The 57,237-nt window shown below is 65.5% G+C and carries 51 protein-coding genes and 2 pseudogenes (2 of these 53 running past the window's edge); 21 read left to right on the top strand and 32 right to left on the bottom strand.

Annotated elements, in window-relative coordinates; genetic code table 11:
* The 3 genes and pseudogenes from ACFE6Z_RS13280 to ACFE6Z_RS13270 form a co-directional block, all read right to left on the bottom strand.
* A pseudogene (locus tag ACFE6Z_RS13280) lies at positions 1–237 on the bottom strand (transposase) (its annotated part extends 261 nt beyond the left edge of the window); the annotation flags it as partial.
* A 172-nt stretch (positions 238–409) separates the two neighbouring features.
* On the bottom strand, positions 410–913 hold the full coding sequence (locus ACFE6Z_RS13275; protein WP_375386172.1) for an IclR family transcriptional regulator: 504 nt from the start codon (positions 911–913) through the stop codon (positions 410–412).
* Between the two features lie 108 nt (positions 914–1,021).
* Positions 1,022–1,207: pseudogene (locus tag ACFE6Z_RS13270) on the bottom strand (helix-turn-helix domain-containing protein); the annotation flags it as partial.
* Between the two features lie 97 nt (positions 1,208–1,304).
* Here ACFE6Z_RS13270 and ACFE6Z_RS13265 point away from each other — a divergent pair.
* The 5 genes from ACFE6Z_RS13265 (at position 1,305) to ACFE6Z_RS13245 (ending at position 6,421) form a co-directional block, all read left to right on the top strand.
* Positions 1,305–2,849 (top strand): FAD-dependent monooxygenase, encoded by a 1,545-nt coding sequence (locus tag ACFE6Z_RS13265; protein ID WP_375386166.1) that lies wholly within the window; start codon positions 1,305–1,307, stop codon positions 2,847–2,849.
* Between the two features lie 43 nt (positions 2,850–2,892).
* Positions 2,893–3,501 carry a VOC family protein gene (locus tag ACFE6Z_RS13260; protein WP_375386165.1) on the top strand — a complete coding sequence of 203 codons (609 nt, stop codon included), beginning with the start codon at positions 2,893–2,895 and terminating at the stop codon, positions 3,499–3,501.
* A 59-nt stretch (positions 3,502–3,560) separates the two neighbouring features.
* Entirely contained in the window at positions 3,561–4,346 is a 786-nt protein-coding gene (locus ACFE6Z_RS13255) for a fumarylacetoacetate hydrolase family protein (protein WP_375386164.1), read from the top strand.
* Between the two features lie 33 nt (positions 4,347–4,379).
* Positions 4,380–5,498, top strand: a complete 1,119-nt coding sequence (locus ACFE6Z_RS13250) for an amidohydrolase family protein (protein WP_375386163.1) — start codon at positions 4,380–4,382, stop codon at positions 5,496–5,498.
* Between the two features lie 74 nt (positions 5,499–5,572).
* Complete coding sequence (locus ACFE6Z_RS13245; protein ID WP_375386162.1) at positions 5,573–6,421, top strand: alpha/beta hydrolase; 849 nt, start codon at positions 5,573–5,575, stop codon at positions 6,419–6,421.
* Between the two features lie 67 nt (positions 6,422–6,488).
* On the opposite strand, the gene ACFE6Z_RS13240 is transcribed toward ACFE6Z_RS13245, so the two are convergent.
* Positions 6,489–7,049 carry a TetR/AcrR family transcriptional regulator gene (locus tag ACFE6Z_RS13240; RefSeq protein ID WP_375386161.1) on the bottom strand — a complete coding sequence of 187 codons (561 nt, stop codon included), beginning with the start codon at positions 7,047–7,049 and terminating at the stop codon, positions 6,489–6,491.
* A gap of 121 nt (positions 7,050–7,170) precedes the next feature.
* Here ACFE6Z_RS13240 and ACFE6Z_RS13235 point away from each other — a divergent pair, with 121 nt between their 5' ends.
* Positions 7,171–9,711, top strand: coding sequence for an MMPL family transporter (locus tag ACFE6Z_RS13235; protein WP_375386160.1), 2,541 nt, complete (start codon positions 7,171–7,173; stop codon positions 9,709–9,711).
* 296 nt (positions 9,712–10,007) lie between these two features.
* On the opposite strand, the gene ACFE6Z_RS13230 is transcribed toward ACFE6Z_RS13235, so the two are convergent.
* The 6 genes from ACFE6Z_RS13230 to ACFE6Z_RS13205 form a co-directional block, all read right to left on the bottom strand.
* Entirely contained in the window at positions 10,008–10,145 is a 138-nt protein-coding gene (locus tag ACFE6Z_RS13230) for a hypothetical protein (protein ID WP_375386159.1), read from the bottom strand.
* A 75-nt stretch (positions 10,146–10,220) separates the two neighbouring features.
* Positions 10,221–10,373, bottom strand: a complete 153-nt coding sequence (locus ACFE6Z_RS13225) for a hypothetical protein (protein WP_375386158.1) — start codon at positions 10,371–10,373, stop codon at positions 10,221–10,223.
* A gap of 231 nt (positions 10,374–10,604) precedes the next feature.
* Positions 10,605–11,627 (bottom strand): LacI family DNA-binding transcriptional regulator, encoded by a 1,023-nt coding sequence (locus ACFE6Z_RS13220; protein ID WP_375386157.1) that lies wholly within the window; start codon positions 11,625–11,627, stop codon positions 10,605–10,607.
* A gap of 129 nt (positions 11,628–11,756) precedes the next feature.
* Positions 11,757–13,133, bottom strand: coding sequence for an extracellular solute-binding protein (locus ACFE6Z_RS13215; protein ID WP_375386156.1), 1,377 nt, complete (start codon positions 13,131–13,133; stop codon positions 11,757–11,759).
* Between the two features lie 59 nt (positions 13,134–13,192).
* Positions 13,193–14,089 (bottom strand): carbohydrate ABC transporter permease, encoded by an 897-nt coding sequence (locus ACFE6Z_RS13210; RefSeq protein ID WP_375386155.1) that lies wholly within the window; start codon positions 14,087–14,089, stop codon positions 13,193–13,195.
* A complete protein-coding gene (locus ACFE6Z_RS13205) occupies positions 14,086–15,216 on the bottom strand; it encodes a carbohydrate ABC transporter permease (protein WP_375386154.1) in 1,131 nt (376 codons plus the stop codon). Before ACFE6Z_RS13205 ends, ACFE6Z_RS13210 begins: the two co-directional genes overlap by 4 nt.
* A 212-nt stretch (positions 15,217–15,428) precedes the next feature.
* Between ACFE6Z_RS13205 and ACFE6Z_RS13200 the strand changes: the two genes are divergently transcribed.
* Complete coding sequence (locus ACFE6Z_RS13200) at positions 15,429–17,303, top strand: glycoside hydrolase family 2 protein (RefSeq protein WP_375386153.1); 1,875 nt, start codon at positions 15,429–15,431, stop codon at positions 17,301–17,303.
* A 20-nt stretch (positions 17,304–17,323) separates the two neighbouring features.
* Here ACFE6Z_RS13200 and ACFE6Z_RS13195 read toward each other — a convergent pair whose 3' ends face one another.
* Positions 17,324–17,932 carry a TetR/AcrR family transcriptional regulator gene (locus tag ACFE6Z_RS13195; protein WP_375386152.1) on the bottom strand — a complete coding sequence of 203 codons (609 nt, stop codon included), beginning with the start codon at positions 17,930–17,932 and terminating at the stop codon, positions 17,324–17,326.
* Positions 17,933–18,012: 80 nt separating this feature from the next.
* Here ACFE6Z_RS13195 and ACFE6Z_RS13190 point away from each other — a divergent pair, with 80 nt between their 5' ends.
* From ACFE6Z_RS13190 to ACFE6Z_RS13180, 3 genes are all read left to right on the top strand, one after another.
* Positions 18,013–18,951 (top strand): alpha/beta hydrolase, encoded by a 939-nt coding sequence (locus tag ACFE6Z_RS13190; RefSeq protein ID WP_375386151.1) that lies wholly within the window; start codon positions 18,013–18,015, stop codon positions 18,949–18,951.
* Between the two features lie 288 nt (positions 18,952–19,239).
* On the top strand, positions 19,240–19,518 hold the full coding sequence (locus tag ACFE6Z_RS13185) for a type II toxin-antitoxin system RelE/ParE family toxin (protein WP_375386150.1): 279 nt from the start codon (positions 19,240–19,242) through the stop codon (positions 19,516–19,518).
* A gap of 15 nt (positions 19,519–19,533) precedes the next feature.
* Positions 19,534–19,812: a HigA family addiction module antitoxin gene (locus tag ACFE6Z_RS13180; protein WP_375386149.1), complete on the top strand. Its 279-nt coding sequence runs from the start codon at positions 19,534–19,536 to the stop codon at positions 19,810–19,812.
* 452 nt (positions 19,813–20,264) lie between these two features.
* Here the strand turns inward: ACFE6Z_RS13180 and ACFE6Z_RS13175 are convergent, their stop codons facing one another.
* The 14 genes from ACFE6Z_RS13175 to ACFE6Z_RS13110 all read right to left on the bottom strand — a co-directional run bounded on the left by ACFE6Z_RS13175 (position 20,265) and on the right by ACFE6Z_RS13110 (position 35,505).
* Entirely contained in the window at positions 20,265–20,732 is a 468-nt protein-coding gene (locus ACFE6Z_RS13175) for a hypothetical protein (RefSeq protein ID WP_375386148.1), read from the bottom strand.
* A gap of 133 nt (positions 20,733–20,865) precedes the next feature.
* A complete protein-coding gene (locus ACFE6Z_RS13170; protein WP_375386147.1) occupies positions 20,866–21,699 on the bottom strand; it encodes a helix-turn-helix domain-containing protein in 834 nt (277 codons plus the stop codon).
* Positions 21,700–21,765: 66 nt separating this feature from the next.
* Complete coding sequence (gene atzF / locus ACFE6Z_RS13165; protein WP_375386146.1) at positions 21,766–23,502, bottom strand: allophanate hydrolase; 1,737 nt, start codon at positions 23,500–23,502, stop codon at positions 21,766–21,768.
* Positions 23,499–25,175: a PucR family transcriptional regulator gene (locus tag ACFE6Z_RS13160; protein ID WP_375386145.1), complete on the bottom strand. Its 1,677-nt coding sequence runs from the start codon at positions 25,173–25,175 to the stop codon at positions 23,499–23,501. Before ACFE6Z_RS13160 ends, atzF begins: the two co-directional genes overlap by 4 nt.
* Positions 25,176–25,182: 7 nt before the next feature.
* Positions 25,183–26,346 carry a M20 family metallopeptidase gene (locus ACFE6Z_RS13155; RefSeq protein ID WP_375386144.1) on the bottom strand — a complete coding sequence of 388 codons (1,164 nt, stop codon included), beginning with the start codon at positions 26,344–26,346 and terminating at the stop codon, positions 25,183–25,185.
* 36 nt (positions 26,347–26,382) lie between these two features.
* The gene (locus tag ACFE6Z_RS13150; protein ID WP_375386143.1) at positions 26,383–27,135 is read right to left on the bottom strand and encodes an SDR family NAD(P)-dependent oxidoreductase; all 753 of its coding nucleotides are present in this window, start codon (positions 27,133–27,135) and stop codon (positions 26,383–26,385) included.
* Positions 27,132–28,157, bottom strand: a complete 1,026-nt coding sequence (locus ACFE6Z_RS13145; RefSeq protein WP_375386142.1) for an alpha-ketoacid dehydrogenase subunit beta — start codon at positions 28,155–28,157, stop codon at positions 27,132–27,134. The genes ACFE6Z_RS13150 and ACFE6Z_RS13145 overlap by 4 nt, the downstream gene beginning before the upstream one ends.
* Positions 28,154–29,137, bottom strand: coding sequence for a thiamine pyrophosphate-dependent dehydrogenase E1 component subunit alpha (locus tag ACFE6Z_RS13140; protein ID WP_375386141.1), 984 nt, complete (start codon positions 29,135–29,137; stop codon positions 28,154–28,156). Before ACFE6Z_RS13140 ends, ACFE6Z_RS13145 begins: the two co-directional genes overlap by 4 nt.
* Positions 29,134–29,634, bottom strand: coding sequence for a VOC family protein (locus tag ACFE6Z_RS13135; RefSeq protein WP_375386140.1), 501 nt, complete (start codon positions 29,632–29,634; stop codon positions 29,134–29,136). Before ACFE6Z_RS13135 ends, ACFE6Z_RS13140 begins: the two co-directional genes overlap by 4 nt.
* A gap of 26 nt (positions 29,635–29,660) precedes the next feature.
* Positions 29,661–31,448, bottom strand: coding sequence for a gamma-glutamyltransferase family protein (locus ACFE6Z_RS13130; RefSeq protein ID WP_375386139.1), 1,788 nt, complete (start codon positions 31,446–31,448; stop codon positions 29,661–29,663).
* A 10-nt stretch (positions 31,449–31,458) separates the two neighbouring features.
* Complete coding sequence (locus tag ACFE6Z_RS13125) at positions 31,459–32,328, bottom strand: SMP-30/gluconolactonase/LRE family protein (RefSeq protein ID WP_375386138.1); 870 nt, start codon at positions 32,326–32,328, stop codon at positions 31,459–31,461.
* Entirely contained in the window at positions 32,325–33,758 is a 1,434-nt protein-coding gene (locus ACFE6Z_RS13120; protein WP_375386137.1) for an amidohydrolase family protein, read from the bottom strand. The genes ACFE6Z_RS13125 and ACFE6Z_RS13120 overlap by 4 nt, the downstream gene beginning before the upstream one ends.
* Complete coding sequence (locus ACFE6Z_RS13115; RefSeq protein ID WP_375386136.1) at positions 33,755–34,489, bottom strand: amidohydrolase family protein; 735 nt, start codon at positions 34,487–34,489, stop codon at positions 33,755–33,757. The genes ACFE6Z_RS13120 and ACFE6Z_RS13115 overlap by 4 nt, the downstream gene beginning before the upstream one ends.
* A gap of 404 nt (positions 34,490–34,893) precedes the next feature.
* Positions 34,894–35,505 carry a helix-turn-helix domain-containing protein gene (locus tag ACFE6Z_RS13110; protein WP_375386135.1) on the bottom strand — a complete coding sequence of 204 codons (612 nt, stop codon included), beginning with the start codon at positions 35,503–35,505 and terminating at the stop codon, positions 34,894–34,896.
* A gap of 41 nt (positions 35,506–35,546) precedes the next feature.
* Between ACFE6Z_RS13110 and ACFE6Z_RS13105 the strand changes: the two genes are divergently transcribed.
* Positions 35,547–36,554: an NAD(P)/FAD-dependent oxidoreductase gene (locus ACFE6Z_RS13105; RefSeq protein ID WP_375386134.1), complete on the top strand. Its 1,008-nt coding sequence runs from the start codon at positions 35,547–35,549 to the stop codon at positions 36,552–36,554.
* A gap of 5 nt (positions 36,555–36,559) precedes the next feature.
* Entirely contained in the window at positions 36,560–37,231 is a 672-nt protein-coding gene (locus tag ACFE6Z_RS13100; RefSeq protein WP_375386133.1) for a class I SAM-dependent methyltransferase, read from the top strand.
* A 34-nt stretch (positions 37,232–37,265) separates the two neighbouring features.
* Here the strand turns inward: ACFE6Z_RS13100 and ACFE6Z_RS13095 are convergent, their stop codons facing one another.
* The 4 genes from ACFE6Z_RS13095 to ACFE6Z_RS13080 form a co-directional block, all read right to left on the bottom strand.
* Positions 37,266–38,129, bottom strand: coding sequence for a phytanoyl-CoA dioxygenase family protein (locus ACFE6Z_RS13095; protein ID WP_375386132.1), 864 nt, complete (start codon positions 38,127–38,129; stop codon positions 37,266–37,268).
* Positions 38,126–39,109 carry a glycoside hydrolase family 43 protein gene (locus ACFE6Z_RS13090; RefSeq protein ID WP_375386131.1) on the bottom strand — a complete coding sequence of 328 codons (984 nt, stop codon included), beginning with the start codon at positions 39,107–39,109 and terminating at the stop codon, positions 38,126–38,128. Before ACFE6Z_RS13090 ends, ACFE6Z_RS13095 begins: the two co-directional genes overlap by 4 nt.
* Entirely contained in the window at positions 39,106–40,887 is a 1,782-nt protein-coding gene (locus tag ACFE6Z_RS13085; RefSeq protein WP_375386130.1) for a glycoside hydrolase family 2 protein, read from the bottom strand. Before ACFE6Z_RS13085 ends, ACFE6Z_RS13090 begins: the two co-directional genes overlap by 4 nt.
* A 121-nt stretch (positions 40,888–41,008) precedes the next feature.
* On the bottom strand, positions 41,009–42,067 hold the full coding sequence (locus ACFE6Z_RS13080) for a LacI family DNA-binding transcriptional regulator (protein ID WP_375386129.1): 1,059 nt from the start codon (positions 42,065–42,067) through the stop codon (positions 41,009–41,011).
* A 115-nt stretch (positions 42,068–42,182) separates the two neighbouring features.
* Between ACFE6Z_RS13080 and ACFE6Z_RS13075 the strand changes: the two genes are divergently transcribed.
* The 4 genes from ACFE6Z_RS13075 to ACFE6Z_RS13060 are packed head-to-tail and all read left to right on the top strand — an operon-like array spanning position 42,183 to position 46,318.
* Positions 42,183–43,493, top strand: coding sequence for an ABC transporter substrate-binding protein (locus ACFE6Z_RS13075; RefSeq protein ID WP_375386128.1), 1,311 nt, complete (start codon positions 42,183–42,185; stop codon positions 43,491–43,493).
* Positions 43,486–44,478, top strand: a complete 993-nt coding sequence (locus ACFE6Z_RS13070; protein ID WP_375386127.1) for a carbohydrate ABC transporter permease — start codon at positions 43,486–43,488, stop codon at positions 44,476–44,478. Before ACFE6Z_RS13075 ends, ACFE6Z_RS13070 begins: the two co-directional genes overlap by 8 nt.
* Positions 44,475–45,335 carry a carbohydrate ABC transporter permease gene (locus tag ACFE6Z_RS13065; RefSeq protein ID WP_375386126.1) on the top strand — a complete coding sequence of 287 codons (861 nt, stop codon included), beginning with the start codon at positions 44,475–44,477 and terminating at the stop codon, positions 45,333–45,335. Before ACFE6Z_RS13070 ends, ACFE6Z_RS13065 begins: the two co-directional genes overlap by 4 nt.
* Positions 45,332–46,318 carry a glycoside hydrolase family 43 protein gene (locus tag ACFE6Z_RS13060; RefSeq protein WP_375386125.1) on the top strand — a complete coding sequence of 329 codons (987 nt, stop codon included), beginning with the start codon at positions 45,332–45,334 and terminating at the stop codon, positions 46,316–46,318. The genes ACFE6Z_RS13065 and ACFE6Z_RS13060 overlap by 4 nt, the downstream gene beginning before the upstream one ends.
* Before the next feature lie 17 nt (positions 46,319–46,335).
* Here ACFE6Z_RS13060 and ACFE6Z_RS13055 read toward each other — a convergent pair whose 3' ends face one another.
* Entirely contained in the window at positions 46,336–47,232 is an 897-nt protein-coding gene (locus ACFE6Z_RS13055; RefSeq protein WP_375386124.1) for a LysR family transcriptional regulator, read from the bottom strand.
* A gap of 120 nt (positions 47,233–47,352) precedes the next feature.
* On the opposite strand from ACFE6Z_RS13055, the gene ACFE6Z_RS13050 reads away from it, so the two are divergent.
* The 4 genes from ACFE6Z_RS13050 (at position 47,353) to ACFE6Z_RS13035 (ending at position 53,681) form a co-directional block, all read left to right on the top strand.
* On the top strand, positions 47,353–50,832 hold the full coding sequence (locus tag ACFE6Z_RS13050; protein WP_375386123.1) for a bifunctional proline dehydrogenase/L-glutamate gamma-semialdehyde dehydrogenase: 3,480 nt from the start codon (positions 47,353–47,355) through the stop codon (positions 50,830–50,832).
* Between the two features lie 94 nt (positions 50,833–50,926).
* On the top strand, positions 50,927–52,222 hold the full coding sequence (locus tag ACFE6Z_RS13045) for an aconitase X (protein ID WP_375386122.1): 1,296 nt from the start codon (positions 50,927–50,929) through the stop codon (positions 52,220–52,222).
* Complete coding sequence (locus ACFE6Z_RS13040; protein WP_375386121.1) at positions 52,219–52,671, top strand: aconitase X swivel domain-containing protein; 453 nt, start codon at positions 52,219–52,221, stop codon at positions 52,669–52,671. Before ACFE6Z_RS13045 ends, ACFE6Z_RS13040 begins: the two co-directional genes overlap by 4 nt.
* Positions 52,668–53,681, top strand: coding sequence for an ornithine cyclodeaminase family protein (locus ACFE6Z_RS13035; RefSeq protein WP_375386120.1), 1,014 nt, complete (start codon positions 52,668–52,670; stop codon positions 53,679–53,681). Before ACFE6Z_RS13040 ends, ACFE6Z_RS13035 begins: the two co-directional genes overlap by 4 nt.
* On the opposite strand, the gene ACFE6Z_RS13030 is transcribed toward ACFE6Z_RS13035, so the two are convergent.
* Entirely contained in the window at positions 53,678–54,025 is a 348-nt protein-coding gene (locus tag ACFE6Z_RS13030) for a cupin domain-containing protein (RefSeq protein WP_375386119.1), read from the bottom strand. The genes ACFE6Z_RS13035 and ACFE6Z_RS13030 overlap by 4 nt on opposite strands.
* A gap of 45 nt (positions 54,026–54,070) precedes the next feature.
* A complete protein-coding gene (locus tag ACFE6Z_RS13025) occupies positions 54,071–55,585 on the bottom strand; it encodes an aminobutyraldehyde dehydrogenase (protein ID WP_375386118.1) in 1,515 nt (504 codons plus the stop codon).
* Positions 55,586–55,793: 208 nt separating this feature from the next.
* Between ACFE6Z_RS13025 and ACFE6Z_RS13020 the strand changes: the two genes are divergently transcribed.
* On the top strand, positions 55,794–57,237 hold the 5' portion of the coding sequence (locus tag ACFE6Z_RS13020) for a dihydroxy-acid dehydratase (RefSeq protein WP_375386117.1). Its footprint extends 320 nt past the window's final position; the window shows 1,444 of its 1,764 coding nt (coding positions 1–1,444); its start codon is at positions 55,794–55,796; its stop codon lies beyond the right edge, outside the window.

Genomic DNA, 57,237 nt, shown 5'->3' with positions numbered 1-57,237 from the left:
CCGGACAACTTCGTGGAACTGGGTGAAGACGTGCTCGGTGTCGGGTTGCGCGAAGATCGTGCGGATGATCGACGCGACCATCGGCCCGGTCGCTTTGGGCACGTTCGAGAGAACGTTGCGCATGAAATGCACCCGGCAGCGCTGCCAACTCGACCCGACGAACACCGTGTTGATCGCGGCGATCAGACCCGTATGAGCGTCCGAGATGACGAGGCGGACCCCGTCGAGCCCGCGGGCGGGTCGAACCACCGCCCCGCGACTGCGGCAGGCGTCGGTGCAGTGGAGTCGCATGGCGAGCAACGAGAGGAAGGGTAGGGGCGCGTCTCGTTGCCAGGGGAGGCGGCCATCATCCCTCAGTCGACTCGACTCCAGTTCCCACGAGCCCCAACGGGTCTGTCCCGATCTGGGCTCAGTCGCGACGAATGCTCGTCGTCGCCGAATTTCCTGCGACGCGAGAGATCGCGCGAGCAACGGTCATGACGGCAGGGCGCATCGCGGCCGGCTCGATCGACCCGGTGGCTCCAACCACGGACAGCGCGGCGATCGCCACATTGCCGGCGGCGAAGATCGGTGCCGCCACCGACGTCGCCGGTTCCGGAACGGCGCGCGTGTTGATGGCTGATCCCTCGTGGCGGGCCTGGGCGAGACGTCGGCGGAGATCGCCGCTCGTGATGACGGCGTGCTCAGGTTCAAGGGTCAGATGATGGCTGAGAACCGTCTCCTGGATGCTGCGCTCGGCGTGTGCGAGGAGGACGAGACCTACTCCGGTCGAGTGTAGGGGCACTCGCTCGCCGACTCGGTACAAGATTCGTGCCGCGCGATGCGAAGAGAGCCGTTCGATGATCATCGCCTCGAAGCCGACGCGGACAGCCAGGAGTACATGCTCTCCGGTGGCGCGGTGGAGATCCTCCATGAACGGCAAAGCGATAGCACGGAGACCATGCCCACGCGGGGCCAGCACCGCCATTTCCAGGAGGGAGAGTCCGATGGTGTATCGGCCGTCCGATGTTCGCTCGAGGGCGCCGACTGTCAGCAACTGGCGCACCAGGCGAAAGGTGGTACTCAACGGAATCGCGGAGTTCGCGCTCAATTGCGTGAGCGTGAGCGGATCGCCCTCGAAGCAATGCAGGAGGCGAAATGCGCGATCCAGGACCGGCTGACCCGTCTCGGGCTTCCGCCCCCGAGCGGCGGCGAACTCCGACTCCATGAACACATTATGCCGCTGATTGGAAGTGACCCATTCTGTCGCGATCCGAATGGGGGAGCATCCTGTCACCCCCAAGCCGACGCCGAGAAGAGGACGCATGCTCAGAACACCGGTCCTCGTTGTCGGCGGCGGCCCGGCCGGACTCGCATCCGCTGCCGAGCTCGCATTTCATGGCATCGCGAGCGTCGTTGTGGAGCCTCGCACCGATGTGGCGGTAGACCGACCGCGAGCGAAGACCACGAGCGTTCGCACGATGGAACATTTTCGGCGCTGGGGCGTCGCGCAGCAGATCCGAGCCGCGGCGGCTCTCACACCGCAATGGTCGGATCGGGTGGTCTTCTGCACGTCGGTGACGGGTGAGGTGATCACCTCGTTCTCCGATGTGTTCGGACTGGGTCCGCACACGCATGCGCTGTCGCCCGAACTCGGACAGCAAATCCCGCAACCGGTGGTCGAGAAGGTCCTGCGAGACCACCTGTCGGGCTCGCCGCTGGTCACCTTCAGATACGGCAGCAGCGTGTCCGCGATCGAGCAGTCCAGCACGGGCGTGTCGGCAGTCATCACCGGCCCGAACGGCGACCAGGAGAACGTCACGGCAGACTATCTGCTCGGCTGCGACGGAGCCACTAGCGCCGTTCGCAAAGCCCTGGGGATTCGCTATGTCGGCTCGTCCGCTCCCCGCCCCAACTTCAATGTCCTCTTCCGCACCGAAGATCTCGTACCGCCGATGGGTAACGCCGTGCACTACTGGGTGGTCGGCGGAGACACCCCCGGGGTTGTGGGTCGGCTGGATCTGGACGGCATGTGGTGGTTGATCGCCCCGGGGGTGGATGAGGACGACGGCCGGAAGCGTGTCGGCCAGATCGTCTCCAGCCTGGCAGGCCGCCCGATCCAGTACGAGATCGTATCGACCGACAGTTGGACAGCTCGACTCCTGGTCGCCGAACGCTTTCAGCATGGTCGGGTGTTCTTGGTCGGTGAGAGTGCGCACCTCAACCCGCCGTGGGGTGGCCACGGCTTCAACACCTCGATCGGTGACTCGGTCAACATCGGATGGAAGCTCGCGGCCGTGCTGAACGGCTGGGCCGCGGAGCCACTCCTGCGCAGCTATGAATCGGAGCGAAGGCCGATCGCCGAGCAAACCATCGCGATCGCCCGCGACAATATGCGCGCGTTGCCGGCCGATCTCGCCGGTCCGGCCGTGCGATCTGATGCCGCTGTCGCCATCCAAGAAAGCAAGAACTCGGAGTTCCACAGCCTCGGCCTTGTGCTCGGCTACAGCTATGCGTCTGGGGCGTCCGTCGATCCCGTCAACTACACGCCGTCGTCCGCTCCGGGGGCCCGCCTCCCCCATGCGCAATATGACGACCAGACGCCGCTGTTCGACGTCCTCGGTCCGGAGTTCACTCTTGTCGCCCCCGCTGGCACCCGACTCGATCACGTCCGCGAGCAAGCGGCCGCGCTCCGGATGCCGGTGACGTTCATCACACCGCCGGAGAACTACCCCTGGGCAGGCGACGTCCTGCTGGTGCGACCCGATCAGCACATTGCGCTGCGGGCGATATCGATCGACGACATCGACCTGCGGGCGGCCATCGGTCATGCCGCAGTCGACCTCGACACATTCCGACCGACACCGTGACGTATCAATCGAAACCGTGACGTATCAACCGAAGGAGAGAGCAATGCCACACAACCGAGCCTCGGCCAGGCCAGTCATCACCCCGGCATTTCACCACACCACGTTCCTCACAACGAGGTTGGACGCGATGGTGGAGTGGTACGGTCTCGTCGCCGGGCTGACTCCCACGTATTACGGAGAGGAGGCAGCCTGGCTGACCAACGACGCCGCCAACCACCGGATCGCGTTCCTGTCACCTCCCGGGATCAAAACCCCGGAAGACAAGGGCCACACCGCTGGGCTTCACCACACGGCGTTCGAGTACGCCGACTTCGATCAGTGGCTGGACAACTACGTTCGGCTGCGCGGTCACGAGATCGTTCCGTTCCTCACCCTCGATCACGGAATGACGATGTCGATCTACTACCAAGACCCCGACGGCAATGGCGTCGAGATCCAGGTAGACACATTCGGCGACTGGTCGAGGTCCAAGGAGTGGATGTGGGCATCCCTCGAGTTCGCGGAGAACCCGATCGGTGCGCACTTCGATCCCGACAAGCTGGTCGAGGCGCGAGAGAGTGGGCTCTCGTTTCAGGAAATCCACGCGCGAGCTCGCGCCGGGGAATATGTCCCGGCCATCATCCCCGACATCTTTCTTCCCGAGGTCTACTGATGAGGATCGGCAGCTTGCGGGGCCGGCTCGTCATCCTTGATGGCGACAGGGCGTTGGACGTGCAACGAGCCAGCGATGGGCGCTTCGACGACGACCCGCAAGCGGTATTCGAGCGGTGGGACGACTTCCTGGCGTGGGCATACCACGCACCGTTCGCGGGGGCAGCGGTGTTCGATGGCAACGATCTCGGGGCGCCGGTGCCGCAGCCCCGTCAGGTGTTCGCGATCGGTCTGAACTATGCCGATCACGCAGCAGAGAGCAGCTTCACGCTCCCGAGCGATCCCGTGGTCTTCACGAAGTTCCCCAGCTCCATCGGCGCCCCGAATACTGATGTTGAGCTGTCCGGCGACAGCGTCGACTACGAGGTGGAGCTCGTCGCGGTCATCGGGAAACGCGCCTTCCACGTCCTGGCGGAGCACGCGTGGGATCACGTTGCCGGTCTCACGATCGGCCAGGACATCAGCGACCGCGACGTGCAGTTGCGCGGTCCTGCACCGCAATTCAGTTTGGGGAAGTCGTTTCCCAACTTCGCACCCATCGGCCCGGTGGTCGTCACCGCCGACGAATTCCCCGACAGGGATGCGATCGGGCTGCGCACGGAGCTGGAGGTGGAGGGCATCCGGCAGACGAAGCAGGACGGCAACACGAGAGAGCTGATCTTCTCGGTTCCGGAACTCATTGCCCGACTCTCCGCCGTGCTGGTGCTGTACCCGGGTGACCTCATCTTCACCGGCACGCCCTCTGGCGTGGGTCTGGGTATGACTCCTCCGCAGTATCTGCACCGGGGCGAGGTGCTCATCAGCACCATCGACGGCATCGGCAGCATCCGCAATCGACTCACCTGACGCCAGCCCTCACACAGCCGAAGGAGAACGAAGATGACCTCAGCAACGATCACCAACGTCCGAGTGTTCGACGGTGGTCTCTTGAGTGCCCTCACCAGCGTCGAGATCAACGGCGAAAGCATCTCCGCCGTCGGGGCAGCGCCGCGAGGCGAGATCATCGATGGCGGGGGCGGTGTGCTGATGCCGGGTCTCATCGACTCCCATGTCCATATCGACGATGCCGGGCAGCTGCAGCAGCTGCTCGCGTACGGCGTCACGACCGCGCTCGATATGGCCAACGCCAACCCTCGGGTCACCGACTCGCTGCGAAATCTCCCCGGCCTGCCGCAGCTGTTCGGCGCGGGATTGGCAGCCAGCGCGCCCGGAGGGGTGCACACCAAGAAGATGGGGTATCCGCAACACAGTGCGGTGCAGAGCCCATCCGATGCGGAGCGCTTCGTCGCCGACCGGGTGCGGGACGGTTCGGACTACATCAAGATCATCGTCGAAGACCCGAAGATGCCCGGCACCGCATCGCTGCCACCTGCGACTCTCGCCGCGCTGGTGGACGCCGCTCACGGCGTCGCCCTGATCGTTATCGCCCATGCCGTGACGTCCGCCGCTGTCGACCTGGCCACCGACGCCGGAGCAGACGTCATTACCCATGCGCCCGTGAACCGCAGCCTCACCGCGCAGGAGGCCGGCATATTGGCGGCCCGCGATGCGGCGATCGTGCCGACGCTCACCATGCTGCAGGGCACGACGCGCGTCATCAATGCCAGACGGGTCTTTCGCATGCTACGGCGGCTGCGCATTGCGCCCCCCGTCGAGTACGCCAACGCCCGAGCCAGAGTCGCCGTGGCGCGGGCCGCCGGCGTGGCCATCGTCGTCGGCACCGACGCGAACAACGACAAAGCAGCCCCGTGGAACCCCGACTATGGGAGCTCGCTGCACGACGAGCTCGAACTGCTCGTGGACGCTGGCCTGACGCCAGCCGAGGCGCTCACGGCAGCGACGGCCACCGCAGCCCGGGTCTTCGGCCTGAGCGATCGAGGTGCGGTCCACGCGGGCTTTCGAGCCGACCTGCTCCTGCTCGACGGCGACCCCACCGCAGACATCCGAGCCACCCGTTCCATCAAGGGCGTCTGGATCGACGGCCGAAAACTCATCTGACCCTGACCTGACCTGACCCGCCACGACCCTCACCCTGACCGCCACGACCACCAACCCGCTCAAAGGAGAGAATCATGACTCACGCAATTACCCTGCACACCCCCCACGGCACCGTCACCGGCATTGAAGAGGAAGGCGGTCCCGGTCTGCCACTGCTCGTGTGCATTCCAGGGGGCAGCTACAACTCGCACTATTTCGACGTCGCAGGGCACTCCTTCCTGGATGCCGCTCACGAGGCTGGCTTCTCGGTCGTTGCGCTGGACCGCCCTGGCTACCAGGGCAGCGACCCTGTCGAGGGCGAGGTGACATTTGCGAAGAACGCGATCGTTCTGGATGCCGCCATCGCCGAACTCTGGAAACGCTACGCCGACACCGCGACCGGTGTCGTCCTCATCGGCCACTCGATGGGGGGTGCGATCGCCATCCACATGGCCGGCCAACCCCACTCCTGGCCACTGCTCGGAATCTCCGCCACCTCGATCCATACAGATGCACCTCAGCAGGTGACCGACGCGTGGAACTCCATCCCGGCCGATGCGACCATCCCGTTTTCGAAAGAGCAGCGAATCCAGTTCATGTACGGCCCCGAAGGCAGCTACGACCCTGCCGTCGTCGACGACGCAGACGTAGCGACCGAACTGATTCCCGTCGCAGAACTGCTGGAAGTCGTCGGAGGTTGGATCGCCGACTTTCCCACGCTCGCTGCGGCCGTGACCGTTCCGGTGCACTACGCGCTCGCCGAACACGAAGCGCTGTGGATCTCCACCGACGAGAACGTCACCGCCTTCGGAGACGCATTCACCGCGTCCCCGCGGGTGAAGACGCAACGCGTCAGCGGAGCAGGCCACAACCTCGATCACCACAGCAACTCGGCGGAGCTGCACGCGTGTCAGCTCGAGTTCGCAAGCTCCCTGTCGGCGTAGCAGCCACAGCGGCAGGCCCGGGGGGCGTCCCCAATCTGCACCGCTTGCGCCGCCTCGGCGGCGGTCTTCACGCATCGGTCGAGACCGACCCGATGACTGCGTTCACTAGGCGACGTGAGGAACCAGGGGTGGCCGGGACGCGCCCAAGAGCTCGGACCACCGTCGCACCCGTCAGAGCCTCACCGATCTCCTGCATCGGCGTATCGCTGCGCAGCTCCCCTGCAGCCATGGCGGCTTCCAGTCGCCCGGTGAGAGAGGATGTCGCGCCGAGACTGCCATACAAGCGGCGTGCCACGTCGACATTCTCCGCCGCGGCGGCGACGAGCGACCGGAAGAGGGTTGCGCCCAGCGGCTGCTCGATCAGTTCGTCGATCTCCTCGAGCCACGCGATGAGGTCGGAACGCACGTCGCCGGTGTCTCGGGGGCCCAGTCGTTCGGGTAGCAGCAGACCCTCCAGAAGACACTCGGCAACGAGAGCTCCCTTTGACGGCCACCAGCGATAAATGGTCTGCTTCCCGACACCAGCCTCTGCCGCGACGCCTTCGATAGTGAGATGTTCATAACCGCGGAGGGCGAAGAGACGCGCCGTCGCCCCGAGGATCGCCCTTCTGGCCGCCTCGCTGCGCACCGCGCCACGTCGCCCGTCAGACATGCTCTCATCTTACTCATCAACACAAGACGAACCGTTTCGTGTTACTGTCCATGTAACGAGACGAACCGTTCCGTAGTAATTTCCCAACCTTCTTAAAATGGACGACACCGTGGCTGAACTCCTCTACCGGTTGGGCAAGCTCGCGGCGCGGCGCGCGTGGATCGTGGTCGGAGTTTGGGCGCTCGTCGTGGTTATCGCCGCCATCGGTTTCGCCGTCGGGTTCAAGGGGCTCTCGGCAAGCTTCGACATCCCGGGCACGGCATCTGGAGCAGTCACCGACGAGCTCCAGCACAAGCTTCCCGACTTCGGCGGCGCATCGGGAACCGTCGTCTTCGAGACCGCCGACGGCTCGGCGTTCACCAGTGAGCAGCAGAGCGAGATCAACGCTCTGGTACGGGATGCCGCTGATCTGCCGGACGTGGCCGCGGTCGTCGACCCGTTCGACACCGAGAAGCAGCGCGCCGATCAGGAGCAGCAACTCGTCGACGGCCGTCAGCAGCTCGACGCGGGTAGTGCGCAGCTCGACGCGAGCCAAGCGCAGCTCGACGCCGGTCAGGCGCAGCTCAACGCCGGCAGGGCACAGCTCGACGCGGCGCGCCAGCAGGCGGTCGCCGCTGGTGCCCCGCCCGAGCAGGTTGCCACCCTCGACGCGCAGAAGGTCGGCCTCGACGCCCAACAGGCGCAGCTGACCGCGGGGCAAGCGAAACTCGAGGACTCCCGCGCGGAGCTAGAGACGCAAACCACGACGCTCGACAACGGCGCCTCGCTCTCGGATCTGTCACGGGGCATTCGCACCGTGTCCGAAGACGGATCGACCGCGGTCGTGAATATCGCGTACAGCCCGACGCGCACCGAGCTGTCGCAGGCGTCGAAGGACGCAACCATCGAGTACTTCGAAGCTGCGTCCATCGACGGCGTCGACGTATCCATCTCGACCGATATCGCGATGGCCGCTCCACAGATCTTGGGTGTCGGTGAGGTCGTCGGTGTGGTGTTCGCCGCGATCGCGCTGCTGGTGATGCTGGGCTCTATCATCGCCGCCGCGCTTCCGCTCGTGACCGCGCTCCTCGGCGTCATCATCGGCATCCTCGGGACGCTGGCCTTCTCGGGTGTCACGCAGATGGCTTCCATCACGCCGTTCCTCGGTCTCATGCTCGGACTCGCCGTCGGCATCGACTACTCGCTGTTCATCATCAACAGACACCGGAAACAACTGCTGCAAGGGGCTGAGCCGCGAGAATCCATCGGCCTCGCCAATGGAACTGCAGGCAACGCGGTGGTCTTCGCAGGCGCGACGGTGGTCGTGGCGCTGGTCGCTCTCAACGTGACGGGGATCCCCTTCCTCGGGCTGATGGGCACCGTCGGAGCCATCGTCGTCGCGATCGCCGTGCTCATCGCCATCACCCTCACCCCGGCGATCCTCGGTCTTCTCGGCACCCGCGTCCTGAGCCGGCGTTCGCGTGCCCGCATGGGCAGGATTCACCACGGAATGACCAAAGCGAAGCCGATGCCCACCTGGCGCGCGATCGTCACGGTCGTCTTCGTGTCCGCGGCACTGCTGATCGTCGCCGTCCCGGGGCTCTCGATGCGGGTCGGGCTGCCGGATGGCGGCTCCGAGCCCGTCGAGTCCACCGCCTACGTCGCCTACTCGACGACAGAGCGGGAATTCGGAGCCGGTGCCAACGGGCCACTGCTCGTCACCGCCCAACTTCCGGCGGGACTGAACGACGATCAGTTGCTGCAGGCAACGGTCGACGTTGCACAGGCGATAGCCGACCTCGACGACGTGGTGGCCGTCGCGCCCATCGCCGTCTCCGACGACAACCTGCTCGCCGCATTCCAGGTGGTGCCGGCGCACGGTCCGAACAGCGTGTCGACCGAGAACCTCGTCGTCGAGCTGCGTGGAATGGATCCCGTTGACGGCGACATCACCATCAGCGTCGCGGGCGCCGCGGCCAGCAACATCGACATCTCGGAGAAGCTCGCCGCCGTCCTGCCGACCTACCTCGCGGTGGTCATCGGGCTCTCGCTGATCATCATGGTCCTGGTGTTCCGCTCGATCTTGGTTCCGCTCATCGCCACCGGTGGGTTCATCCTGTCGCTGTTCGCCACCTTCGGCGCGATCGTCGCCGTGTTCCAGTGGGGATGGGGCGCCGATGCGCTCGGCATCCATACCGGACCCATCCTGAGCTTTCTCCCGGTGCTGTTGGTAGGCATCCTGTTCGGACTGGCGATGGACTACCAACTGTTCCTGGGATCGGGGATGCGCGAGGCGTACGTGCACGGCGACGGCGCCCGAGTCGCCGTTGTGCGCGGACTACGCTCAGGCCGCAGTGTCGTCACAGCCGCCGGCCTCATCATGGTCTCGGTGTTCGGCGGATTCATCTTCTCGGAATCGACCATGATCCGCTCCATCGGCTTCGGCCTCGCTCTCGGAGTACTCCTCGACGCGTTCGTCGTGCGGATGCTGCTCATGCCTGCACTCATGCACCTGCTCGGAAAGTCCGCGTGGTGGATTCCACGGTGGCTCGACCGCATCCTGCCCAACGTTGACGTGGAGGGCGCATCGCTGCGATCCCAACACCCCGCCCCACCCGAAGCGGATTCACCCCGGGCGCTGCAGCCAGCTCACCGATGAGGTCGACACCGTGTCAATCGCGGGCTTGTGGACGTCGCCGACAGACGTGAATTCGAACATCGCCGAGGTGCGTCGTCAGGACCGACGCTTGTCGAGAAAGTGGCGTACTTCGACATCGATTTCGAGGTCTTCCGGAGCGCAGGGTACGGGGAGCGAGACCACGTCCCTTAGCGTCGGAGCACCTCTCTGCGCACCTGCCGGCGCCGCAACGCCCGAGGCTCGCCCTTCCAACACGACCAGAAGGTCGGTCTATCGACCGCGACCGCACAGCGCCCTCGACGCTAGCGCCCTCGACACTAAACCCAGCGAGGGATGCCGCGCTCCCGGCGAAGAGCGAGCCCTGTCGTGACGAGCCCGAACACGGTCGTGGGCACCGCGCCAGCGGCGAGGTCGGCGCGCACCAGCGGGGTTTCCGCATCGAATTCGCCGGTCACCTGATTGACGTTGTACCCGCCTTCGGTGAAGCTGAGCGAGACGATCGTGATGGCGGGGATCGGCGAGTTTCTCGATCACCGCCTGGGATCATCGGGGGCGAAGAGGTACTCGACGATGCTGCCGATCACCCGCGCTTCCTGTGTTCCGTCGGGGTGCTTGTAGACGAGCATGTACAGCCCGTCCTGTCTGGCTATCACCCCCTGCATGCGGGCATCGACCGGGAGCACGCCGATCCCACAGATGCCCAGTCCGTGGCTTCGCCGTCGTTAATGAGCTGATCCATCGCTATGGCCTGGTGCGCCCGGTGGAATCCCTCGACGCCAAAGTGTACGCCGCCCGGCGGTACCAGTGATCGGTGCTAGCGGGTAGATGACACCTCGGACACGTAGAATGGTGCGGCAGGGTGTTCGAGAACGAGGGCGCTGAGAGGCACGGTCATGGCGGCGATCCGATCGGAGTTATGCGTGTGAGAAAGGCGCTGCGGTCGATGCCCGGACGACAAGCTTGAATGGGACCGTGACGTCGTCCACCAGCTCGCTCTGTCCGGAGACGAGGGCGAGCAGACGGTCAACCGTTGTCGCGGCGAGCTCTGCCGTGTCGGGAGAGATCGTTGTCAGCGGGGGGACAGCGTACCCGGCTTCGGCGATGTCGTCCCATCCAACGACGGCGACATCTTCGGGAATGCGTCTGCGCTCCTGATGCAGGGCGCTCATCGCGCCGATTGCGAGTGTGTCGTTGAAGCAAAACAGCGCATCGAATTGCACTCCGGTATGCAGGAGCTTCTGAACAGCCTGATAACCGTCCGCGGCAGACCAGGTCTCGACCGGGATCCGTAGCTCAGGCGGGGCACCGACGCCGGCATCGCGCAGCGCGTCCAGGTAGCCCTGAGTGCGGCGTAGACCTGGACCACTGTTGCTGGATGTGGGCGAGGTTGCGGCGATCGCAGCGATGCGGGTGCGGCCCATACCCAAAAGATGCTCTGTCGCGGTACGCGCGGCCGCCACATTGTCGATGGACACGTGTACGTAGGCACCCTGCACGCTCCGACCATCCAATTCGATCCGTTCACCGAGCAGGACAGTCGGCACGCGGTCTTTGTATGGAGTGAGATCCTCGGCGGTGATCGCGATCGGGTTGATGATCAAACCGTCGATCATCGCGCCCGGATAGCCGGCTAGGACGCTGAGTTCGCGCAGTCTGGTTCCGCCGGTCTGCTCGATCAGCAGCACGTTTTCACGGGCTGCGGCTTCCTGCTGGATGAGGTTGGCTAGTTCGGCGAAGTATGGTGCGGCGATCTCCGGGATGGCGAGGGCGATGAGATTCGATTGACCGCCTCGGAGTTTGCGGGCGGTGACGTTGGGCTTGTATGCCAGCATATCGATGGCCCGGAGAACCTTTTCACGGGTTTCCGGCTTGACGTGGATGTAGTCGTTGACGACGTTGGAGACCGTTCGCTGAGACACATTCGCCAGCGCAGCCACGTCGCGCATGCTTGCGCGCATAACGCTTCCTCTGTTTTGGTCGATCGGTTGCCTTTCAGCGTACGGTGACCGTGAGATCCGAAGATCCGACCGACGCGGACGGGTGCCCGCGCCGGCCGGATCGTAAGGTCAGCCGCCGAGTGCAGCGTCGATCTGGCCGTTGCCGTTCGTCAGCGCCTCATCGATGTCGGCGTCCTGGAACCAGATCGACTCGACTGACTGAACCGCGATCTTCTCTACGGCCGGCCAGTTCTGGATGTGCGGCAGTGTTACGGTCGCGTCCGCGGCGGTCGACGCGTAGTTCGCCCGCTGCGGTGCGTTCTGGTACTCCGCTGAGTCGAGCACCGAGGTGCGGGCGGCGATGTGTCCTGTTCCGAGGGCCCAGGCGACATCATTGGCGTAGAGGTACGAGATGAACTCCAGTGCCGCCCGATACTTCACCGGGTTCTGGTCCTTCTGCACCGGGATCGCCCAGGTGTGCTGGTTGGCCCAGCCGTTGGGCTCTCCGTACAGGTTGGGGAAGGTGTGTGCCTGGTAGTTGAACGGTGCCGTGTCTACCAGCGTGTTCACCACCCACGTGCCGTTGTACAGCATCGCGACGTCCCCGTTGATGAAGCTCTGATTGGCGGCGTCGTAGGTCTGGTTGCCGTCGGTGTAGCCTCCGTCCACGAGCGCGTCTTCCAGCTCGATCGCCGTCTTCGCTTCGGTGCTGTCGAGGTTGCCGGAGCTTAGATCATCGCTGAGGATGGAGCTGCCCTGCTGCATGATCATCGAGTTCACGAAGTGCCAGCCGAGGTTGTCACTCACACGCGGAATTGCGAGGAACTCCTTGCCCGTGGTCTGCTTGACCTTAGCGGCGTCGGCAAGGAATTCCGCCTCTGAGGTGGGCAGCTTCGGGTTGCCGTCTGCGTCTACGAGGCCGGCTTCCTTGAAGATGTCGACGTTCACGTGCGCGAGCGCCGCGTGATAATCGAACGGGACCGCGTAGGTGACGCCGTCGGACTGCACGGCTTCTTGCTCGACGGGAAGCGCATCGCTCAAGTCGATGTCCGCGGCCTCGGCGATGTCATCGAGGGGAAGAAGAAGGTTGCGTTCGGCATAGTCGGGGAGGCTCTGCCCGTGCATGACGGTGACGTCGGGCGGCGTGCCTCCCGCGATGGAGGCGTTAAGCTGGTCGTAGAACGAGTCCCATGCGGCGCCGCCGAGTCGTTCGACAGTGATTCCAAATTCGTTGTCGGCGTTGAATTTGTTCATCAGCGTGGTGAGCGTGGCGCACTCCCCGACCGCGTTAGCCAGGTCGGTGTTATCGCCGACCTCGTCGTCGCAGTTGCCGAAGAAGTGGGCGAACTCGATTTTGGTGCCATTGAGCTGCTCAGTGGTGACGTCGTTGATGCTCGCGGCAAGGTCCTCGCCGCTGCCACCGCCTGTCGTGGTGCCGCCGGAGCAGCCCGCCAGCAGCAGTGCTGCGGTGGTGACCGCCGCAAGGGCGGGGATTCGGGTCTTCATGGTCTTTCTTCTCCTTGCACTGTGGTGGATGTGGATCGAGTGACGTGCTGACCGGGCGGCTACTTCTCGCCGCTGCCGAGGGTGATGCCGCGGATGAGTTGCTTCTGGAAAATGACGAAGACAATGATCAGCGGCAGGCTGCCCACGAGCCCCCGCGCCATCAGATCGCCGAGGTTCGTCGCGGATGCGAAGTTGGATTGGAGAGAGGCGAGTCCCGTCGTGATCGTGAACCACTCGGTTCGAGTGGAGGCGACCAGGGGCCACAGATAATCGTTCCAGGTGAGGACGAAGGTGAAGATTGCCAGAGAGGCCATAGCGGGGCGCGCCAGGGGCAGCATCACCGAGAAGAAGGTGCGCCAGCGCCCGGCGCCGTCGATGCGGGCGGCCTCCTCCATCTCCGGGGGCACCTTACTGAAGAACTGAGTCATCAAGAAGACGCCGAGGGGCGCGGCGAGACGGGGCAGGATCAGCGCCGGATAACTGTTTTGCAGGTCCACGCTGGAAATCATCAGGAACAGCGGAATGAACATCGCCTCCTTGGGGACCATGAGCCCTGCCAGGACGATCACGAAAACGACCCGCCGGCCGGGGAACGCTATGCGCGCGAACGCATAGCCGGCCATCGCGCAGAACACCACAGTCACGACGGTGGTGAGGATGCTGACGATGACACTGTTGAGGAACCAGCGGGGCATATCGCTGCCCTGCAGCACAGTCAGGAAGTTCTGCAGCGTCACCGATCGGGGCAGCAGGCTGGTGGAGGATCGCTGCAGGACGTCGTTGGGGGTGAGTGCCATCGACACCATCCAGATCATCGGCAGCAGCCAAGTAATTGCGGCGACGACGAGCAGGATATGGAAGCGAGCCGAGCGACCCTTCTTCTGTGCCGATCGCGGCCTGTTGCCGGCCACGGTCGGGACCGGCCGCGTCGTGGTGGTTGGGGTAAGGGTGCTCATGAGGTCCTCGCCATCACACGGAACTGGATGGCGGCCACGGCTGCCATGACAACGAACAGGAATACCGAGATCGCGGCGGCGTATCCCAGCTGGTAGTTCTTGAAACCGGTTTCATAGATGTGCTGGATCAGCACGACGGTCGCGGTGCCGGGCCCCCCTCTGGTCATGATGTAAACCTGCCCGAAGATCTGGAAGGACGCGATGAACTGGGTCACGGCCACGAGGATCGTCACGTGAGACAGTCCGGGCACGGTGACGTGACGGAACTGCTGCCACCAACTCGCCCCATCGAGGGAGGCCGCCTCGTAGTAGGCGGGCTCAATGTCTTGTAGGCCGGCCAGGAAGAGGACCATGTTGAAACCCACGCCCCACCAGACGCTGGTGACGATGATTGCCGGCATGGCCAGCGCCGGGTCCGAGAGCCAGGGGATTCCTTCAAGTCCGAACCACCCGAGGAACCCGGCTATGAGCCCGCGGTCGGGATTGAGCATGTAGCTCCAGATCAGCGTCACCGCCGAAATGGGCAGCACGTACGGCAGGAAGAACGCGGCGCGATACACCGCACGCCCGCGTCCCTTCGTATTGACCAGCAGGGCAAGCGCCAACCCCAGTCCGATCAGAATAGGCGTGGAGACGATGGTGAACACGAGGGTGTTTCGCAGCGAAGTCCAGAAGATCTCGTCATTCCATGAACCACCCGGCCCGGGGTGGATGCCCATCAGAACCCACAAGGCCACCCCGAGGGTGATCACCGCGCCGCTGACGACCTTCGAGCCCTTCCGCAACAGCCATAAGCCGCCGGCGGCGAGAGCTAGGACCACCAGACGAGTCCAGAAGTCGTGAGTGACGGACCAGGTGAGGCCGGTGCCGCCGAACATGCGCACGTAGTTCTGGAAACCCAAGAACTCGCGGATCGGGCTGAGGAGATCCCAGTTGAACCCGCTCATGTAGATCGCCTGGAAGACAGGGCCGAGCAGGAAGATCGCGTACACGAGCATGAAAGGTGCCAGGAACAACGCACCGTCGATGAGGTTTCGTCGTCGATTGCCGCGGGGTGCCCGTCCCGGCGACCGCAACACCCCTTCGGTGGCCGCTGGGGCTACCGCGGTGCTCGTGTTCATCGTCATCATTGACTCCTTTGCTGCGTAGCAAATCTAATGTCCATACATTGAACGCAGCAGCGCCCGTTGTCAACCGTATGTTAGTAACGGTTTGGTCGCGGCGAAAGTTTTCGACGTTTGCCGCGTTGCAAATTCCCGCGGGGTGGGGCACCATTACCCGCATGGCACAACGACCGGTACCTCCGCTTTTCTCCGCGGCATACCCTCGGCCCCAGCTGGTGCGGATCTCGTGGCTGAGTCTTGACGGCGATTGGGAGTTCGGGTACGACGAGGACTTCGTCGAGGAATTTCCCGCTCATCTGGAGCGACAGATCGTCGTGCCGTTTCCTCCGGAATCGCCGGCTTCCGGCGTCGGCGAGCTCGGATTTCACCCTGTGGTCTGGTACCGACGAACTCTCTCGGCCGACGAGATCGCGGAGGCCGGGTGGAGCGCGACCGGGCGCCGACTGATCCTGCACTTCGGCGCTGTGGACTACCGTGCCGACGTCTGGGTAAACGAGCGGTTGGCAGGACGACACGAAGGAGGACACTCTCCGTTTTCCTTCGACATCACCGATTTGTTGATGGCGGAACGTGACGTGGTCATCACCGTTCGTGCGGAGGACGACCCGCTGGATGTCGGTCAGCCGCGCGGCAAGCAGGACTGGCAGGAAACGCCACACGGCATCTGGTACGAACGCACCACCGGGATCTGGCAGCCCGTCTGGCTGGAAGCGGTTCCGGTCCATCACATCGACCGGCTGAACTGGTCGCCCGACGTGCCGCGTGCGAGCGTCCTCCTCGAGGTGGAGCTGGCCGCGCGCCCGACGGCGCCCGTGACCGTTACTGTGTCCTTGTCTTACGATGGTGTCGTCCTCGGGGGCGGTCAATGGGAGACCGCAGAACCCCGCTCCAGCAACTCGATATCGCTACACAGACAAACCAACGGGCAGGCCTACGAGGCACTTCTGTGGACCCCAGAGACGCCGCGGCTGATCACCGCCCTGGTCGAAGTCACCGACGCATCCGGCCAGGCGGACACCGTTTCGTCCTACCTCGGTCTGCGAAGCGTCGGAACAAGCCACGGGCACTTCATGCTCAACGATCGCCCCTATTACGTCCGCTCCGTACTCGGACAGGGGTATTGGCCGGAAAGTCATCTTGCCGCTCCGAGCGCGGATGCTCTCCGCGCTGAAGTGGAACTGGCCAAGTCGTTGGGATTCAACGCGATCCGAGTGCACCAGAAGGTCGAAGATCCCCGCTTCCTGATGTGGGCCGACCGCCTCGGTCTGATGGTCTGGGAAGAAGCGCCAAGTCACTTCGAATTCTCCACCACTGCGGTCACCCGGCTGGTCAGGGAGTGGAGCGATGTCGTGCTCCGAGATCGCTCCCACCCGTCGATCGTCACCTGGGTGCCGCTCAACGAGAGTTGGGGTGTGCAGCACATCTCTCACGACCCGGCTCAGTTCAGCTACGCGCAAGCCCTCTACTACCTCACCAAAGCTCTCGACCCCACACGGCCCGTGATCAGCAACGACGGGTGGGAACACACCGAGTCCGACATCATGAGTATCCACGACTATGCCGTCACCGGACCAGAACTTGCGGCCAGCTATACCGACGCCGCGGCCCTCGAATCGGTGCTTTCGGGACTGGGTCCTCTCGGTCGGCGCATGCGTCTCTTGGATCCACCATCCCGCACCGCACCGGTCATGGTCAGTGAGTTCGGCGGAATCAGCTTCGCCCCATCTCATGACGACGGTACCGCCTGGGGCTACGCGACCGCCGCATCGGCGAAGGAGTTCGAATCGATTGTGGGGAACCTGTTCACGGCTCTGCAGTCCAGTCCCGTCCTTGCCGGCTTCTGCTACACCCAGCTGACCGACACCCGTCAAGAGTCAAATGGCCTGGCCGACGCATCCCGGACCCCAAAGCTTCAACCGGAGGTTGTCGCTGCGATCGTTCGAGGCGACGCCGTCGACACGAGTACCCACCGTCGCCCGAGAAAGCCGACCGAGCAGCCCCACGACGTTGCGGCGCGCAGCCAGCGCAAGGCGCAACACCATCAGGAAAGACAACTCGACGGTTCCGTGCTCAATTCGCAGCCCGAGTGAGGCGCGGCGACATCTGGTGATCAGCCCGCGCGAAGGTGGTTCTCGGCAGCGGAGCGGATAACGGTCAGTGCATCCGTGACCACATTGTCGTTGGCGCGGCTGAGGCTGGCGTAGGAGACCACGGCCTGCAGCAGGGTGACGATGGTGTCGAGCTTGATCGTGTCGTTGATCTGCCCAGCGTCCACCGCTTCGCGCAGGCGAGCCAACAGAAGCGCGCGCGTCGGCTCTGCGAATTTCGCCGTCATGCGTGCCAGCATCGACGCGTCCTCCGATGACACCGCTGCGGAGACACGGATGACATCGCCGCTGTATCCGCGGAATCCGTCCTCGCCCCTTCTCAGCCAGGTTTCCAGGTCATCCCAGACATCCAAGGTGCGGGGGAGTAACAGGTCTGGTACCACGACGAAGTCCTCCAGGATCGCCTCGCCAATGACGGCCGCCTTGCTCGGCCACCAGCGATAGATCGTCTGCTTCCCCACGCCCGCTACTGCCGCGATTCCCTCCACTGTCACGCGCTCGTATCCGCGATCAGCTAGTAGTGATGCCGCAGCGGAGAGAATGGCCGTGCGCGCGCGCTCGTCTCGGGGACGACCGCGTTTCGGCACTCCGGGAGCAGTCGCAGCGGACATGGGCAGAGGTTACAGGTCGTGGCTCTTGAATTAACGAGACGAGTCGTATTGAATGTGTTGAACCCACCAATGGAGATGACATGCCCGGCGACATCCCTTACCCGATCCCTTCTTTCCTCAGCGACCACGCCCAGGCAGTCCTGGCTGCTCCGCTTCCTCAAGGGCAGAATCCCCCGCTTGATGACACCGAGGGTTGGTTGCAGATGGTCGCCTACGCCAATGCCGGCGTCGCTCAGCGATTCGGCGCGGTCGACCTGCCAGTGACCATCGAACTGCGCGAGATCGCGGGTGTGCCGGTTTACGTCAGCCGCGGACCCGAAGTGCACGACGAAGACAGCACGCCGCTTCTGGTGGACCTCCACGGCGGTGCATTCATCATCGGAGGCGGCGAGTTGGCGGGGCTGATGACTGCTCCTGACGCCCTGGCATCCGGGATGCTCACATGGGCACCCGACTATCGCATGCCGCCGCTGCATCCATTCCCTGCGGCGATCGACGATGCGCTAGCGGTCTATCGTGCGGCTCTCGAGGTGCGATCTCCTGAAGACATCGCGATCGCGGGCACGTCGGCCGGGGGCAATCTCGCAGCGGCCGTCATTCTACGGATCAAGGATGAGGGGCTTCCTATGCCGGGATCGGTGGTGCTGCTGAGCCCCGAGGTCGATCTCACTGAATCGGGGGACACCTTCCAGACTCTGGCGAAGGCGAGCAACACTCTCGGCAGTCTGCGGGACATCAACCAGCTGTACGCCGGAGGCGTCGAGCTGACCCACCCTTACGTGTCGCCCCTGTTCGGCGATGTCACGGGCTTTCCTCCCACGTTCGTGCAGGCGGGCACTCGCGACCTGTTCCTCTCCAACGCCGTGCGGTTCCATCGCAAACTGCGCGCGGAAGGCGTGGATGCCGAACTGCACGTATTCGAGGCGATGCCGCATGGCGGCTTCGCCGGTGCCCCCGAGGACGCGGAAGTCAGCGTCGAACTGCGCAGGTTCCTGGACAAGCACCATCCGCGAGTTTGATCTGCGCCTGCAGATCAAACTGGGCGCAAAGAGCGACGAATCCGACAGAAGAGCCGCACGTGGATGCGCGTTTCATCGGAGAGGGTCGAGTCGCGAGATCTGCCTGGGAGGCATGCCGATGTCGGTCGGAGGGTGACTGGACGTAGCGCTTTCGATCTCCACGACGTGGAGGGCCCTGAGCGTCGTCGCAGGGGCGGCGTATCGCACATAACAGGTCGCCTATTCAGCGATGAGTCTCACAATGGCTTGGTGATTGTAACGTGAGGCGTTACGCGATACAGTGAATTGGTGATCGTGAGCTTTCGCCATAAGGGCCTCGACGCTCTCTATCGCTCCGGTTCGAAGGAGGGCGTGCTGCCGGCGCACGCCCCGAAGCTCACACGCATCCTCGGCGTGCTGGATGTCGCACAGGCGCCGCCAGACCTCGCGATACCTGGGTATCGCGCTCACGAGCTGAAAGGCGATCTGGCTGGCTATTGGTCCATCTGGGTCAACGGCAACTGGCGGGTGACATTCCGGTTTGTCGGGCAAGATGTCGAACTCGTGGACTATCAGGACTATCACTGAGGGGAGAAGAACATGATGAAGAACCCGCCGCACCCCGGCGCAATCATCGGGGAAGATGTGCTGGGTGAGCTGGGGCTCACTATCGCGGAGGCCGCGGCGCGTCTCGGGATTTCTCGCGTTGCCCTCAGTCGCGTCATCCACGGGCACGCTGGCGTTAGTCCGAATCTCGCGGTGCGGCTCGAGCGTGCCGGTGTCGGCACCGCACGCATGTGGCTCGCGCTGCAGACCAACTACGACCTCGCCCGCGAGGTTGATGGTAAAGGGCACGACGTGCGACCACTCGTTGTAGCCTGATCGCCCCGAACCGATCGTTCGTAGCCAAGGAGCTCGTGCCCACATCCTGCCCACATCCGGAACGGACTCAGCCGGAACGAGACGGATAGGGAGCTGAGCTTGAGCGGCTCGAATCCGCGGGATTCCGCAGTTGCCGGGCAGCGACGGACTGAGATAGATCGAACCTCTTTGGGTTCAAATCCCACCGTCACCGCCAGCGTCGAAGCTCCGAGATACTGCTAGGCGACCAATGGTCAGGAAATCACGCCCGCGCCGTGTTCGAAAGCCTCGTCACGACACTGCACCCCATTGCATCCGCGCTCGTCGAAGATCGTATGGGGACTCCCGTCGCTTCCATCTAGAAGCCATCACGGACATCGAGCGTGTGCGGAGCGGATCGGCCCCCGCCGACGGAATCGCCGGCGCGTCGTGTGACGCGCCGGCGATCCGGAACTGTGCGGGTCAGCGACTCATCAGCCGACGCGCACCAGATCGATGCTGGTCTCGCCGTAGCCATCCGGTGATTGGGTGGTGATCGTGTGCGTACCAGCGCTGAGCCTGAAGGTGCTGGTCGTCACGGGCTTGCCCGCAGCGACGAGGACCTGATTCAGTGACACCCCGTCGACGGTCGTGTTGACGCCGCCGCCAGCCTCGTTGACCGTGTATCGCACGGCATAAGTGCCGGCCGTGACCGTCTTGACCGAGTAGGTGACGGGAATGTAACCACCGGCTGAGAAGTTCGACCCGAGATGGGTCACGGTTCCGGTCACCGCGATCGGAGCCGGAGCGGGGGCAGGAGCGGATGTCGCCACCGGCGCGGGCGGGGGCGGCGTGCGGTGCAGCGGCGCCGCGTGGGCCGAGCCCGCCACGGCGGTGAGCGAGAGCACGATCGTCGCGATGGCGACGAGTGAGCCAGTGGCTCGGCGGTGGATGATTCGCATTTGTGATGCCTTTCGTTCGGGCGTGACGTACGCCGGATTTCCCGATGTTCGGGCCTGAGACAACGGTAGAAACTCCGCAGCAGAGTGTCGTGGCCGAGTCGATGGTAGTCCTCGCAGGGCCAGCGTCCCAGGGCTAGCGTCCGAGGCGGAGGATGGCGGCTTCGCCAGGGCTTCCTGGTTCGGCGTGGTAGACCACGAGCGTCAGTTCGGTTCCCGAGATCGCGAGGTTCTGCACCTGGAGCTCGATACGACCCTCGGTCGGGTGATCGATGAGGGTGTGCCCCCCACCCGCCGGGCTCGCGTCGTGCCGACCCCACAGTTCACGGAAGCGTGGGCTTGCGTTTTGGAGGTCGGCGATCAGTTCCACGAGCTCGGGCGCATCGAGGTCGCGGCCGGCCGACGAGCGCAGGCTCGCCACCAGAACCGCGGTGAAGTCGTGCCAGTTGACATAGCGGCGCCTCGAGTCGGCAGCCAGGAAGATCTCGCGGAACATGTTGCCCCCGGGTCGACACGCCGGCGTGAGCTGAGTAACGGTGGGGGACGCAGCAAGCACCGCGCCAAAGCGACCCACCACAAAGGCGGGCGTACTGCGCCAGACCGAGAGCAACTGAAGGACGCCGGCGGGAACCGTCTCTACACTCGGTGCGTCGGTCACCGTCACGCTGTCCCTGGCCAGTTCCGCGAGGAATGCGGTCGCGGAGGGGTCCAGGTCGAGCGCCGCCGAGAGTGCGGAGAGCACTTGAGCCGAGGGCCGCCGGTCTTTGCCCTGCTCCAGTCGCGTGTAGTACTCCACGCTCACACCCGCGGCGACTGCCAGTTCCGCCCGCGTCAACCCGGCGACCCGACGCCGTGACGAAGGCTGGACGCCGATGGATTCGGGACTGACGAGAGCTCTACGCGCACGAAGATATTCTCCGAGAGGGTGGCCCGCGTTCGAACCCTCAGTCACTGTCACGCCAATGATCATAGGCAGGGCCCGAAGGAGTGGCCCCAATCCTGCCCACTATCACCGCCTATCGCACCCGATCGCCGCTCACACGGCCGGGTTCGAGGGTGGATCCTGCGCCCGCAGGTAATCGCGCCATCCCCCGTAGTCGGTGATGTCGGTCGCCTCCGCCGTCGCGGCAGCGGAAGCGGTGAACCCGACGACGTCACGGCCGTCATCGAGCAGAATCCGGCCCAGTGACATCGGTCGGGGGAGTGCGGCGAGAAACCGACCCAGCGCACCGCGCGACAGCCGCCACACCTCACCGGATATCGGAGCTCCTTCTCCGGACCTGACCTCGACCAGCCCTGGCTTGGCCGGTACCGTGTCCAACGCGAAAAGTCGATACGAGTCACTCGTTCGAATCGGCTCGATGAAACGCGCGCCGAGTTCGATGAGCTGTGAATTAAGCGGTTGCCCGCGCAGATGCGCACCGAAGACAGCGACGTCCGTTCCGGCGTCGATCACGAGGGGGGCCACGGTCTGCCCCAAGAAGGTCGCAGCGATGTCGAAGCCGATCTGATCGTCGAAGGCTCTGCTGACGATGGTCACGCCGAACGGTGAGCCATCGGCGTCGCCCGCAGGGATCGCGACCGCCGCCAGATCGAGCAGGTTCACGAAGTTCGTGTATGTGCCGAGTTCGCGATTGACCCCGAGCGGATCGTCGGCGACCTCGGCGAGCGTGGGGTGACGAGGCACGGTGGGCAGCAGAAGCGCCGAGAAGCCGGAGAGGATCTTGGATGCCGAGCGTTTGGCCTCATCGAGCAACCGAAGATCTTCCGCATAACGCCACGCCGGCAGATCCCGGGCGCGGCGGATGATGGCCGACACTGTGGGATCGGCATTCGCCGGCTCGGTATCCAGAAACGCGCCGACACTCTGGTATCGCTCGGCCACCAACGCTCCGTCATAGAGAAGGAGCGCGGCCTCGAGCAGCGGAGCGATATCGATCTCTTCGGTCTGCACGCCGAATCGCGTGACCTGTTGGACAGCACGTGCGAACGCCGCTCGCCCGCCTGCGCTGAGCGCGACGAGTCCCGACGCATCCGGTATTGCCAACCGGGGAGTCGGAGGGGATGCGAGGGCGACGTCTGCTGGCCACGTGCGCGCCCGCGGATCAACACCATCCGGCCCCGCCATCATCTTGAATGCGATCACGGCCGCCTCGAGGTTCGGTGCCAACACGCTGACCGTATCGAACGATCGGGATGCCGGCACCACTCCGGTGTTGGGGATCAGCCCGAGTGTGGGTTTGAGGCCGATCAGATTGTTGAACGACGCCGGGACGCGTCCGGAACCGGCTGTGTCCGTGCCCAGTGCGACATCCACCAAGCCGAGCGCGACCGCGGTCGCCGACCCCGAGCTGGAGCCGCCCGAGATGCGAAGCGGATCGGTCGCGTGACGCACCGCACCATAGGGACTGCGAGTGCCGACGAGCCCGGTGGCGAACTGGTCGAGGTTCGTCTTGCCGATCACGAGGGCGCCGGCCCGTTCCAGCCGTTCGACCGCCGTGGCAGACCGTTGCGGGAGGTAACTGAACTCGGGCGAACCCGCGGTCGTTGGAAGACCCAGGACGTCGATGTTGTCTTTGACGGCGACGAGCCATCCGGCAAGCGGAAGGTGAGCGCCAGCGGAGAGCCGGCGTTCGATCTCCATCTCCGCCTCCACAGCCTGCGCCTCGGTGCGGAGTGTGATCCACACTTCGGGGCGACCGGAGTCGGCCACGGCGGCAAGCGCCATCCGTACTCGGTCGACCAGTGATGGGGCCAGGGCATTGGTGATCAACGAATCCTCTTCCCCGCCAGATCGTAGGCCATCAGCGCGACCTGCAGCGTGACGCAGTTGCGTTCGTCGTCGAGGTCGAGGTCGAGCACACTGCTGATCAGCGCTAACCGCTCATACATCCAGGGTCGTGAAACGAATGCGATGCGAGCGGCGACCGTCTTGTTGCGTCCCGCGTTCAGATATTGGCGCAGCAGCGCCACCAGATTGCTGCCGCGCTCCTCGTCGTGCAAAAGGAGGGGACCGATGAAGCTTTCCGAGAAGCGCTGAACCCGGGGATCGTCGATGAGGGATACCAGCAGACCGTCGAGTCCTAAGTCCTTGGAACGGACATACCCCTGCGCGGTTCCGATCGTGCTCGCGGCCCGAGCCACTTCCAGCGCCTCGACCAGGGCCTGGCGCGCACCCACGGCGCCGACCGTCGGGCCGGCCACCCCGGTGATCGGGCCGCCATTATTACCGGAGCCGACCGCGACGGCGACATGATCGAGGAACTCGTCGATTTCAATCGTGCGATTCAATGTGACCACCGCTCCGACCGTCTCTCCGTCGACCGGGCCGACGAGGGCTGGACATCCCTTCGCTCTCAGGAATTCGGCGAGTTCCTCGGAGAGCGCGCGGAGGTCACCCTGGCGTTCCAGTGGATCGGTTGAACTGGTTCGGGCCCGGCGCACCGCGAGAGCCAGATTGCTCTGACCGTCGAGAGGCACCCCGATGGCGGCGGACTCGAGCGCGATGTCGCGAGTCAGCTGATCAGAGGAGAGCATGCCTGTCAGCAGACTTCGGTGCGTATGCAACTCGAGGACCTCGCGGTCGCGGTCGAGGAGGCGACCGAGGGCCAGCGTAGAGGCAGCCCGTTCGAGGAGCATGATGGTACTTCTGGGCAGCGACATCAACGGGTCGGACTCGGCACGCACGACGCGGTTGGCGTTGCCGGACACCATAAGGATCAGACGACCCCAGTCCTCCCCTCGGGCACCGACCGTCGTGACCAGCCATCCGGTGCGGGGGTCGTAGTCGGTGGGACGGGCTCCATGGTCGCGCCGAGTGTGCTCGTTCCACTCGGCGAGCACGTCCTGTTTGTCTCTAGTTCCCGTGTCGAAGGCGAGCACCTGGTGGGTCAGGTCTTCTAGTACGACCGCGCAGCCCGACAGCCGCGCCACCTGGTGCAGTGCCGCTTGCGGCTTGCTTCCCTGCACGGCGAGATCGCTGAAAATGACGTGGATGCTTTCGGACGCCTGCAACTCCTGCACCTGCACGTCGACAAGCAGCGAGTGCACTTCTTCGGTGACATCGACGAAGGCCGTCGTCCGTCTCAGTGCGATCAGCGGCAGGCTATGGCGATCCGCTGCCGCGAGCATCGCAGCGGGGAGTGGATGCTGGAAGCGCGGCCCCAGCCCGACGATGATGGCCGAGATCTCGGCATCCGCGAGCCCATCAACGTAGCGCGCCAATTCTGCAGTGTTGTTCGATAGCGCGATACCCGTGGTCAAGATCATCTCGCCGCCACGCAGCAGACCCGCGATGGTCGCTATCTCGCTCACGTGCACCCATCGCACGTGTCGAGCGAGGCCGGCGGCACCCGCAACGACGATCGGATCACCGCGCACGAGAGTGTCCAGTTCCAACACTTCGGCCACGGTGGGTAGCTGCGGCCGCGGCAGACGGTATCTCATCGCGCCATCACCACCTCTCGATCAGGCTCCACAGAACTTTGGCGCCGAGTTCGAGATCGGCGATCGGCACGAATTCGTCGACCGTGTGGGCGTGGTCGGTCGCGCCGGGGCCGAGCACCGTGCACGAAACGCTGCCGGTGAGGGCCGCGACCATGGATGCGTCGGTGTAGGCCTCGTGACCGTCGGCCCCGCCCACCTGGGGTTCGACGCCAGCATGTAGGAGATAGGCGGCGCGAAGGTCGGAGATGATCTTCGATTCCTCCGCCGCGCGCACCGGTGGCCGGGCGGCGCCCAGCATCTCGATCTCGTACCGTGCGGCCGGATGCGAGACCAGCACCGCATCGGCGACGCGTTCGACGATTCTCACGGCGTCTTCGGGAACGAGGGGTGGCACGATCCGCAGGTCGAGTTGCGCCTCAGACAGGGGCGGCACGACGTTCGTCGCCAGTCCGCCCTCGAGCGTTCCACATGTGAAGCGGGGACGACCGAGCAGTTCGTCGTCAAACGGGAGCGCATCGAAGACGATGCGCAGGCGGTCGATGATCCGGGCCATCAGATGGTTCGCGTCGATACCCAGGTGTGCTCTGCCGGCGTGAGCCATCTTGCCGTGGACGCGCAGCGTCAGCCAGCGCAGTCCCATCTGCGCCAGCCGGAGTCGCATCCCCGTCGGTTCCGGCGCGAGCACTTGGTCAGTCGGGCGCAGCATACCGTCGCGAACGAGTTGATGGGCACCGAGCATCCCCGGGGCTTCCTCGTCGACGGTCATCACGAGAAGCACATCCGCGCGAGGTGTGGTCGCACTGACCGCCAGAGCCTCGATCAAGCCGATGCCGAGCGCCATCCCCGCTTTCATGTCGCACGATCCGCGGCCATAGATCTTGCCGTCTTCGATGACGCCTCCGAGCGGCGGATAGGTCCAGCCCGACCCGATCGGCACGGTGTCCATGTGGGCCAGGATGACCAGTCGGGGTGCGCGCGGGTCGCTGCCGCTGATGGTCGCCACGAGATTGTCTCGGCCGGGTTCGACCTCGTGGCGCGTCACCGGAACACCCATTCCGGTGAGCCGGCGCTCGAGCCATGCCGCGCACTCCGCCTCGAGCGGGCCGGGATTCTGGCTGTCGACGGCGATGAGCGATCGAGTGTCTGCGATCACGGTGTCGAGATTGATCATGCGAGGTCCTTGGCTGGTGAGGAGGGGTGAGGTTCGTCAGAGCGGGGGTCCGTCGACGACGACGGATTGGCCGCTGAGACCGCTGGATGAGGGCGCGGCCAGGAATGCGCAGACCTCGGCTACTTCGCGCAGCGAGATCAGTCGGTTGTAGGCCGTGGCGCCGGCGAACTCGCGCAGTTTCTCAGCGGCGGTGACCCCGTCGTGGCCGGCGACATCCGCTGCGAGCTGCCTGAGCAGTGGGGAGTCGACGTTGCCCGGGCAGACAGCGTTGGCGCGCGCGCCGTATCGCGCAACTTCGGATGCCAGTGATTGGACGAACCCGATCAACCCGAACTTCGTCGAGACATAGACGGAGCCGCCTCCCTCGCCGTGCAGGCCGGCAACGGAGGAGAGGAAGACGAGGGAGAGCGGTCGCGGCGCGCGCTCGAGATCGAGGGACGCCGCCTGCCCCAAATGGAACGCGCCCCGCAGGTTGACCGCCATCAGGCGGTCGTAGGCATCCCAGTCCGTCGTGGACACCGGGCCGGTGTAGTTGACTCCTGCCGCGTACACGATCGCGTCTGCTCCACGGTGGATCCCCTCGGGCCCGAGAACGCGATGGACGTCCTCGAGATCGGTGATGTCGAGATCCACCGCCGCGTGTCCGGCGCCCGGCAGATTTCGGGCAACCTCCCCCGCCCCCCGGAGGTCGGCGACCACGACGTGATCCCCGCGTTCGGCAAGCAGTGCGCAGACCGCGCCGCCGATCGCGCCAGAACCGCCGACCACTATCGAGGTGCGAGCGCTCACGCTGCCACCCCCATCCGGCGAATCGCGGACGCGATCGAATGTTGGTCGGGGAGCACCGCGCGTTCGAGGGTGATGGCGGCCGGGATAGGAACGTCAGCGACACCGTGGCGGGCGATGCGGTCGATACCGTGGGTTCCCAATCGTTCGACCACGCCGGTGACCAACTCGCCACTCAACCCGAACCCTAGGTAGTCCTCGTCCACGACGAAAAGTGACCGTGTCTTGGCGACCGACGACGTGATGGTCGCCCAATCGATCGGCACGACACACCGCAGGTCGATGACCTCGACGTCGATACCCTCGCCGCGCAGCTGCTCCGCTGCGGCCAGCGCGGGCGCAACCGTCGCGCTGAGTGTGACGAGCGTGACGTCGCGACCTTCGCGTAACACGGCTGCCCGATCGATCGACGCCGTGAAGCGCTCTTTCGGGACGGCTGCGCCGTAGTCGAAATCCGTTGCCTTCTGCAGCAGCAGTCCTTTGTGCTCGATGAAGACGACAGGATCGGGAGACTGGATCGCCGCCGCCATCATGCCTTTGCTGTCGTACGGTGATGACGGAACGACCACGCGAAGACCGGGCAGGTGGGCGAACGTCCCCCACAGGCACTGCGAGTGCTGTGCGGCCGAGCCGATCGCGCCGCCGGCCGTTTTGATCACGATGGGCATGTTGACTGCGCCGCCCGACATGTACGGGATCTTCGCGATCGCGTTGTACACCTGTTCGAGGCAGACGCCGATGAAGTCGACGAACATGATCTCAACTACCGGCTTGTACCCCTCGATGGCGAGCCCCACCGCCATGCCGGTGAACGCCATCTCCGAGATGGGAGTATCCAGAACACGATCGCCGCCGAACGATTTGAGCAGACCCCGTGTGCTGCCAAACACTCCGCCTTGGCGGCCGACATCCTCTCCGATCACCAGAACCGACGGGTCGGCCTCCATCTCGAGGCGGATGCCCTCGGCGATCGCCTGGGAGACGTTGATGTTACGAAGCGAAGACGCCGCTGTTGCAGGGCTCATGCGCGTGCTCCCGGATGAAGTTCGAGGTCGGACGCGAAGACGTGCTCTCGAGCCGTCGCCCCATCGGGGAAGGGATCGTCGAGCACCGCAGCGAGCTCACCCGCCATCCGTTCCCGAATTTCGGAGTCGATGCGGTCGATTTCTTGGTCGGTCAACAGGGTGCGCTGCAGAATCCGCGAGCGACACAGGAGCATGGGGTCCGCGTTCGCGAGCCGATGGTCCTTCTCTTCGCGATCGCGATACATGTCGAGGTCGCCTTCGTAGTGCCCACGGAATCGATAGCACATGGCCTCGATGATCTGCGGCCCGCCGCCGGCTCGAGCCCGTGCCACGGCCGCCCCGAATGCGTCCGAGACCGCCTCTACGTCGAGGCCGTCAATTCGAAGCCCGACCGCGCCGAATGCCGGCGCACGTTCGGCGAGTGTCGGTGTCGCGCTCGAGGCGGAAAAAGGCACGGAGATGGCCCACTCGTTGTTTTCGATGACCACGACGAGGGGCAATTTCAGGACGCCCGCCATGTTCATGGTCTCGGCGAATCCGCCCGTGTTTATCGAGCCGTCGCCGGCGACGGCGACGGCGACGTCGTCACGTGCGCTGATCTTCGCTGCGTAGGCGTGGCCGAGTGCGACCGGAAGAGACGCGCCGACGATGCCGGTGGTCGAGAATTTCCGTGGTTTGTCGAAAATGTGCATGTGGCCGCCGAACCCGCCGCACAGTCCGGTCGAACGCTCGAAGATCTCGGCCAGGAGTGGGCGCAGCGGGACGTTCTTGGCGAGGGCGTGCAGATGGTTGCGGTGGGTGCTCACCATCGCATCGCTGTCGCGGAGGTGTCCCGACATCCCCGCGCCGATCGCTTCCTGTCCGATTCCGGCATGCAGTTCACCGTGTATGTGCCCTTCGGCCACACCGCGAAGGCACGTCTGCTCGAATTCCCGCATCAGCCGCATCGTGCGGTAGCGGTCCACGAGTGTGTCGATCACGACGAGCCTTCCTCGTGTCGGTGCGGACTCGCTTCCTCGAGTTCTAGAACGGTTCCCGCGCTCGTGTAGTAGTAGACGGCCCGGCCCTCGGCGAACTCCACGATCTCTCCCACCGCCCGACCCCCGGCGGCGCAGACATAGGCGACCGAGCCATCCAGGTCTTCAACCTGGAACGCTGTGTGGCTGACCCCGACGTGCACCGGCAGCCGGCTGTCGAGACCATCCGGCACCCCACGCACGGTGATCAGCTCCAGGCGCACGGGGCTGAGGGGCGCGCGTAGTTGCACGAGATCGCAGTCGATTCCGTCGACGCCCACCATTCGCTGGAACGGGGAGTCCATGCCGCGCACCTCGAACTCGACCTGGAAGCCGAGCGTCGTCCGGTAGAACTCGACCGCGCGATCCACGTCTTCCACCACGAGACCACAGTGGTGCCAGGCCCAGCCCCGGGCCGTCCCGAACCGGCCCAAAGTGGCGAGATCGTCAGAGTGCGTCATCCGTGCCTCGTTCTCCTCATCGATGCTCATCGCGCCTGCGCGTAGGCCGTGCGGCGCGGGTCGGCGCCGGCTGCGATGAGCCGTCGGCCGTCACTGGGAGTGCGCACGTCGATGAGGGTCTGCACGCTGCCCGCATCGAACTCGTTGGCCGGCCAGTCGATAATGCGGTGGCCGCGCCGTGCCAGGTCGGCCACGGTCGCCCTCGGAATTCCGGCCTCGACGAACACCGTGCGCTCACCAGAAGGGTGCGGATGGAATCCGCTCGGAAAGCTCATCCCGAAGACCCGAGCTCTCTCGACAGCGGCTTGCGGGGTGAGGTCCGAGATCTCCATCGTGAGCATCACTTGCGTGATGGCCTGCACGATCACGTCTCCGCCTGGACAGGCCGTGGCCCACACGCGCCGGTCGTCCGCCCCTGCGATCTGGCGGCCCAACGCGATGACCGCGGCCGGCGTGACGCACGGGCGGCCACCCGGTCGAATGACGTTGGGGTGGCCGGCGGTGAGTCGGCTCTGCACGCCCCGAGGCGAACAGATGATGCCCAGCTCTGGAATGATTGGGCCGCCATCGAGGGTGTCGCTCGGGGAGGCGGCGAATGATCCGCCATCGCCGTCGAGCACGACCAGCGCCGTCGTGGAACCAAGGTGCGGACCCGCGGGCGGTGCAGTCGGCAGGTTCGGCAGGGCGTCGGGCCCGATTCTGTCTCGGAGCGCGTCGAGATGAGAGCTATCGAGCAGCTCCGCTGCGGACGTACCTGAGAATCGTGGATCGCCATAAGCGCGCTCGCGTTCGCTGAACACCAGTTTCAACGATTCGACGAGGATGTGGAGGTAGTCAGGGCCGTCCGGATCGAGCTCGCGCACCGGCAGACCGTCGAGGATGCCCAAAGCCTGGGCGACGATCAGCCCCTGGCTCCAGGAGGGCGTGACGTGCACGTCCCAGTCGCCGAATTGCACCGACGGTGCTGGTTCGATATCTGCTTCGAAGCCGGCAAGATCCTCCCACTCGAGGAAGCCCCCTGCGCCGGAGACGAAATCGACGATGGTGCGCGCTACGTCGCCCTGGTAGAACTGCTCGTGAGCGGCCCGGAGCGCCCGCGCGCGATCGGCGCCCGTCTCGAGAGCTCGTACCTCTGCGTCGACCAGCCGCTGAAGCAATCGACCGAGCGCCGGCTGAACGAGCCGGACTCCCGCGTCGAGGGGGCGACCGCCTGCCGTGTATACGTCGACGCTCGACGGCCATCTCGAAAAGCTGCGGCTCATGACCGCGATATGCGCGGCGGTGCGGGGATCGAGTGGAAAGCCGTCGCTTGCCAGTTCGATGACCGGTGCGAGCACATCGGCGAGGCTCCAGGTGCCGAATCGGGTCAGCGCGGCGATCCACCCGGCGACTGCCCCTGGAACGATGGATGGCGCGCCACCCAGCGGAAGGTGGTCTCCGAATCGCGTGCGCACCGCCTCCAGGGTGGCCGTTCGGCCCCAGGTGCCGACTCCGGCCACGGAGAAGACCCGGTGGCTTCGGGCTTCGCGAACGAGGATCGGGGCGATGCCGCCCAGGTTCGCCATGTCCACTTGGACGACGTGGCACGCGAATCCGCCTGCAACGCCGGCGTCCGTCGCATTGCCGCCGCGCCGCAGAACTGACGCGGCGACCTCGGTCACAAGCGGGTGTCCGGCGACGACCGACCATTTCTCGCCGTACAGAGTGGGGCGCATCGCGTCGGCTGGAGGAAAGACACCCGAGACGAGTCCGCCCCCCATGCCGCTGCCACCGCTGGGAACTCCGGTAGATTCGCTACCCTGGCTGATCGTCATGTCCTTGTCCTCACAGTTCGATCTCAAGTGCGGGAAGCCCGGGAACCGGTACGGGGGTCGCGAAGAGCGAACCAGCCAGCGGCGACGCATCCAGCGCCGCAGTATCCATCTCCACAGTGCCCGTCGTGATGTAGAGGATGTTCAGGCCTTCCCCACCGAGTGCGCAGCTCGTTACGTTGGGGGCGGGAACGAGCACCTCCTGGCTCCAGGTGCCGTCGGCGTCGAGCCGCCGTACGCATCCGCCTGCCCACAGTGCGACCCAGATGCTGCCAGCGGCGTCGACGGTGATGCCGTCGGGGCTTCCGTCGGCCGGGTCGATCGTGGCGATGATTTTGGAGCGCGACAACTCTTGTGTGGCCGGGTCGTAGTCGAAGGCGGTGACCGTGCCCGCAGCGCTGTCAACGAAATAGAGGGTGCGCGCGTCTGGAGCGAACCCCAGCCCGTTCGCGAGGCCCACTCCCGTGAGCACGACCTGTGGGCTCTGCTCGTTCGGCCTCAGACGAAAAAGGCATCCCCCGGAAGTGAGGTCTTCGCGGATGCTGCCGAACCACAGTTCGCCGGCTGGTCCTGCCGTGGCGTCCGCGAGTCGCTCGCCCTCGCGCAGAGCGGGCACCGGGATGATTCTTTCCACGTTCAAATCGGCGTCGAGCAACTCGATGGTGCGGCCGGCGAGGAGGGCCAAGCCTCCATTTCTCCGTGGCACCGCGACACTGAGTCCACTATCGCGCGAGAGCACTTCGACCCAACCACCGTCGTGATCGCGACGCAGCAGGATGCCGTTCAGCAGGTCTACCCAGATCAGTCGATCACGCCACCAGAACGGACCCTCGCCGAGCAGATTGCCTATCTCGACATCTGGTTGCGCCTCGATGCGGATCACGTGGCACGTCCTACGAGCTCGGTCAGCTCTGCGATGGCGGGAGCCAGGTCGGTGAGCCGCCTCAGACGGGACTCGCGATCTGCACGAAGCTCAGCGGCAAGACTCAACCGCAGTGCTTCCACGATGGCGTGGGAGCGCCCTTCTCTTTGACGAAGCACCCTCTGCCCACCGACGACGACGTCGGTGACGTGCTCCCGCGAACCGTCGGAGACGATTCGCTCAACCGGGTCGTCCACCCCGGCCATTCCCTCTGCCGTCCCGGAGGCCGGCAGGTCGAGAACGGCGAAGTCCGCAAACCTGCCGGGCTCCAGTCTGCCCGCTTCGATCCCGAGTGCGCTCGCACCGCCCTCCGTCGCCATCCCGAAGACGTCGCGTGCGCTCAGCCGCGTTCCCCATCCCGTCGCGGTCGACCGAGCAGCGCGCATCTCCGCGAACATGTCTGGCAATCCAACGCTCTGGCTGTCGATGCCCAGAGCGATGTGGATGCCGGCGGCGCGCCAGTCCGCGATGTTCGCGGTCGCGGCCGAGAGGCGGCGATTCGAACTCGGGCAATGCACGAGCGCGGCGCCACTTTCGGCCAGGGTTCGCAGTTCGCTGTGGGAGAGGTGCACTCCGTGTGCAGCCGAGACGAAGTCACCGAGAAGCCCTTTACCGATTAATCGGGTGAGCGGTTCCGGTTCACCCTTCACCCAGGTGCGCTGCAGCGCGCTTTCGTGGAGATGAGTGTGCACGCGCATCGTGCCTCGAAGTCCGGCGATGCGATCGAGCGCGTTATCGCTGCACCACTGCGCGGCCACCGGTCCGATCCCGATTTCGACCAGGGATGGGACTGAATGTGGCGTTGCGAACGTGGGCTTCTGGATGCGCTGCACGATCTCGGCCCACTCGTCGATCGTCGTGCCGTGGTCCACCGGCGGAACGTGAGCCAGCGAGCGCATCGGTGGGAGGGGCGCGCGTTCAGCGCGGTCGGTGAAACCGACGACGAGCAGGGCGCGGATTCCGGCCGAGAGCAAGCCGCGGTGCACCGTGTCGACCGTCCGCACGACATCCTCGACAGGCGCGAACGTCTGGGCGATGCCTTGCACCGCGGTGACTCCTGTGCCCAGCAGATCGGAAGCGGCAACGAATGCTTCGTCTCCGGGATCGAGCGAGGTCATGGCGGCCAGGCTGCAGATCCAGGGCTCGAGAGGGGCCGGCGCAATGTCGTGCAACTCGAGCGGCATGGCACGCAGGTGCGAATGTGCGTCGATGAGACCAGGGAACGCAACTCCGTGGATGACCTCGGGCTCCAGTTCGCCCGCATGCCGCGCGACATCCACGAAGAGGCCGGCGGCAACGATCCGTCCGTCACGCTCCAGGAGTCCGCCGCCGCGGATAGCCGCCGCATCATGGGCGGGGATGATCGCGTCGAACCGGTAGAGGGTGCTCATGCGAGTCCGAGGATGCGTGCGAGGTTGATCCCCTCGACCAGGGCGCGGTCACCGGGGTCTTCGATCGCCCGGGCGATCTTGGCGCGCTCGAGGTCGAAGTGGTTGCCCGGCCAGTCGGTTCCCATCACAAGCTTGGCCGCGCCCACTCGGCGATACGCCATCTGCACCTCGAGCAACTGCGTGCCAGAGGTCTCGAGGTAGACGTTGTCGTTGCGTTCGGCGACGATGAGCGCCTCGGACACGTTCCACACCGTTCCCATGTGCGCGATGAGCACTGGGACGCCCGGGAACTGCTTCGCGATCTCCTCGATGGACAGGGGGGCGCAGAACGGATCGTCCAGGGCGTTGACGAGCACCGCGAGGCGCTGTTCCGCAGCTGCTTCGAAGATCGGATCGAGCAGACCGTGGTCGGCGAAATGATAGCCGTGCATCGTCGGATGGAGTTTGAGGCCTTTCAGCCCCAGTTCCTCCCCGCAGCGTCGGATGCCCTCGACGGCGTCTGGTCGCCTCGGGTCGACCTGACCGAAGCCGATGATGCGGTCGGGATGCTGCCGCACAGTCTCAGCGATGAAATCGTTGTCGATCATTTGGCCGAGGGAGCATCCCACCGCCATGTCGACTCCCGCGTCGTCCATTCGCGCGATCATGTCCGCGGGCGTGTACGACTCCGAGGTGAGGTAGTCGGAGGTCCCGCCGGCCTTCCACGTGTTGTTGTATGCGTCGATGATCATGATCGCTCCTCGAACTGGGTGGGCGCAGCATCCCGCACCGCGATGGTGTTGTCCTCGTCGCCCAGCGAGGTGCCATGAAATGTCACGTCCTGTCGTGTGGATGCTGCCATGCGGTCGATGTGCTGAACCGATTCGAGCGCTCGTCGGGTAGAGCTCGAATGCCGCACCGGCGGCCCCGCCGGACTGCATGATGATTCCCATGCTGTCGTCGTGAATTCACTGTCCTCAATCGGCACTGTGCGGACAGTTCGCCAGCGATCGCAGACAGTGTGTAATTACCCAACCAGTCGTCGGCAACCGGTGGAGTCAGAATAATGCCGGAACGGCGCGGGAAAGAGGGGAGAAATCGACTCGTAACATTGACGAATCGTCAGTGAAATAGCCGCGCCGCGCCGGCGGCCGCTTCATCGCTCGCGTCCGGCGGGGCGGGCACGCAGGTGGATGCGTTTGCCTTCTTTACTGAAGATCGACAGGAACTCGGCGGGTCCGGCTCCGGCTGCTGACATCCAGTGCGGGATGCGGGTATCGAATTCGGCAGCCTCTCCCGGGCCGAGCGTGATGTCTTGCTCGCCGAGAACGAGGCGCAGCCGACCCGACAGCACGTACAGCCATTCCTGTCCGTCGTGCACCTTCGGATCGGGCGATTCCGTCACTCCGGCCGGCTTTGCCGGAAGCGTCACTTTATAGGTCTGCACTGGACTGGAGTGCGCAGACAGGGTCTCGTACGAGGTTTCGCCGGTGCGCGTGGTCGTGCGCGCCACGCGCGGGTCGGGCGCCTTGCGGGGCACGATGTCGTCGAGCTCTAGCCGCAACGCGCGGGCGATGGGCACGACCAGCTCCAGGTTCGGGGCGCGCTTGCCCGCCTCGAGGCGCGAGAGGGTGCTGGAGGAGATGCCCGTCGCGGCCGACAGCTCTGCCAGCGTCATGCTGCGTTTTTCGCGCCAACTCTTGAGTCGCGGGCCGATGACGGCGAGGGATTCGTCGGGCACGGTGTCGCTCTCTTGCTGATTCAGCATGAATATTTGCCGATACGATCCTAGACCCTCACGCTGGAGTCATGACAAGCAACCTCCGAAGCTCCATACCATCCGGTCCTGACAACTCGAACCCGTCTCTCGAGACCGAGCACTGGGATGTCATCATCATCGGCGGCGGCACCGCCGGGCTCAGTGCCGCTCTGATTCTCGCGCGCGCCCGACGGCGAGTGCTGGTCCTCGATGAGCAACGGCCGCGCAACCGATTCGCGCCGCACATGCACGGGGTATTGAGCCGTGACGGCTACTCGCCGCTCGATCTCGTCGCAGACGGCTACCGCGAGGTGCGGGCCGCGGACGGGGTCATCGAAAACGCGGTCGTCGTCGGGACCCACCCGATCGCAGACGGATTCGAGGTCGTCACCGACACGGGTGTCCGCATCACCGGACGTCGTCTGGTCGTCGCGACCGGATCCCGCGATGTCCTGCCCGACATCCCTGGGCTCGCCGAGCAGTGGGGCCGCGGAGTCGTCGCGTGCCCTTACTGCGACGGGTACGAAGCGTCGGGCCGTGCAGTCGGCGTGCTCTTGTCCTCGGCGGCGGGGGTACATAAGGCGCACATGCTGCGTTCCTACACGGATGACATCACGGTGTTCACCGCCCTCGCAGGGGTGATCCCCGCAAGCGATCGAGTCCTGCTCGAGCAACGCGGTATGCGTCTGGAAGATCGCACCGTCGCGCACATTGTGACCGATGGCGACCGTCTGACGGGCCTTGCTCTCGCGGACGGCACGATCGCAGCCGTGGACGTGGTGTTCGCCGAGCCTGCGCTCGTTCCCCTCGACGAACCGCTGCGGCAACTCGGCGCTGATCGCACCGACACGCCCGTCGGCGCGTGGACCGCCGTGGATGCGGTCGGCAGGACGAGCGTCGCGGGCGTCTGGGCGGCCGGCAACGCCGCCGATCCCACGGCGCTCGTTCCGATCGCCATGGGATCGGGAGCGACGGCGGGTCTGGCCATCAACGGGGAGTTCGTGGCAGAGGAAATGGCCGCGGCATCCCTTTCGCTGACGCACGAGCGGGGAGAGTGAGGGCCGTGGCGCACTCATCCGAAGATGCGATCTCCGACCCTGCCGAGTTCTGGGAGGCACGCTACCTCACCAATCGTGGCGAGAGCGGACAGATGTGGAGCGGCCGCGTCAACGCAACCGTCGAACACGAGGTCGAGGGATTAGCCCCGGGGAACGCACTCGAACTCGGATGCGGCGAAGGCGCTGACGCCCTGTGGCTTGCCGCGCAGGGGTGGACGGTCACGGCGGTCGACATCTCGGCGACCGCCCTGGCAGTGGGAGCGGCGCAGGCCGCGCGGGACGGGGTCGCCGACCGCATCCGCTGGGTTCAGGCCGACTTGGCGACGTGGCATCCGGCGTCGGAATTCGACCTCGTGACGGCGGCTTTCCTCCACTCGCCTGTCGAACTGCCGCGCGAGGCCATTCTGCGGCGCGCGGCCACGGCCGTCGCACCCGGCGGACGGCTGGTCGTCGTGGGGCACGGCGCGTTCCCGCCGGGGTCGCACCACGACCACGACGCAGATACTCCGCCGTTGCCCACAGCCGACGAGGTGCTGGCGGCGCTCGACCTGCCCGCGGGCTGGGTCGTCGAGACCAACACACTCGTCGACAGGCCGACGAAATGGCGGGACGGGACGGACGTGATTCTCGTCGACGCCGTGCTGCGGGTCAGGCGCGGACGGGAGGCGGCGAACTAGCCGTAGCGACCCGAGCTTCACTCGTGCCTGGCGGTCAGTCCTCACCCATCATGAGGCCCTCGATCGAGTGCTTCTGCGTGATCGGAGTCAGCTCGTCGACGATCGGGCTGACAATGTGCCGCTGCACGCGCTCGGGGAGCGAGCCGTAGAAGGGCCGGGTCAGTGCCATATCGTGGTGCTCCAAGTTTCCTGCGCCGGGAGCATCGACTCCCAGCACCAGCACCGGCCGCGCCTTCTGCGACAGGTTGGCGGTGCCCCGATGCAGGGTCAGAGCCGACCGTGCCGAGATGTCGCCGCGCTGCGGGTACTTGCGCACGGCGAGGTCGGTGTAGCGAGGATAGAGCGACTTGTCGGGGAACATCTCGTGCTCGAAGTCGACGGGCAGGTCCCACTGAGTGGTGGGCGCGATCTCGAACGGACCCATGTCGGGCTCGGTGTCTACCGCCGTCACGTTGAAGGCGAGCGAGGTGAGCCGGCCGGTCGAGCGCGTCTCTTCGGGCATCGGGAAGTCGCGGTGCCACGGCTGATCCTTCGCACCCGGGTTGGGCACGTCGAATCCGAGCTCGATGATCTGGTAGTCCGGGCCCAGAACGGTCTCGCACACACCTCGCACCCACGGGTGATCGACGAGATCGAGCCAACCGCGCAACTGCTCGGGGTGGATCTCGACGTAGTGACGCTGAGGACCGCGGCCCACCGCTCCGCGCGGCCGGCTCAACGCTTCCTCGTACGCGACCTGGATGTCTTCGTGCAGCTGGTCGACCCACTCCACGCTGAAGGCGCCCCTTTTCCCGATGATGCCGTCGGTGTAGAGCGCATTCACAGCGGTTGCGAGGTCGGGCTCGAGGTTGCGAGACAGGGTCTCGACCCACCGCTGGTGCTGCTGGATGTCTGTCATGAGAACTCTTCTCTCTTCCGGTCAGGGGCCGCCGGTAGCGGCTCGTGGAGGTGGACTACCGGCCCATCCGGCCGGAACTCGATGGGGGCGAGGTGAAGTCTGCGCTCGGTGACCGCGTCGTTCCACGCGTGGAAGGCGATCACATCCGACCCGTCCGGCCCGATCACCAGAGAGTTGTGACCCGGGCCGATCAGCCCGTCCCCGGTGGCGAGAAGAGCGGGCGCCACGCTGGGGGCTGATTCCCAGGGGCCCAAGGGGTGGGATGCCGTGGCCCACGACACGGCATAGCCCGCACCCGTCCATGCACCGCCCGAATACGTCATCCAATAGCGGCCGTGCCTGCGAACGACGGACGGGCCCTCGAGAGTGTGCCAGTCGTAGACGGCGCCGTACATCGAGCGCGCGCGCTCATATAGTTGCCAGTCGGCAGTGGGCTCGAGCGCCCGCACCACGGCAGTCAGCTCGGTCGGTGAGTCGATTCGTCCGACGGCGAGGTGGGTGCCGGGGCGTTCCGCGTCGAGCACATCGCGAGCGAAATACAGGTACCAACGGCCACCCTCGTCTTGAAAGGGATGTGGGTCGATGGCGAACGTCTCGTCCGGTGTGAGGTTCACCCCGAGATCGATGAATGGACCGGTCGGTTCCGCGGCACGTGCCACCCGAAGATGATGGCCGACGATGCCGTGACCGACGGAGTAGTACATCCACCACGAACCATCGCGCTGGACGACCTCGGGCGCCCAGTACTGGTCGCCGATGTCGGGGGCGAGCCGCTCCAGCGCCCCGCCGGCCCTGGACCAGGAGGTCAGGTCGGGGGAGACCAGCACGTCGAAGATCCGGCCCGCTGCAGGCGGCGCGGGATGAGTGCCGTAGGCGATGTAGGTGCCATCGTCCAGACGGAGGACGAACGGATCGGCGAAATACCCCGCGTAGGCAGGCGCGCGCAGGTCGCCGCGCGCAGCTCCGGCGACCACCGTCATCCCCATGGCTCGTGCGGCTCCCACTGGTCCGGCCCGAGGTCACCTGTGATGGCGTGCCGGATGACCTCCACGGGAAGTTTCGGGGTGCGATCGGCGCGCACGAGTCCGTTCGTCTCCTGGAGCGTGTCGGCGAGCTGTGTGTAGCAGAATCCGGCGAGCACCGTGCTGTCGTGAACGGCCACCATCACGGATTCGAGCCGCGCCTGATATTCCGTCGCCGAACTGGCGTCGCTGTACCCCCACGCATCCTCCGTGCGGTCGGCGTCGAAGGAGATGCCGCCGAACTCGGTGAGCATGACGGGCGCTCGGGAGACGTCCCCTTTCACCACGAGTCGACGACCGGCAGGTCCGACACCTTCGACCAAGCGGTTGATCGCGGCGCGGTCGATGTACCGCTCGCGAAGAACATCGCCGTCGCCGGCGTAATCGTGGATGCCGAGGATGTCGGTGTCGACCTGCTCCCAACCGTCGTTGGAGACGACCGGCCGGGTGGGATCCAATGCCTTGGTGAGATTCACAAGGGATGCGGCGTAGTTCTGCATGCTCGGGTCGTGAGCGATGTGCTGAACGCCCCAGCTCTCGTTCAGCGGAACCCACGTGACGATCGAGGGATGCGAGAAGTCACGGTGCACGACCTCCAGCCACTCCCGCACCGTGCGCTTGATCGACGTGGGTGTGAACGTGAAGCTGGCGGGCGCCTCGCCCCACACCATGAGTCCGAGCCGGTCCGCCCAGAACAGGAAGCGCGGGTCTTCGAATTTCTGGTGCATCCGCGTGGCATTGAACCCGAGATCCTTGATCAGCTGCACCTCGTCACGCAGTGCTTCCGCCGAGGGCGCGGCAAGGTGCGTCTGCGGCCAGTACCCCTGGTTCAACACAGATCGCACGTACAGGGGCCTGTCGTTGAGCAGGAACACACCCCGGTCCACCGCCGCGCGGCGCAGGCCCACGTACGAGGCGACTTCATCGCTCTGCTCACCATCGACCGACAGCGCTACCCGCGCGTCGATGAGGCGAGGACGGGTGGGTGACCACAGCAGTTCCTCGTACGCCTGGCCGTTCTTCTGGCGGGCCAGCGGGACGTGGATCTCGACCTCTGCGGCTGACGCCAGCACGCTTGCTCGACCAAGAGGTACCCCCCGGTAGGTCAGATCCACCTCGATGGTGGCATCCGCGGTGGGCGCAGACGTCAACCCGATCCGGGCGTGCACCTCTGCGGTCGAATCGTCAGCGCGCCAGTGGATCCAGTCGATCGCCACCTCCGGCACGGACTCCAGCCAGACCGGTTGCCAGATGCCGCTGGTGCGGTGGTACCAGATGACGTGGGGCAGCTCTCGCCAATCCTGTTTGCCTCTCGGCTGGCTCACGTCAAGCGGATCGTCCTCGACCCGCACGATGATGTCGTTCGCGTCGTCATCTCGCACGTGGTGCGTGATATCGAGCGAGAAGGGAGTGTGCCCACCCTCGTGAGAGCCGACGCGCTCGCCGTTGACCCACACGACGGCGCGGTAGTCGACCGCGCCGAAATGCAGCATGAGGCGGCGCCCGTCGCCGTGTCCGGCCTCGGCGATATCGGAGGTGGAGACGCGTCGGTGGTACCAGAGCACCGAATGGAAGCCGGGGTCGTGCACGCCGGAGGCGGGGGATTCCGGCGGGAACGGCACCTGGATGGTCCGATCGAAGCCGGCGCAGGTGTACCAGCGATCGCGAAGTCCGACCCCGTCGTCATCGAAGGCGAAACCCCACGGCCCACTGATGTCAAGCCAGTGGGCTCTCATGAGCTGAGGGCGAGGGTAAGAGCCATCTTGCGTGCTCGCAGACGGCAGCGCTCTCAGGTCATCGGTGATCATGTCGTCCAGCATGCCCGAAATATCTAGCGCTGTAAATGCGCGATCGCGATCACGCGTGCGTCGGAGCGCTCTCCCGCAGCACCAGGCGATGGTCGACGAGCTCGTGTCGCCCGGCTCCTTCCCAGCCTTCGATGCGTTCGATGAGCATCTGGGTCGCCCGATGCGCGAGCGCGTCGGTGTCGGGCGCAACCGATGTGATGCTGGGATAGGTGACGCGGCTCATCATGATGTTGTCCCATCCGGTGAGTGCGACATCACCGGGCACGCTGATGCCCCGCTCCTGCAAAGCGCGCAAGGCTCCGATGGCAGCAAGGTCGTCTCGACAGACGAGCCCGTCGAAGCGGATGCCGGCGTCCACCGCTGCGCCCACCCCGATGACAGCGTCCATCGGGGTGACAGTGTCGCGCGGGAAGAGCAGGCGCGGATCAGCGGGAATCCCCTCGTCTTCGAGGGCCTGTTGATAGCCCATGATGCGCTGGCTCGAAGCCGCAGACAGCCTGCCAGATTCGTGGCCCGCGAAGGCGATCTGGCGTCGCCCCGTTCGAATGAGATGGTTCGTCGCATCCCGTGCGGCGGCGAAATTGTCCACCATGATGCGGTCTAGCGTCAATGGAGCAGCGGCCTCGCCGAGGATGACCATCGGGAGCGAGTTCCGGCGGCGCGAGATCTCGAGCGACGATACGACCGCCGGTTGGAACAGCATGCCGTCGACGAGCCCCGATTCGAAGCTCGCCAGGACTGCGCGTTCGCCCTCCAGTGTTCCGTCGGTTTCCTCTAGGAGCACCCGATAGCCCATTTGGTTGGCCGCCGCCGAGACCAGCCGCGATAGTTCGGCGAAGTAGGGGATCGCCACGTTCGAGAACGACAGCGCGATCAGGCCCGTCCGCCCGGTTGCAAGGCGGCGACCCATGAGGTTCGGGCGGTAATCCAGTTCGTCGATCGCACGCTGCACCCGGTCGCGCGTCGACTGGCTCACATGCTGATATCCCCGCACGACGTTGGAGACGGTCTTCATCGAGACGCCCGCCAACTCGGCGACGTCCTGAAGGCGAACCGCGCTCATCCGTGCCCCCGAGATCTGCAGGTAACTGTCGACCCTGAGGTTCACACGCTACACCTTGACAGTCGTATTCCAGCGCTGTAAATTTGCCTGCACCGAGCGGACGTCCCTCCGTTCGCGTCGAAGCCGGGAACGTCCGGAGAACTCAAAGGAGAGCAATCGCATGAACAAGCCATGGGCGCGCCGCGCGGTAGGTGCGGCGATCGCACTCGCGGTCGGGGTCGCTTTGACAGCGTGTGGATCATCCGGTGGCACCGGCGGTGCAGCTGTTTCGGGTGATGGGGAGTACACCGGACCGGACGTCGACATCACCTTCTGGCACGGCTGGACCGGAGGCGCCGCGCCGACGATCGTCCCCAAGCTGATCGAGAAGTTCAACTCGGAGCACCCGAACATCACGGTGAAGAGCGTGCCGCAGGAGTGGGGCGACATCGCCGCGAAGATGCCCCTCGCCATCAAGGCCGGTAAGGGGCCGGATGTGGCCGTTCTGCACGGCGACGATCTCGCGACCTACGCGGCGCAGAAGCTTCTGCTCAGCGCGGACGACATCGTCAAGGGCCTCGATTACGACGCCGAAGACTTCCCTCAGGGTGTGTTCGACAAGGGCAACTACGGCGGCACGCAGTATGCGGTGCCGTGGAGCGTCACCCCACTCGGGCTCTACGTCAACAAGGAAGTGCTTGCCAAAGCCGGAATCACCGACATCCCGACCGATAAAGCGGGCTACCTCGCCGCCCTCGACGCGCTCAAGGGCGCCGGCGTGCAGGGCGAGTGGGTGGATGGCTACGTGTTCACCGGCACCTTCGAATTCCAAAGCCTGATCTGGCAGTTCGGCGGCGACCTGTACAACGATGACGTCACCGAAGCCGCCTTCAACTCCGACGCCGGCGTCAAGGCGCTTACCTGGATGACCGATCTGGTGGCCAACGGGTACAGCCCCGCCAATGTGGCGCAGGACGGCAACATCAAGGCCCTCATCGGCGGCCAGACGGCGTTCAACTGGAATGGCGTGTGGCAGACGACCAACACCGCGTTCAACGACCTCGACTGGGCGGCCGCACCGGTTCCGCAGATCGGGACCGAGAAGGCCGTGTGGTCCAGTTCCACGCACTGGGTGTTCCCGGCCAACAAGGGTCAGGACGCGAACAAGACGGCCGCCGCTGCGGTGTTCGTCAAGTGGATGAACGACAACTCGCTCGGCTGGGCGGAGACGGGTGAACTCCCCGCCGCCAACACGGTGCGTGAAGACCCGTCCCTGCTGCAGAAGTGGCCGAACCTGGCTCCGTTCATGGACGAGCTCGAGTATGCCCACTACGAAACCGTCTCGCCCGGCATCGGCGAGGCGAACGCACAGATCACCCTCGGGCTCAACGAGGCTCTGACCGGCCAGAAGGACCCGAAGGCTGCGCTGGATGAGACCGCCGACAAAGTGAACCAGATCCTGAAGTCCAACCAGGCGAAGTACGGTGGCTGACCTCAGCACTGCCACGGTCGTCGCTCCTCCGCGCTCCGGCGCGGGGGAGCGCGTCCCGCGCCGTGCGGGCTCTTCGCGTGGCGGGACGCGCTCCGCGAAGAAGACGTTGACCGCCTATCTGTTCCTCGCTCCATTCCTGTTGCTCTTCCTCACGTTCGTCGCGGCACCCGCGATCTTCGGGTTGTGGATGAGCCTCACCAACTGGAGTCCGTTCCGCGATGTACAGGACTTCGTCGGCGTGCAGAACTACGTCGATCTGTTCACCCCGGGCAACGTGCTCTCCGAGGACTTCTGGAAGTCGATGGGAGCCACCGGCATCTTCGTGGTCGCCAGCGTCCCGTTCCTTGTCGTGGTGCCTCTCCTGGTCGCCATCCTGCTGAACCGGAAGATCCGTGGAGCGACGGCATTCCGCACTGTCTTCTTCGCGCCGTACGTGCTCGGGGTGGCGGTGATCGGCGTCGTCTGGGGGTACGTGCTCGACACGCAGTCCGGCATCCTGAACTACGTGATGGGGCTGATCGGTCTGCCATCCGACATCCCCTGGACCGTGGACGTCCCGTGGGCATGGGTTTCACTCGTCGCTGTGACCGTGTGGTGGACGATGGGCCTGAACACGATCATCTTCCTGGCGGGCTTGAAGGGGATCAACGGAGACCTCTATGAAGCAGCGTCGATCGACGGGGCAGGGCCAGTCCGCAAGTTCTGGAATGTGACCGTGCCCGGGCTCCGGCCGGTGATGATCTTCATCACCACCACGACGATCCTCGCCTCGGCGAACATGTTCGGTCAGTCCTATCTGCTCACCAAGGGCGGGCCGGGCACCGAAACCCGCACCGTGATCATGTACATCGCCGACCAGGGCCTCTCGCAGAACAACATGGCACCTGCCGCGGCGATGAGCTACGTGCTGTTCGCGTGCCTCTCGATCATCAGCATCGTCAACTTCCGCCTGCAGCGCGAGCGTGTCGAGAAGGGCATGAAATGACCACTCTCATCGCCCAGAAGCGCCACGTGCCGGCTCGCCGCGCGTGGGCGCAGACGGCACTCTACGTGCTGCTCATCGTGCTGGCGCTCATCGTCATCCTGCCGCTGTTGTGGATGCTGCTGACCTCGTTCAAGACCGACTCGGACGCGATCCGCAACCCGTATTCCTTCCCGAACCCGGTCTCGTTCGAGGCCTACACGACCCTGCTCACTTCCGACCAACAGCCGATCTTCCTCTGGCTGTGGAACAGCTTCGCGGCCGCAACCGTGCAGACCGTGCTGATCCTCGTGACCGCGTCGATGGGCGCCTACGCGCTGGCGCGGCTGGATTTCCCCGGAAAGAAGGTCATTTTCGGCGCCATCATCGCCACGCTGCTCGTGCCGCCGGTGGTGTTCCTCATCCCGAACTACCTCATCGTCCACAACCTGGGCTGGCTCGACACGATCTGGGCCATCACGGTTCCGGGAGCGGCGGGCGCGTTCGGCATCTTCTTCCTGCGCCAGTTCTTCGTCGGCCTGCCCCCCGAGATCGAAGAAGCCGCGCGCATCGACGGTGCCGGCGACATCCGGATCTTCCTGCAGGTCGTGCTTCCCCTCGCCAGGCCGGCGCTCGCGACGCTCGCCGTGCTGTCATTCCTCGGCAACTGGAACGACTTCCTCTGGCCCGTCTATGTGCTGCTGAGCCCCGAGCACTTGACTCTGCAGCCGGGGTTGTCGCAACTGCAGGGTGCGTACTCGACCCACTTCGCGATCGTCATGGCGGGGGCAGTGATCGCGTCCGTGCCCGTGCTGATCCTGTTCGGTCTTGCCCAGCGGCAGATCGTCGAATCGGTCGCCGGGTCGGCTGTGAAGGGGTGATCTCAGCGCGGCGCAGAGCGGCGGGCGTCTTCGGAATGTCGGTCGTCGGGATGATCGGGATGCTGACGGCCTGCGCCCCGAACGCATCCCCGAATCCGACGCCGACGCCGACGCTCGCGGCGTTCCTCATCGACCGCGACTTCGCTGACCCCGAGGTCATCGAAGCGAGCGGGCAATACGTCGCGTTCGCCATCAACGCGCGGGGCGGCAACGTGCAGTTCGCCACATCCAACGATCTGGCCCACTGGACGGGGTCGCTGGAGGACGCGCTCCCCAAGCTGCCGCGCTGGGCCAGTGGTGGGCGCACATGGGCGCCGGATGTGTCAGCCCGCGCAGGCGGCGACTACATCATGTACTTCGTGGCCAATCAGTTCCCGTCGGACAAGCAGTGCATCGGAGTGGCCACGTCGCCTGTGGTGACCGGCCCCTACACCCCGGTCGGCGAGCAGCCGCTGGTGTGCCCGCTGGATGAGGGCGGTGCGATCGACCCCGCGACCTTCACCGACGATGACGGCATCCGCTATCTGCTGTGGAAGAACGACGGCAACTGCTGCGGCCAAGACACCTGGATCCAGATTGCGCCGCTCTCTCCTGACGGCACCCAGCTGGCCGGTCCGCCGACGAAGCTTTTCACGCAGACCGAGCCCTGGGAGGGGCAGCTCGTCGAAGCGCCCGTGCTGGTCAAGCGCGACGGGCAGTACGTGCTGTTCTACTCAGCCAACGACTACGCCACGAGCGATTACGCGATCGGGGTGGCGACCGCACCGGCGCTCATGGGTCCCTACGTGAAGAGCGGCACACCGCTGCTGTCGACGGAGTCAAGCGGCGGACGGTACATCGGACCCGGCGGCCAGGACATCGTCACGACCGCAGACGGTGACGTGATGCTCTTCCATGGCTGGGATGAACTCTTGATCTATCGGGGGCTGCTCTCCGTGCCCCTCCACTGGGATGGCGCGGTGCCCTCCGTGCAGCTTCCTTGAACGAGGAGGGCCGCGACTCACCGCGCTGAGCGAGCGGAGAGGGCGTCGGTGAGCGCGACACGCACCAGGGCGATGGCCGTGTCGTTCGAGGAAGACTCCCGGCTCGCCGTGAAGATCTCGCGCGCCGGTGCGCCGGGCAAGTCGAGGAGCCGCACCGGCAGGTGGCCGGGCGACCAGACGAGGTCGGGAAGCATCGCGACGGCATGACCTTCGGCGACCATCCGGATGTGGGTGTGGAGGTCGGTCGCCTCGAAGCGCACTTCGGGTTCGAACCCGGCAGCGCGACACTGCTGCACCGCCCATTGCCGGACGGCCGTTCCCTGGGGCTCGAAGATCCAGCTGTGGTGACGCAGTTCGTAGAGGTCCGCAGCGTGCTCACGGACTGGTAGTGCCACGCGGACGGCATCCCGCCCGATCACCGTGCGGATGATTCCCTCGCGAAGTTCGCGGGTGTGGCCGGGATATTGCTCTGCGACCACGAGGTCGAATGAACGCGCTGTCAACTCGAAGAGCCCCTGTTCGGGCGCCATCTCGGAGACGTCGAGCCGAAGGTGCGGGGAGCGCTCGGCGAGAAGAGTGAGGGCTTTAGGTACCAGCGACTCGGCCGCGGTGGGCATCGCCGCAACGCGAACGAGGGTGCGCAGCGACGTCGCGGAGGCGAGTTCTGTACGCGCCGACTCATCCATTTCCAGGGCGCGCGCGGCGTGAGCCGCGAGGAGCTGGCCTTGCGGTGTCAGCTGCACCCGCCGGCCCACGGGTTCCAGAAGCGCGACGCCGGCCTCGCGCTCGAGCACGGAGAGTTGCTGCGACACCGTGGATGAGCTGTAGCCCAGCGCGATCGACACGTCGGCGATCGTGCCGCGCAAGGCGAGCTCGTGCAGAAGACGAAGACGGCGCAACTCGAAAATAGGCATCCCAATCATCGGAAATATCGAACAATACCCACCCTAAATGTCCGCTTTTCATTGTGCAACGTCATCACGATACTAAGGTCAACCCCCTGTCACGCTGCACCCGATCGAAACGGCCTCATCGTGTCTGTCACCACCACTTCTTTCGATGGCGTCATCGGCCCGCGGAGCGCCGATCTCGAAGCCCTCGCCGATGACGCCGTGACGCTGGTTCGTCGATGGCTGGATGAGAGCGCATCGGTGCCGGTGGATACCGCCGCCCGCCGCCTCGCTGAAGTGCTCCGTGATGAGAACGGACTCGCCTTCACGGTCGGCTTCGTCGACGGTGTCGTGCGCCCCGAAGACACGCGCGTCGCAGCGCGCAATCTGCGCGAGCTGATTCCGCTGACTCCGCGCTTCCTGCCGGCACCGCTTCGCGGGCTCATCCGTCTCGGCGGGCTCATCGCGCCCTTAGCGCCGGGCATCGTCGTTCCCAGCGCCCGCCGGGTTCTGCGCGGGATGGTGCGGCACCTGATCGTCGACGCCGGCGACATCCAGCTCACCCACGCGATCCGTCGCATCGGATCCGTCGACGGCATCCGCCTCAACATCAACCTTCTCGGCGAGGCCATTCTCGGCGACGAGGAGGCCGCCCGTCGCCTGGAAGGGACCCGCCGACTGCTCGCGCGCGACGACGTGGACTATGTGTCGATCAAGGTGTCGTCCACCGTCGCCCCGCACAGCCCCTGGGCCGTCGAAGAAGCGGCAGCCCACGCGGCCGACGCACTGAGCCCGCTGTTCCAGATCGCGGCCGCCGCCCCGAACGGCGGGAAATTCATCAACCTCGACATGGAGGAATACAAAGACCTCGATCTCACGATCGCGGTCTTCACCTCGATTCTCGAGCGCCCGGAGTTTCACACGCTCGAGGCCGGCATCGTGCTGCAGGCGTATCTGCCCGATGCGCTGGGCGCGATGATCCGCCTGCAGGAATGGGCCTCCGCGCGCGTCGCCGCCGGCGGTGCGCCGATCAAGGTGCGGATTGTGAAGGGCGCGAACCTGCCCATGGAGCGCGTCGATGCCGAACTGCACGACTGGCCCCTGGCGACCTGGTCGAGCAAGCAGGAGTCGGACTCGTCGTACAAGGCCGTGCTCGAGTACGCCCTGCGGCCGGAGCACATCGGTGCGGTGCGCATCGGAGTCGCCGGACACAACCTGTTCGACATCGCGCTCGCGTGGCTGCTGGCCACGCAGCGCGGCGTGGCTGACGGCGTGGAATTCGAGATGCTGCTCGGGATGGCTTCCGCTCAGGCGACCGTGGTGCGGCGTTCGGTGGGGTCCCTCCTTCTCTATACACCGGTGGTGCACCCCCAAGAATTCGACGTCGCCATCGCGTATCTGATCCGCCGACTCGAAGAAGGCGCGTCATCCGACAACTTCATGTCGGCCGTCTTCGATCTGGGATCCGATCCCGCACTCTTCGAGAGGGAGCGCCAGCGCTTCCTGGCATCCATCGCGACCGTGCCATCGACTGTTCCTGGCCCCAACCGCGTGCAGAACCGCGATTCCGAGCCGGCGCCGGCCGCCCGCGACACGTTCGTGAACGCGCCCGACACCGACCCGAGCCTCGCCGCCAATCGCGAATGGGGCGAGGCCATCCGCGATCGGATGCAGGGATCTGAACTGGGCCTCGACACCGTTCGGGCACACACGCACTCGGATGCCGCAGCGCTCGATGCCACGATCGCACGCGCGGTCGCCGCCGGCGCAGCCTGGCGCGACCTGGGCGCCGAGGGTCGGGCCGAGATCCTCCACCGCGCCGGGGAAGCATTGGAGCGCCGTCGCGGCGACCTGCTCGAAGTCATGGGCGCCGAATGCGGCAAGCTGCTCGATCAGGGTGACCCGGAGGTGTCGGAGGCCATCGACTTCGCGCACTACTACGCCGAAAGTGCACGGCAGCTGGCGCGCATCGAGGGAGCCTACGCCGTGCCGGTGGGGCTGACCGTGGTGACCCCGCCGTGGAACTTCCCGGTCGCCATTCCCGCCGGATCGACGCTCGCCGCGCTCGCCGCAGGGTCACCCGTCATCATCAAGCCCGCCCGTCAGGCGCGTCGATCGGGCGCGGTCATGGTCGAGGCGCTGTGGGATGCCGGGGTGCCCCGCGACGTCCTCCAGTACGTACAACTCGACGGTCGCGAACTCGGCCGGCAGCTGATCAGCGATCCGGCCGTCGAACGCGTCATCCTCACCGGCGGGTACGAGACGGCGGAACTCTTCCGCAGCTTCCGGCCATCGCTGCGGTTGCTGGCGGAGACGAGCGGTAAGAACGCCATCATCGTGACCCCGAGCGCCGATTTCGACCTGGCGGCGAAGGATGTCGCTTACTCCGCGTTCGGGCACGCCGGGCAGAAGTGTTCCGCAGCCTCGCTCGTGGTGCTCGTCGGCAGCGCCGCGAAGTCTGACCGCTTCCGCAGGCAGCTCGTCGACGCGGTTCGCTCGTACCAGGTGGGAATGCCGTGGGAGGGCGGCAGCCGTATCGGGCCGCTCATCGGCCCTGCCGAGGGAAAGCTGCTGCACGCACTGACCACGCTGGAGCCCGGGGAGAAGTGGATGCTGCAGCCCGAGCAGCTCGACGAGGCCGGCGCGCTCTGGCGCCCGGGAATCCGCGACGGCGTCGTACCCGGCTCGCCGTTCCATCTCACCGAATACTTCGGACCGGTGCTGGGCGTCATGACGGCGCCCACCCTCGAAGACGCGATCGTGCTCGTGAACGACATCGATTACGGGCTCACTTCCGGCATCCACTCGCTCGACGAGGAAGAGATCGCGTTGTGGCTCGCCACAGTGGAGGCGGGAAACCTCTACGTCAATCGAGGCACGACCGGAGCCATCGTGCAGCGCCAGCCGTTCGGCGGATGGAAGAAGGCGGCGGTAGGCACCGGCACGAAGGCGGGCGGTCCGAGCTATCTCATCGGTCTCTCCGACTGGCTGGATGCGCCGGTGGGCGCCTCCGACGTGAAGGATCAGTACTCCCCGTCGGTGTTGCGAGCGGCAGACGGGCTCGGCGACGCCGACATCACGTGGCTCCGTGGCGCGCTCGCCACAGATGCGGCGGCATGGCGCGACGAATTCGGCGCCGTTGCCGACGCCACAGGGCTGGACTGCGAACTGAACATCCTGCGGTACCAGGCGGTCCCCGTCACCGTCCGGTTCGAAAGAGGCCGCCTCGTCGAACTGCTGCGGGTGGTTGCCGCCGGATGGCGCGCGGGCGCGCGCATCACCGTGAGCGCCACGGACGAACTGCCGGCCGGCATCCGTACCTGGCTGAGCGGTATCGGAATCACCCCGGTCGTAGAGAAGGACGGCGCCTGGTCTGCGCGCGCCATCGAACTCACCGCGCAGGGGGGTCGAGTCCGTCTGGTGGGCGCAGTATTCGATGACCTTGCCGCGGTCACCGGCGGCTCGCCCGCCCTCGCGGTGTACGACGGGCCGGTGGTCTCGGCCGGACGGGTCGAGATGCTCCCGTTCCTGCGGGAACAGGCGGTATCGGTCTCCGCGCACCGGTTCGGCACGCCTCGCCACTACGACGTGCCGCTGCTCGCTGCCGCCGATCGCCTCGGATGACGACGCCATCCCGTCCGGCGCGGGCAATCACCACGTATGCCACAGTGGATTCATCGGGACGCACAGACGCCCCGCGACCGGTGGGGGCTCTGACGTGCTGACTCTGGATGCTCGCGACGAGGCGATGCTCGGGGGCGCCGAAGGTGGCGCCGCAGCGCTCGCGATGCGGGTGGTCGTGCGCCTGGGCGAAATACTGGGCGCCGAAAAGCTGATCGACATCTCGTCGGCGCACATCGACTCGTGCCTCTATCACGGACCGGTGAGCGTGGATTTCGCTGGACGTCTCGTCGAACTCGGCGGCGCGGTCGCTGTCCCGACCACCCTGAATGTGGGCTCGGTGGATCTGCTGCATCCCGGACTCGTTCGCAGCAGCACGGAGAAGGAACGCGGCATCCGCGACGGCGGACGGGCGCTGATGCAGGCCTACACAGACCTCGGCGCCACCGCGACGTGGACGTGTGCGCCGTACCAGCTGCCGCAGCGACCCGCCTTCGGAGAACACATCGCGTGGGCGGAGTCCAACGCCATCGTCTTCGCCAACAGCGTGCTCGGCGCACGCACGCACCGCTACGGCGACTTCGTCGATATCTGCGCCGCCCTGACGGGTCGGGCACCGCTGACCGGCCTGCACCTCGATGAGAACCGCAGAGGCCAGGTCGTCATCGATTGCAGCGGATTGTCGCCCGAGCTGATTGCGGGCGACGTGCTGTACCCGGTGCTCGGATTCATCGCCGGACGGCTGGCGGGCCAGCGGGTTCCGGTTTTCGTCGGGCTTCCCGACTCGGTCAGCGAAGACCGACTCAAGGCGCTCGGTGCCGCAGCCGCATCGTCGGGAGGCGTGGGGTTGTTCCATATCGTGGGTCGCACACCCGAGGCTCCGACGTTGGCGGCCGCTCTGCACGATGGTGCGGCGGAGGAGACCCATGTTCTGGCGGCATCCGACATCCGACGCGCTCGGCAACAGCTGTGCACGATCATCGATGGGACCATCGATGCGGTGAGCATCGGAACCCCCCACGCCTCGTACGAGGAAAGTGTGGCGCTGGCGGGCAAGCTCGCGGACGGGCCGCCCATCTCGCCAGAGGTGACGTTCTACCTCAATACGAACCGGTCGGTTCTGGCGCGACTCGATGATGCCGGCCACCGAGCGTCGCTCGAAGACGCGGGCGTGACCTTGGTCATCGACACCTGCACGTACGTGACGTCGATCCTTCGTCCGTCGCAGCGGGTGGTGATGACGAATTCCGCCAAATGGGCGAACTACGCACCGGCCAACATCGGTGTGGATGTCGTGCTGGGCTCCCTCGACGAGTGCATCGAATCGGCCCGAACGGGGCGGGTGCACTTTCTGGATGCCACCGGACTGTCCGAAAGCGGTAGTCGCGGATGATCCACGCGACGACGCTGACCGTCGGACACGCCTCGGCGGCGCCACTCGTGCTGACGGACGCGCTGTCGTTCTGGGGCGGTGTGGATGATGAGGGCACGATCGTCGACCGCGGCCACCGCCAGTACGGCGAAAGCGTCGCGGGCCGAGTGCTGGTGCTGCCGGCGGGCAAGGGATCGAGCTCGTCCTCGAGCGTGCTGGCCGAGCTGATTCGAAACGGTTCGGGGCCCACGGGGATCGTTCTGGGGGCCACCGATGCGATCATCGCGTTGGGCGCGCTCGTCGCAGAGGAGCTCTACGACATCCGAACCCCCGTCGTGGTCACCAACGATTTCGCCGGGATTCCTCGAACGGGAATCGTGCAGGTCGATGCCTGGGCAGACCGCGCCACGATCGGGTGGGCGAACAGCGAGGATGCTGGCGCATCCGCAGAACCGGGAGCAACCGAATGACCACTGAGGGTGGATGCCCGCCGACGCTGTGGCTGGATGCCCACGCGGTCGGGGAGATCTTCACGCGCGAGCTCGCGCTGCAATCCCAGCGCACGGCCTTCGCGGCGCTCGGCGCCGGCACGGCGGTCATGCCCGGCAAACTCGTCACGCCCAGCCCGAGCGGCCAGTCGATGGCTCTCACCTACACGGCTCAGCTCTCGGCGGACAGCGGCCCGGTGACGAAATTCACGGCGGTCCATCCGCGCAATCCGGAACGGGGTCTCGCCACGATCACGGCTACGGTGATCGCGCTGGATGCCGACACGGGATGCGTGTCGGCGGTGCTCGACGGCACGACGATCACGACGCGACGGACGGCGGCGGCGACCGCACTCGCGGTGAGTCTGCTGGCGAACGAAGGCCCGACGGCTCTCACGGTTTTCGGCTCTGGCGTTCAGGCGCGTGAGCACGTGCTGGCGGTCGCGGCCGTCAGACAGCTGACCTCCGTGCGGGTAGCGGGCCGGGATGCCGAGAAGGCTCACGCCCTTGAGCTCGAACTGAGCACGCAGCTCGGGATTGCGCCGCAGCCGCAGCTGGATGCCGAGACGGCCGTACGCGAGTCGACCCTGGTCATTCTGTGCACGACGAGCCACGACCCGGTCATCGAGGCGGCGTGGATCCGGCCCGGCTCCCTCGTGGTCAGTGTGGGGTCGTTCGAGCCCGACCGCCACGAAGTCGGCACCGACACGATCGCCCGAGCCGACGTGGTGGTCGTCGATGATCCCGAAACCGCATCGGTGCACGCCGGGCCGATCATCGCAGCGCTCGAGAGCGGCACCGTGGAACGCGCGTCGCTGCTGGGCCTCGGCCCGTGCATCGTGGGCTCCGCGGTGGCCAGGACGTCCGCTGAGCAGATCGTCTTCTACAACACCACAGGCCTCGGGATTCAGGATGCTGCGGCCGCCTGGGCGATCATCGACGTCGCACGAACCCGAGGTGTCGGCGCACCGACCTGGAGTGGTGTCGGCTAGTAGTCGATCGGGTCGTCGGAGACCAGAACGGTGACGTCGTGGAAGTCGTCGGACATCTCCCACGTCACCGTCTGCCCCTGCCGCAGGTAGGCGCAGTCTCCCGTCGAGAGCGTCACGGGCGTGCCGTCGTCGACGGTGAGGGTGAGGGTGCCGCCGACGAGGTAGACGAACTCGTCGAATTCCATCTCCATCGTGTGGGTGCCCGATTCACGAAAGCTGCCCGCGAGCCGGCGTCCGTCCTCGGACTTGTAGAGGATGGCCTCCGATCCGCCGAACTCCGGGAGCGGGGTCGTCTCGACGGTGTGCACGTTGAAGTGAGGGAAGTTTTCGGCTGCCTCGGTCATAGAAGAAGTCCTTTCGAATCTGCGCTGATGGAACGGATGGACGAGCTAGTTCTGCGTCGAGATCATGACGTGCTTGGTGCGCGAGAAGTCTTCCAGGCTGAGCGTCGACAGTTCGTGCCCATGCCCCGAGAATCCGTACCCGCCCCACGGCATCTCATTTGCGAGAACGAGGTGGGTGTTGACCCACACCGTGCCGAAATGCAGCTGCCCGGTCAGGCGGAGCGCCCGACCGACATCCCGCGTCCACACCGACGACGCCAGGCCGTAGCGGGTGTTGTTCGCCAGCTCGACCGCATCGATCTCGTCTTCGAAGGACTCCACCGTCACCACGGGCCCGAAGATCTCGTCGCGCAGAATCTCTTCTCCGGCGGGGATGTCGGTGATGAGCGTCGGGGGATAGAAGTTTCCCGGTCCCTCGTCGGCAACCCCGCCCACGACGATCCGCGCACCAGCGGCACGGGCGCGATCGACGATGCCCGAGACACGGGCGAAGTGAGCCGCGCTGATCAGCGGCCCGAGTTCCACGTCGAGTCCCTCCTCGGGGACTCCGACTCGGATGGTCGAGACCTCTGCCGCGAGCTTCTCGAGCAGGACATCTTTGACGGACGAGTGAACGAGGATGCGGGTAGCCGCACCGCACTCCTGACCCGAGTTCCAGAAGCCTGCACCCCGGAGCGTCTCGGTCAGGGTGTCGAGATCGGCGTCGGGGAAGACTACGACCGGAGCCTTGCCGCCGAGTTCCAGGTGAGTGAGCTTCAAGGTGCTGACCGAATCGCTGACGACGAACTGTCCGCTCCCGACGCTGCCGGTGAGCGAGACCATCGCAATCCCCGGATGCTTCGACAGCGCCGAACCCACCTCGGCGCCGGTGCCGAGGACCACGTTGAAGACACCGTCGGGGAGGATCGTGGACACCAATTCCGCGAAGCGGAGCGTTGTGACAGGGGTCAGTTCTGACGGCTTGAGGACGATCGTGTTGCCCATCGCAAGTGCCGCGGCGATCTTCCAGGAGGCGGTCAGGAGGGGGTAGTTCCACGGGGTGACGGCGCCGATGACCCCGAGGGGTTCGCGACGGAGCACGGACAGGTGTCCGTTTGTATATTCGCCCGCCGCAGGAGCCTGCAGCGCGCGCGCCGCGCCCGCCATGAAACGGAAGACCTCGGCCACGAGCGGGATCTCGTCCAGCGACACCTTGAGGGGTTTTCCGGTGTTCACCGATTCGAGCGCCGCGAGCGACTCCACGTTCTCATCGACGGCATCCGCGACACTGCCAAGGATCTTCGCGCGCGCCGACGGCGTCAATGCGCCCCAGGCGAGCTGAGCCGCGGTGGCCGCCTCGACCGCTCGATCTACCTCCGCGCTGCCGCCGCTGGGGATTTCGGTGAGTACCTCGCCCGTGACCGGACTGAGCACCTCGAGAGTGTCGCCCGACCCGCCCGACACGATGTTTCCGTTGATAACGTGACCGAAGACGGAGGTGGCGATCTCAGACCGCGCGTTCTCGATGGCGGCCCTCGCGTCTGCAATGACGATGGTCGCGTTCCCGCTCAGATTGCTCACGGTGCTCCTAAATATAGTTGTGCCAGAGTTTTAGCCAGCATGACACACGACAATGATCTGGGTCGCGGCAGTCTGGCGCCAGTACTTCGCCGAAATCTCGGTACAGTCTAGCGACCGACTGCCGCTCAGACTATAGTTCTTTTCACGCAACTTTACTGTGATGGAGCGGTCTGAACCCTCCCGATCCCGCCACCGCCGAAGGAGAACGATGAGCCCCGACGCTTCCGAAGTTCCAGGGCCACCGTCCCGCCAGTACCGCAGCCAGAAATGGACCGAAGCCACCGGCGTCGATGGATTTCTCAACCGTTCTTCTTTGAAAGTGCAGGGCCTGCGGCCGAAGGACTACGCGAAGCCGATCATCGGCATCTGTAACAACACCAGCGAGTTCACTCGCTGCCACCTGCATTTCGACAACATGGTGACCGCGGTAAAGGAGTCGATCCTTCAGTCCGGCGGGCTGCCGCGCGTCTTCAACACGATGACGATGGGTGCTGACAACACGAACCCCATGGGGTCGTCCTTCATGCATCGCAACCTGATGGCGATGGAGATCGAGCAGACCGCCAGCATCTATGCAATGGACGGAATCGTCTTCCTGGGCGCCTGCGACGAGACCATCCCCGCGATGCTGATGGCGGCGGCATCCATCGATCTGCCCGCCATCGTCCTGCCCGGTGGACCGGCCCTCACCGGGTTCTGGCGTGGGCAGAACGTCGGCCCGGGAATCGACTTCCATCGCGCGCTCGACGCGCAGCGTCGCGGAGAACTCACCGCCGACGACATCAGCTCACTGGAGGACTCGCTCGAGCGCAGCCCCGGACACTGCAGCACCATGGGCACGGCCTCCACGATGACCGCGATCGCTGAAGCCCTCGGGATGGCTCCGGCGGGATCGTCGGCGATTCCGGCGGTCGACTCCCGGCGACTCGCCATGTCTCGCAACGTGGGCGAATACATCATGCAACTCGTCGAGAACGACCTCCGGCCCAAAGAGATCATGACAGTGGATGCGTTCGACAATGCCATCCGGCTGCTCGCCGCCGTCGACGGATCCAGCGCCGCGGTCATGCACCTGCTGGCCATCGCAGGTCGGCTCGGTGTGGGCTTGCACCTGGATCGATTCGACCAGCTCTCGGCGGACACCCCGGTGCTGCTGAATCTCCGTCCCGCCGGCGACTTCTACATGACCGACTTCTTCGAGGCGGGTGGGGTTCCTGCACTGCTTCACGAGCTGCGTCCGCTGATCAACACCGAGGTGATCACCGTCACCGGGCGATCGTTGGCCGAGGAGATCGAAGGCGCCGTGGTGCGCGACCGCAGAGTGATCGCTTCGCTGGAGGCGCCGATCTCGGAGCCGCGTGGCATCGCCGTGTTGTATGGAAATGTCGCGCCCGACGGTGCCATCATCCGCACAGGTGTCGCCTCCGCCAACCTCCTCGCACACGAGGGTCGCGCGGTGGTCTTCGACGGGAGGGCCGATCTCGACGCCAGACTCTACGATCCGGAGTTCGATATCCGGCCGGGCGACATCGTCGTGCTGCGCGGAGAGGGCCCGCGGGCGAGCGGAATGCCCGAATCCGGACGCATCTCCGTTCCACAGAAACTGCTGGATCTGGGAATCACGGACCTGGTGCGCGTCACGGACTCGCGTC

This window comes from uncultured Microbacterium sp. (genome assembly GCF_964244775.1).
Lineage (GTDB): Bacteria > Actinomycetota > Actinomycetes > Actinomycetales > Microbacteriaceae > Microbacterium.
This window is presented reverse-complemented; position numbering and strand designations above follow the sequence as displayed.

Excerpts from the sequence above, each read along its gene's own strand:
- ACFE6Z_RS13275 (WP_375386172.1), bottom strand. The coding sequence starts at position 913 with ATGGAGGATCTCCACCGCGCCACCGGAGAGCATGTACTCCTGGCTGTC.
- ACFE6Z_RS13160 (WP_375386145.1), bottom strand. The coding sequence starts at position 25,175 with ATGAGATACCGTCTGCCGCGGCCGCAGCTACCCACCGTGGCCGAAGTG.
- ACFE6Z_RS13235 (WP_375386160.1), top strand. The coding sequence starts at position 7,171 with ATGGACGACACCGTGGCTGAACTCCTCTACCGGTTGGGCAAGCTCGCG.
- ACFE6Z_RS13210 (WP_375386155.1), bottom strand. The coding sequence starts at position 14,089 with ATGAGCACCCTTACCCCAACCACCACGACGCGGCCGGTCCCGACCGTG.
- ACFE6Z_RS13035 (WP_375386120.1), top strand. The coding sequence starts at position 52,668 with ATGACCACTGAGGGTGGATGCCCGCCGACGCTGTGGCTGGATGCCCAC.
- ACFE6Z_RS13175 (WP_375386148.1), bottom strand. The coding sequence starts at position 20,732 with ATGCGAATCATCCACCGCCGAGCCACTGGCTCACTCGTCGCCATCGCG.
- ACFE6Z_RS13260 (WP_375386165.1), top strand. The coding sequence starts at position 2,893 with ATGCCACACAACCGAGCCTCGGCCAGGCCAGTCATCACCCCGGCATTT.
- ACFE6Z_RS13075 (WP_375386128.1), top strand. The coding sequence starts at position 42,183 with ATGAACAAGCCATGGGCGCGCCGCGCGGTAGGTGCGGCGATCGCACTC.
- ACFE6Z_RS13055 (WP_375386124.1), bottom strand. The coding sequence starts at position 47,232 with ATGCCTATTTTCGAGTTGCGCCGTCTTCGTCTTCTGCACGAGCTCGCC.
- ACFE6Z_RS13215 (WP_375386156.1), bottom strand. The coding sequence starts at position 13,133 with ATGAAGACCCGAATCCCCGCCCTTGCGGCGGTCACCACCGCAGCACTG.
- ACFE6Z_RS13030 (WP_375386119.1), bottom strand. The coding sequence starts at position 54,025 with ATGACCGAGGCAGCCGAAAACTTCCCTCACTTCAACGTGCACACCGTC.
- ACFE6Z_RS13195 (WP_375386152.1), bottom strand. The coding sequence starts at position 17,932 with ATGTCCGCTGCGACTGCTCCCGGAGTGCCGAAACGCGGTCGTCCCCGA.
- ACFE6Z_RS13110 (WP_375386135.1), bottom strand. The coding sequence starts at position 35,505 with ATGCTGAATCAGCAAGAGAGCGACACCGTGCCCGACGAATCCCTCGCC.
- ACFE6Z_RS13190 (WP_375386151.1), top strand. The coding sequence starts at position 18,013 with ATGCCCGGCGACATCCCTTACCCGATCCCTTCTTTCCTCAGCGACCAC.
- ACFE6Z_RS13265 (WP_375386166.1), top strand. The coding sequence starts at position 1,305 with ATGCTCAGAACACCGGTCCTCGTTGTCGGCGGCGGCCCGGCCGGACTC.
- ACFE6Z_RS13130 (WP_375386139.1), bottom strand. The coding sequence starts at position 31,448 with ATGACGATCAGCCAGGGTAGCGAATCTACCGGAGTTCCCAGCGGTGGC.
- ACFE6Z_RS13170 (WP_375386147.1), bottom strand. The coding sequence starts at position 21,699 with ATGATCATTGGCGTGACAGTGACTGAGGGTTCGAACGCGGGCCACCCT.
- ACFE6Z_RS13115 (WP_375386136.1), bottom strand. The coding sequence starts at position 34,489 with ATGATCATCGACGCATACAACAACACGTGGAAGGCCGGCGGGACCTCC.
- ACFE6Z_RS13205 (WP_375386154.1), bottom strand. The coding sequence starts at position 15,216 with ATGACGATGAACACGAGCACCGCGGTAGCCCCAGCGGCCACCGAAGGG.
- ACFE6Z_RS13250 (WP_375386163.1), top strand. The coding sequence starts at position 4,380 with ATGACCTCAGCAACGATCACCAACGTCCGAGTGTTCGACGGTGGTCTC.
- ACFE6Z_RS13105 (WP_375386134.1), top strand. The coding sequence starts at position 35,547 with ATGACAAGCAACCTCCGAAGCTCCATACCATCCGGTCCTGACAACTCG.
- ACFE6Z_RS13065 (WP_375386126.1), top strand. The coding sequence starts at position 44,475 with ATGACCACTCTCATCGCCCAGAAGCGCCACGTGCCGGCTCGCCGCGCG.
- ACFE6Z_RS13095 (WP_375386132.1), bottom strand. The coding sequence starts at position 38,129 with ATGACAGACATCCAGCAGCACCAGCGGTGGGTCGAGACCCTGTCTCGC.
- ACFE6Z_RS13180 (WP_375386149.1), top strand. The coding sequence starts at position 19,534 with ATGAAGAACCCGCCGCACCCCGGCGCAATCATCGGGGAAGATGTGCTG.
- ACFE6Z_RS13145 (WP_375386142.1), bottom strand. The coding sequence starts at position 28,157 with ATGAGCCCTGCAACAGCGGCGTCTTCGCTTCGTAACATCAACGTCTCC.
- ACFE6Z_RS13155 (WP_375386144.1), bottom strand. The coding sequence starts at position 26,346 with ATGATCAATCTCGACACCGTGATCGCAGACACTCGATCGCTCATCGCC.
- ACFE6Z_RS13040 (WP_375386121.1), top strand. The coding sequence starts at position 52,219 with ATGATCCACGCGACGACGCTGACCGTCGGACACGCCTCGGCGGCGCCA.
- ACFE6Z_RS13245 (WP_375386162.1), top strand. The coding sequence starts at position 5,573 with ATGACTCACGCAATTACCCTGCACACCCCCCACGGCACCGTCACCGGC.
- ACFE6Z_RS13085 (WP_375386130.1), bottom strand. The coding sequence starts at position 40,887 with ATGAGAGCCCACTGGCTTGACATCAGTGGGCCGTGGGGTTTCGCCTTC.
- ACFE6Z_RS13135 (WP_375386140.1), bottom strand. The coding sequence starts at position 29,634 with ATGACGCACTCTGACGATCTCGCCACTTTGGGCCGGTTCGGGACGGCC.
- ACFE6Z_RS13090 (WP_375386131.1), bottom strand. The coding sequence starts at position 39,109 with ATGACGGTGGTCGCCGGAGCTGCGCGCGGCGACCTGCGCGCGCCTGCC.
- ACFE6Z_RS13120 (WP_375386137.1), bottom strand. The coding sequence starts at position 33,758 with ATGAGCACCCTCTACCGGTTCGACGCGATCATCCCCGCCCATGATGCG.